General features: G+C 43.9%; 44 protein-coding genes (2 of these 44 cut by a window edge). 24 read left to right on the top strand and 20 right to left on the bottom strand.

Going from position 1 to position 57,671, the window contains the following annotated elements:
* From ppdK to HMPREF1254_RS11190, 5 genes are all read right to left on the bottom strand, one after another.
* Window positions 1–742, bottom strand: partial view of a pyruvate, phosphate dikinase gene (ppdK, locus tag HMPREF1254_RS11210; RefSeq protein ID WP_023058793.1) — the 5' end (the start) only. 1,979 nt of this gene lie to the left of the window's left edge; 742 of the gene's 2,721 nt are visible here — the first part of the coding sequence; the start codon lies at window positions 740–742; its stop codon lies beyond the left edge, outside the window.
* Window positions 743–1,005: 263 nt separating this feature from the next.
* Window positions 1,006–1,488, bottom strand: coding sequence for a low molecular weight protein-tyrosine-phosphatase (locus tag HMPREF1254_RS11205; RefSeq protein WP_036878162.1), 483 nt, complete (start codon window positions 1,486–1,488; stop codon window positions 1,006–1,008).
* Window positions 1,481–2,863 carry a DNA recombination protein RmuC gene (rmuC, locus tag HMPREF1254_RS11200; protein ID WP_023058732.1) on the bottom strand — a complete coding sequence of 461 codons (1,383 nt, stop codon included), beginning with the start codon at window positions 2,861–2,863 and terminating at the stop codon, window positions 1,481–1,483. Before rmuC ends, HMPREF1254_RS11205 begins: the two co-directional genes overlap by 8 nt.
* 49 nt (window positions 2,864–2,912) lie before the next feature.
* Window positions 2,913–4,211, bottom strand: coding sequence for an MATE family efflux transporter (locus HMPREF1254_RS11195; protein ID WP_023058773.1), 1,299 nt, complete (start codon window positions 4,209–4,211; stop codon window positions 2,913–2,915).
* Between the two features lie 92 nt (window positions 4,212–4,303).
* Window positions 4,304–6,511: a RelA/SpoT family protein gene (locus tag HMPREF1254_RS11190; protein ID WP_023058777.1), complete on the bottom strand. Its 2,208-nt coding sequence runs from the start codon at window positions 6,509–6,511 to the stop codon at window positions 4,304–4,306.
* A gap of 137 nt (window positions 6,512–6,648) precedes the next feature.
* On the opposite strand from HMPREF1254_RS11190, the gene HMPREF1254_RS11185 reads away from it, so the two are divergent.
* The gene (locus HMPREF1254_RS11185; protein WP_023058753.1) at window positions 6,649–8,166 is read left to right on the top strand and encodes a DUF4301 family protein; all 1,518 of its coding nucleotides are present in this window, start codon (window positions 6,649–6,651) and stop codon (window positions 8,164–8,166) included.
* Window positions 8,167–8,515: 349 nt separating this feature from the next.
* Window positions 8,516–9,472, top strand: coding sequence for a helix-turn-helix transcriptional regulator (locus tag HMPREF1254_RS11180; protein WP_023058832.1), 957 nt, complete (start codon window positions 8,516–8,518; stop codon window positions 9,470–9,472).
* 241 nt (window positions 9,473–9,713) lie between these two features.
* On the opposite strand, the gene HMPREF1254_RS11175 is transcribed toward HMPREF1254_RS11180, so the two are convergent.
* Genes HMPREF1254_RS11175 through HMPREF1254_RS11160 form a run of 4 tightly spaced genes read right to left on the bottom strand, consistent with a single transcriptional unit; the run spans window position 9,714 to window position 12,147 of the window.
* On the bottom strand, window positions 9,714–10,544 hold the full coding sequence (locus tag HMPREF1254_RS11175) for a phosphatase PAP2 family protein (RefSeq protein ID WP_023058799.1): 831 nt from the start codon (window positions 10,542–10,544) through the stop codon (window positions 9,714–9,716).
* A complete protein-coding gene (locus tag HMPREF1254_RS11170; RefSeq protein ID WP_023058742.1) occupies window positions 10,545–11,183 on the bottom strand; it encodes a CDP-alcohol phosphatidyltransferase family protein in 639 nt (212 codons plus the stop codon). It abuts the gene before it with no gap.
* Between the two features lie 5 nt (window positions 11,184–11,188).
* On the bottom strand, window positions 11,189–11,680 hold the full coding sequence (locus tag HMPREF1254_RS11165) for a GtrA family protein (protein WP_231385856.1): 492 nt from the start codon (window positions 11,678–11,680) through the stop codon (window positions 11,189–11,191).
* Window positions 11,677–12,147, bottom strand: coding sequence for a phosphatidylglycerophosphatase A family protein (locus tag HMPREF1254_RS11160; RefSeq protein WP_023058736.1), 471 nt, complete (start codon window positions 12,145–12,147; stop codon window positions 11,677–11,679). Before HMPREF1254_RS11160 ends, HMPREF1254_RS11165 begins: the two co-directional genes overlap by 4 nt.
* 232 nt (window positions 12,148–12,379) lie before the next feature.
* Between HMPREF1254_RS11160 and HMPREF1254_RS11155 the strand changes: the two genes are divergently transcribed.
* The 15 genes from HMPREF1254_RS11155 to HMPREF1254_RS11085 all read left to right on the top strand — a co-directional run bounded on the left by HMPREF1254_RS11155 (window position 12,380) and on the right by HMPREF1254_RS11085 (window position 32,417).
* The gene (locus HMPREF1254_RS11155) at window positions 12,380–14,887 is read left to right on the top strand and encodes a DUF5686 family protein (protein WP_155945472.1); all 2,508 of its coding nucleotides are present in this window, start codon (window positions 12,380–12,382) and stop codon (window positions 14,885–14,887) included.
* Between the two features lie 106 nt (window positions 14,888–14,993).
* Window positions 14,994–15,479, top strand: coding sequence for a PaaI family thioesterase (locus HMPREF1254_RS11150; RefSeq protein ID WP_036878160.1), 486 nt, complete (start codon window positions 14,994–14,996; stop codon window positions 15,477–15,479).
* Between the two features lie 407 nt (window positions 15,480–15,886).
* The gene (gene gyrA, locus HMPREF1254_RS11145; RefSeq protein ID WP_023058823.1) at window positions 15,887–18,496 is read left to right on the top strand and encodes a DNA gyrase subunit A; all 2,610 of its coding nucleotides are present in this window, start codon (window positions 15,887–15,889) and stop codon (window positions 18,494–18,496) included.
* A gap of 27 nt (window positions 18,497–18,523) precedes the next feature.
* Window positions 18,524–19,750: a tetratricopeptide repeat protein gene (locus tag HMPREF1254_RS11140; RefSeq protein ID WP_023058778.1), complete on the top strand. Its 1,227-nt coding sequence runs from the start codon at window positions 18,524–18,526 to the stop codon at window positions 19,748–19,750.
* A 259-nt stretch (window positions 19,751–20,009) separates the two neighbouring features.
* Window positions 20,010–21,218, top strand: coding sequence for a tetratricopeptide repeat protein (locus HMPREF1254_RS11135; RefSeq protein WP_036891244.1), 1,209 nt, complete (start codon window positions 20,010–20,012; stop codon window positions 21,216–21,218).
* A 2-nt stretch (window positions 21,219–21,220) separates the two neighbouring features.
* Window positions 21,221–22,540, top strand: a complete 1,320-nt coding sequence (locus HMPREF1254_RS11130; protein ID WP_036878155.1) for a DEAD/DEAH box helicase — start codon at window positions 21,221–21,223, stop codon at window positions 22,538–22,540.
* A 114-nt stretch (window positions 22,541–22,654) separates the two neighbouring features.
* A complete protein-coding gene (gene serC / locus HMPREF1254_RS11125; protein WP_023058796.1) occupies window positions 22,655–23,722 on the top strand; it encodes a 3-phosphoserine/phosphohydroxythreonine transaminase in 1,068 nt (355 codons plus the stop codon).
* 181 nt (window positions 23,723–23,903) lie between these two features.
* Entirely contained in the window at window positions 23,904–24,821 is a 918-nt protein-coding gene (locus tag HMPREF1254_RS11120; RefSeq protein WP_023058717.1) for an NAD(P)-dependent oxidoreductase, read from the top strand.
* A 5-nt stretch (window positions 24,822–24,826) separates the two neighbouring features.
* Complete coding sequence (locus tag HMPREF1254_RS11115; protein WP_023058789.1) at window positions 24,827–26,074, top strand: DUF1015 domain-containing protein; 1,248 nt, start codon at window positions 24,827–24,829, stop codon at window positions 26,072–26,074.
* Window positions 26,071–26,661, top strand: coding sequence for an IMPACT family protein (locus HMPREF1254_RS11110; RefSeq protein WP_023058722.1), 591 nt, complete (start codon window positions 26,071–26,073; stop codon window positions 26,659–26,661). Before HMPREF1254_RS11115 ends, HMPREF1254_RS11110 begins: the two co-directional genes overlap by 4 nt.
* Before the next feature lie 676 nt (window positions 26,662–27,337).
* Entirely contained in the window at window positions 27,338–28,297 is a 960-nt protein-coding gene (gene ftsY, locus HMPREF1254_RS11105) for a signal recognition particle-docking protein FtsY (protein ID WP_023058764.1), read from the top strand.
* A 16-nt stretch (window positions 28,298–28,313) separates the two neighbouring features.
* Window positions 28,314–29,612 carry a 30S ribosomal protein S12 methylthiotransferase RimO gene (gene rimO, locus HMPREF1254_RS11100; RefSeq protein WP_036878186.1) on the top strand — a complete coding sequence of 433 codons (1,299 nt, stop codon included), beginning with the start codon at window positions 28,314–28,316 and terminating at the stop codon, window positions 29,610–29,612.
* 18 nt (window positions 29,613–29,630) lie between these two features.
* Window positions 29,631–29,918, top strand: coding sequence for an HU family DNA-binding protein (locus HMPREF1254_RS11095; protein WP_023058710.1), 288 nt, complete (start codon window positions 29,631–29,633; stop codon window positions 29,916–29,918).
* Window positions 29,915–31,291 (top strand): HU family DNA-binding protein, encoded by a 1,377-nt coding sequence (locus tag HMPREF1254_RS11090; protein WP_023058757.1) that lies wholly within the window; start codon window positions 29,915–29,917, stop codon window positions 31,289–31,291. The genes HMPREF1254_RS11095 and HMPREF1254_RS11090 overlap by 4 nt, the downstream gene beginning before the upstream one ends.
* A gap of 22 nt (window positions 31,292–31,313) precedes the next feature.
* A complete protein-coding gene (locus HMPREF1254_RS11085) occupies window positions 31,314–32,417 on the top strand; it encodes a glycoside hydrolase family 43 protein (RefSeq protein WP_023058821.1) in 1,104 nt (367 codons plus the stop codon).
* Between the two features lie 208 nt (window positions 32,418–32,625).
* Here the strand turns inward: HMPREF1254_RS11085 and HMPREF1254_RS11080 are convergent, their stop codons facing one another.
* The 5 genes from HMPREF1254_RS11080 to HMPREF1254_RS11060 all read right to left on the bottom strand — a co-directional run bounded on the left by HMPREF1254_RS11080 (window position 32,626) and on the right by HMPREF1254_RS11060 (window position 38,481).
* Complete coding sequence (locus HMPREF1254_RS11080; RefSeq protein ID WP_023058804.1) at window positions 32,626–34,584, bottom strand: YgiQ family radical SAM protein; 1,959 nt, start codon at window positions 34,582–34,584, stop codon at window positions 32,626–32,628.
* A gap of 18 nt (window positions 34,585–34,602) precedes the next feature.
* Entirely contained in the window at window positions 34,603–34,938 is a 336-nt protein-coding gene (locus tag HMPREF1254_RS11075) for a hypothetical protein (protein ID WP_023058766.1), read from the bottom strand.
* 96 nt (window positions 34,939–35,034) lie between these two features.
* Window positions 35,035–37,635 carry a golvesin C-terminal-like domain-containing protein gene (locus tag HMPREF1254_RS11070; protein ID WP_036878149.1) on the bottom strand — a complete coding sequence of 867 codons (2,601 nt, stop codon included), beginning with the start codon at window positions 37,633–37,635 and terminating at the stop codon, window positions 35,035–35,037.
* Window positions 37,632–38,192: a 1-acyl-sn-glycerol-3-phosphate acyltransferase gene (locus HMPREF1254_RS11065; protein WP_023058745.1), complete on the bottom strand. Its 561-nt coding sequence runs from the start codon at window positions 38,190–38,192 to the stop codon at window positions 37,632–37,634. The genes HMPREF1254_RS11070 and HMPREF1254_RS11065 overlap by 4 nt, the downstream gene beginning before the upstream one ends.
* A gap of 16 nt (window positions 38,193–38,208) precedes the next feature.
* Window positions 38,209–38,481 (bottom strand): hypothetical protein, encoded by a 273-nt coding sequence (locus tag HMPREF1254_RS11060; protein ID WP_023058829.1) that lies wholly within the window; start codon window positions 38,479–38,481, stop codon window positions 38,209–38,211.
* A gap of 198 nt (window positions 38,482–38,679) precedes the next feature.
* Here HMPREF1254_RS11060 and HMPREF1254_RS11055 point away from each other — a divergent pair, with 198 nt between their 5' ends.
* The 4 genes from HMPREF1254_RS11055 (at window position 38,680) to HMPREF1254_RS11510 (ending at window position 44,305) form a co-directional block, all read left to right on the top strand.
* Window positions 38,680–40,320, top strand: a complete 1,641-nt coding sequence (locus HMPREF1254_RS11055; protein ID WP_023058711.1) for a diphosphate--fructose-6-phosphate 1-phosphotransferase — start codon at window positions 38,680–38,682, stop codon at window positions 40,318–40,320.
* Window positions 40,321–40,415: 95 nt separating this feature from the next.
* Window positions 40,416–41,243 (top strand): glycoside hydrolase family 25 protein, encoded by an 828-nt coding sequence (locus tag HMPREF1254_RS11050; RefSeq protein WP_023058708.1) that lies wholly within the window; start codon window positions 40,416–40,418, stop codon window positions 41,241–41,243.
* Between the two features lie 568 nt (window positions 41,244–41,811).
* Entirely contained in the window at window positions 41,812–42,759 is a 948-nt protein-coding gene (locus tag HMPREF1254_RS11045) for an IS30 family transposase (protein ID WP_023058782.1), read from the top strand.
* 136 nt (window positions 42,760–42,895) lie between these two features.
* Entirely contained in the window at window positions 42,896–44,305 is a 1,410-nt protein-coding gene (locus HMPREF1254_RS11510; protein WP_023058707.1) for a DUF805 domain-containing protein, read from the top strand.
* Between the two features lie 369 nt (window positions 44,306–44,674).
* Here the strand turns inward: HMPREF1254_RS11510 and prmA are convergent, their stop codons facing one another.
* Window positions 44,675–45,538 (bottom strand): 50S ribosomal protein L11 methyltransferase, encoded by an 864-nt coding sequence (gene prmA / locus HMPREF1254_RS11035; protein WP_023058817.1) that lies wholly within the window; start codon window positions 45,536–45,538, stop codon window positions 44,675–44,677.
* 140 nt (window positions 45,539–45,678) lie between these two features.
* On the opposite strand from prmA, the gene HMPREF1254_RS11030 reads away from it, so the two are divergent.
* Window positions 45,679–46,710, top strand: coding sequence for a hypothetical protein (locus HMPREF1254_RS11030; RefSeq protein ID WP_023058743.1), 1,032 nt, complete (start codon window positions 45,679–45,681; stop codon window positions 46,708–46,710).
* 30 nt (window positions 46,711–46,740) lie between these two features.
* Window positions 46,741–48,297, top strand: a complete 1,557-nt coding sequence (locus HMPREF1254_RS11025; RefSeq protein WP_036878147.1) for an OmpP1/FadL family transporter — start codon at window positions 46,741–46,743, stop codon at window positions 48,295–48,297.
* Between the two features lie 141 nt (window positions 48,298–48,438).
* Here the strand turns inward: HMPREF1254_RS11025 and HMPREF1254_RS11020 are convergent, their stop codons facing one another.
* The 4 genes from HMPREF1254_RS11020 to HMPREF1254_RS11005 all read right to left on the bottom strand — a co-directional run bounded on the left by HMPREF1254_RS11020 (window position 48,439) and on the right by HMPREF1254_RS11005 (window position 55,605).
* Window positions 48,439–49,854, bottom strand: coding sequence for an MFS transporter (locus HMPREF1254_RS11020; RefSeq protein WP_036878145.1), 1,416 nt, complete (start codon window positions 49,852–49,854; stop codon window positions 48,439–48,441).
* Between the two features lie 66 nt (window positions 49,855–49,920).
* Window positions 49,921–52,089: a S9 family peptidase gene (locus HMPREF1254_RS11015; protein ID WP_023058809.1), complete on the bottom strand. Its 2,169-nt coding sequence runs from the start codon at window positions 52,087–52,089 to the stop codon at window positions 49,921–49,923.
* Between the two features lie 5 nt (window positions 52,090–52,094).
* Entirely contained in the window at window positions 52,095–53,990 is a 1,896-nt protein-coding gene (gene yidC / locus HMPREF1254_RS11010; protein ID WP_023058740.1) for a membrane protein insertase YidC, read from the bottom strand.
* Between the two features lie 7 nt (window positions 53,991–53,997).
* Complete coding sequence (locus tag HMPREF1254_RS11005; RefSeq protein ID WP_023058794.1) at window positions 53,998–55,605, bottom strand: CTP synthase; 1,608 nt, start codon at window positions 55,603–55,605, stop codon at window positions 53,998–54,000.
* 127 nt (window positions 55,606–55,732) lie between these two features.
* Here HMPREF1254_RS11005 and HMPREF1254_RS11000 point away from each other — a divergent pair, with 127 nt between their 5' ends.
* Window positions 55,733–57,040 carry a DUF3078 domain-containing protein gene (locus tag HMPREF1254_RS11000; protein WP_023058735.1) on the top strand — a complete coding sequence of 436 codons (1,308 nt, stop codon included), beginning with the start codon at window positions 55,733–55,735 and terminating at the stop codon, window positions 57,038–57,040.
* A 98-nt stretch (window positions 57,041–57,138) separates the two neighbouring features.
* Here HMPREF1254_RS11000 and HMPREF1254_RS10995 read toward each other — a convergent pair whose 3' ends face one another.
* Window positions 57,139–57,671, bottom strand: the 3' portion of a protein-coding gene (locus HMPREF1254_RS10995) for a clostripain-related cysteine peptidase (protein WP_051331323.1). It continues 694 nt past the right edge of the window; the window shows 533 of its 1,227 coding nt (coding positions 695–1,227); its start codon lies beyond the right edge, outside the window — the gene reads right to left on this strand; its stop codon occupies window positions 57,139–57,141.

The raw sequence follows: 57,671 nt of genomic DNA, 5'->3' as shown, positions 1-57,671 counted from the left end.
CGGCCGTACCCCATTCTGCGGGTATGCCTTCCATCTTGCGGTACAAGATAGCTCGCTCGTTCATCCAGCTGTCAAACACCGAACAAATGGCACCCCAAAGTTGATCCATGGGATCGGTAGGGAAGTCTTTTCCTGTCTGTTTCTTGATGGCATCCTTAAATCGAACAACCAATGTCTTGAGATCATCAACGGTCATTTCATTGTCAAGCTTCACTCCACGTTTTGCCTTAACATCCATGATGATTGCTTCAAAGGGATCGATATCTTCTTTGTTCGCTGGTTTCATTCCGAGAACTACATCGCCGTACATCTGTACAAAACGGCGGTAGCTGTCATAAGCAAAACGTTCATTTCCAGTTTTCTTCACCAAGCCTTCCACAACATCGTCATTCAATCCCAGATTCAAGATGGTATCCATCATACCAGGCATTGAGGCGCGTGCGCCAGAGCGAACTGATAGCAACAATGGATTGGAAGAATCACCAAACTTTGAGTTCATCAAAGTTTCGATGTGCTTGACTGCACGTTCAACGTCACCTTTTAAAAGTTCAACAACCTCATCTCTTCCTTTGTCAAAATATTCATTACAAACATCTGTCGTAATGGTAAAACCAGGAGGAACCGGAACGCCTATTAAATTCATTTCCGCAAGGTTAGCACCCTTGCCACCAAGCAGATTTCTCATATCTGCTTTACCTTCGGCTTTTCCATTGCCGAAAGTATAAACTCTTTTTACATCCATACCGAAAAGTATTCTCTTAATTTATTTATTTTATGCTTTTGCAAAAATAACAATATTTTATAATCTTGCAAAATATTTATACAGAAAAGTGCAATGTATACATTGCATTTATTAGGATTAAAAAATATAGAAATTCGGTTCTGATACCACCACATAGAATATTGGTGCCGTTGATGAAATGCCAGAAGATTATAAATATGCGATTCGTACGGTTTGTTTTTTAGTCAATTAAACCGTGTCACTGGGATTTATAGATGGCCTGCTTATTCTCTTTGTAATTGAATAAATAACTCTTTACAAGCGATTTCTATCAAGTCAAGCGCATATTTAAAATCTTGATCTCCTCCATAATATGGATCTGGTACCACATCAACATTCTGCTTGTCTTTCAGGTAACTTGCCAGCATTTCTACCTTCTGGCCATCTTCTTCGGTAGCTGCCATAGCGGTAATCATGCGTTTATTTTCGTGATCCATCACATAGATATGGTCAAAATTTTTGAAATCATCTACATTGAACTGGCGAGCACGGCTGTCAAACCGATATCCTCTTTGTGCACCATGTTTTCTCATTCTATGGTCGGGTAATTGACCGATGTGCCAATCCCCAATGCCTGCTGAGTCGATGACGTATTCATCTTCCATGCCAGCAGCCTTGACAATGGATTTCATCACGCCCTCTGCCGCCGGACTTCTGCAAATGTTTCCTAAACACACGAATAACAATCTCTTTTTCGTCTTACTCATTTTCGTTTTCTTCTGTGATGTCCAATACATCAGGTTGGGTCATAGGAATCGGTTGGTTAGCGCTTTCTTTCACTCCTAAGTCTTTCAGTTCATTGGCCTTCTGCACGATACTCTGTCTCCCCGTATAAGCTTTGTTGTAAGCTTCCCCATAGTCTTTATGAAGCATGTCAATGTCTTTGCCAATCTTGTCGAATCGTTTGATGAATTCACCTACGCGTTTCAATAATTCTTCAGCCAAGGCGAAAACCTTCTTTTGGTTTTCTGTTTGTGCATATTGTCTCCAAGCTATCTGAATCATACGCAATATGGCCATTAAGTTTTGTTGACTGGTGATGAAAACCTGTTTGTCGAAAGCCTCGCCCCATATCTTTGGATCCGTGTCTAAAGCCAGCTGCAAAGCTCCTTCGTTTGGAACGAACATGATGACGAAATCAATGGCTTTTCGTGGCGAATGCACATATTTGCTGTAGTCTTTCTTGGCGAGATTGGTGGCTTGTGTTCGGATACTGCTCACCAAGTCGGCTGCAAACTTTTTCTTGAGAGCTTCTTCTTCGGTGTTTACATATTGATAATAGGCATCAATAGACATCTTGGCATCGATGATGACATCTTCATTGTTTGGGTAATGTAGAATGACATCAGGGATCATCCGCCTTCCTGTGTCATCATTTTTAATCGCATTTCCCTTTTCATCTGTTAATGTATGCTGGATGTCGTAATCGATACCAACCTTGTAACCTTGACTTTCTAGAATGTCTGTCAACATGCGTTCACCCCAATTGCCTTGTGCCTTGTTTCCTCCTCTAATTACATTGGTCAGTCGGGTTGCGGTAGTTTCAATCTTCTGTGTCTGCAAACTCATCTCTCTGAGTTGTTGTGATAGCGAGGCAGTATTCTTGGATGTTTCTGTATTTGTGTGCTGAATGGCTTGTTGCAATTGTTCGATGTTCATCTTAAGTGGTTTCGTTAGATGTTCCATCGATTCGTTGTTGGTTGTCTTCAGCCTTTCCGAAGTCTGTTCTAAGATGCGAGTTGCCAAATTTGAAAATTGCTCTTGAACGGTCTTCAGTTGTTGTTCAAATTGTTCGCGGCGCATTTCTGTCTCTTTCGAATGCGATGCTTGTTCGGATTCCAACTGCGTGGTTACTCGCTCCAGCTCAAGTTTGATGGTTATCAACTGTTGCTGTTGTTCTGCTTGCTCACGCTGAAGTCGGTCACGTTCTGCTTGCAACTGTGTGCCAAGTTCTTGTTCGTACGCCAATTGCTGATTAGACAAAACGTTTTTGGTTTCCAGCTTTTTCAGCTTTCCGTTTAACAAGAAAAAGACAATGATTGCTCCAACGACGAGTCCTATGGCTAAGTATATGAATTCCATACTGCAAAGATAATTGATTTGGCATGCATCTCAAAGTGTTGACGCCATTTTATTTTTGCACCCAATTCAGATGCATTCTTCGATACAACAACCATTGAATGCCACCTCTCAAGCCTAAATAGACAATGAAAGCCAGCCATAGAGCGTGATTTCCCAAGTAGCTTTGCAGGGCAAGGTACAACGCAAAGAAGACAAGAGCTGATATCACTGAAGACACCAGCATGCCCCTCGTGGCCGTAAGTCCAATAAAAATTCCGTCATAGACAAAGGCCGATACGCTGACAAGGGGAATCATCACGGCCCACCAGAAATATGCTTCGGCTGCTTGCACGACAACAGCTTCGTTGGTCAACAGCATCAGAAAGCCATTGCCTCCAACCGCATAGACCAGCGTGAACACCACAGCCATGATGGCTCCCCATGCGAACAAGCTACGATAGACCCTGTCAAAGGCCAGCTTATTCGCTGCACTATAATACTTTCCACTAAGGGCTTCTCCGGCGTAGGCAAATCCATCCATAACGTAAGAGAAGAGGGTGAACAAAGTCATCAAGAGCGTATTGACAGATAGAATGATGGCTCCTTGCCTCGATCCGGCTGAAATGAAAAAGAAATTGACACCAACCAGGAATAGCGTTCGTATGAAAATGTCGCGGTTGACGGCAAAGAATCGAACCATCGTACTTCGCTTAAACAAGTCATCTTTCCAATTATATTCCGCTAACCTGCCATAATATCGCTTCCAACAGTACAAGGCAAGTAGGAAACCTGTCCACTGTGCCGTCAACGTTCCCAACGCTACACCTTGGATTTTCATGCTAAATCCAAATACAAAGGTCACGCTTGCAACGATATTCACGATGTTTTGAAAGATGGATACCAACATGGGAATTCGCGTATTTTGCATGCCGATAAACCATCCCGTCAGTCCGTATAGCCCCAACATGGCTGGTGCGCCCCAAATGCAAATGGAAAAATAAATCGCTGCCTGTTCCGCAATTTGTTCTGTGGGCTGCATGATGGTCAGCGCCACCCAACGAATTGGAAGCTGGAAGAGGATAAAAATCACAGCAATGGCCGTACTGATGGTTAACGAACGAACCAACAATCTCATGGCTTCGGTCAAATCACGTCGTCCTAATGCCTGAGATGTCATGCCGCTGGTACCCATCCGCAAGAAACCAAAGAGCCAATACAGCACATTGAAAATCATGGTGCCAATGGCGATGGCTCCAATATAAATCACATCACCCATGTGTCCCACAATGGTCAGGTCGATGATGCCTAATAGTGGAACGGTGATGTTTGAGATGATGGATGGCAACGCCAACTTAAATACTTGCTTCATAATTGCTGCCTAAGACAATGCGAATATACTGATTTTTATCATGATACTTTGCTGGTGTCCGTATGAAAAGAGAGGGCAAATAACTTCTTTATTTACAGTCTGGTGACTTGTTTTACTCCTTTCACCGTTTGTAATTTCTTAATCAAAGCATCCAGCTTCGTCACATCATCCAATTGAACAGAAAGATTACCACTGAACAATCCGTCGTTTGAATCGATATTGATGGAACGCATCACAATTCTCTCTTCTTTGGAGAGAATGCTGGTAATGTTGTTCACTATTCCGATATCGTCATTCCCTATGATGCGCAGTACAATGGTGTATAAGGCTCCATTTTGTCCGCTCCATCTGGCTTTAACCATTCGATACCCGAATCTCTTCCTCATTTCCGGTGCGTTGGGACAGTCTTTCCTATGTATTTTGATGCCGCCACTGACCGTTACAAACCCAAAGACGTCGTCACCATAGATAGGATGACAGCACTGGGCCAACGTGTAATCGATGCCCTTCAGGTTCTTGTCGATGACCAACACGTCAGATTGGCTGGTCATTTGTCCGTCAGGGTGCTCCAAACTGAACTCATCGGCACGTTGAACTGCCTTCAGAGTGTTAACGTTCAATTCTTTGTCGCGCAGTTCTACATACCTGTCAATGATGTCGTTAGGATCAAGTTTCTCATCAGCTATTTGCTTGTAAAAGTCAGATATCTCCTTGTATCCCATCTTCTTCACCAGGTGATTCATGATGGTTTCTTCCAGTTCCACCTTCTTATTCTTGAACCTCCGCTCCAGTAATTCCTTGGCATAAAGCCCATCTTTCACCTGGGTTTCTTTCAATGCCAGGCGTATTTTGGCTTTCGCCTTGCTGGTCTTGACGATTTTCAACCAACTCTGGTTTGGCTTTTGGTTGCTTTGCGTCAATATCTCAACCGTGTCACCCGACTTCAATTGTTCCCTAATAGGAACATTCTTGTTGTTGATACGTGCGCCAACACATTTGCTACCTACGTCAGAGTGGATGTAATAGGCAAAGTCTAAGACCGTAGCCCCGTTAGGGAATTTCTTGATTTCACCTTTTGGCGTGAACACATATACCTCGTCTTCGTATAGATCCAGTTTGAACTGATCCATTACTTGCAAGTCATCGCCCGCTTCTAAAGCTGTTCTTATGCTGGCCAGCCATTCGTCGATGTTGCCCTGACTCTTGATGCCTTTATATCGCCAATGCGCAGCCAACCCCCGCTCAGCAATCTCGTCCATTCGCTCGGTACGTATCTGTACCTCAACCCATTTGCTCTCTGGTCCCAAAACGGTGATGTGCAGACTCTCATATCCATTGGATTTTGGAACCGAAAGCCAGTCGCGCAATCGTTTTGGGTTGGGTTGGTACATGTCCGTGATGATGGAGTAGACCTGCCAGCATAGCATCTTTTCTTTCTCCAAAGGCGCGTCCAAGATGATACGTATGGCAAAAAGATCATAGATACCCTCGAAGTTGCATTTCTGCTTCTTCATCTTCTGCCAGATAGAATGAATGCTCTTGGTGCGTCCCTTCATCTGAAATTTCAAGCCCGCATCTTCCAGCTTTTTCCGAATGGGGTTGATGAAGCTCGCGATATAACCGTCACGAGCCTTTTTCGTCGCATTGAGTTTATCCTTGATCATGTAGTAAGCGTCATGCTCAAGATACTTCAAACTTAGGTCTTCCAGTTCGCTTTTCAGTTGATAAAGCCCCAATTTATGGGCCAAGGGCGCATACAAATAGCTTGCCTCCTCGCTTACCTGTCGCTTTGCCTCCACGTTCTCCGCATCTCTGATATGGCGCATCAAGTTCACGCGGTCAGCAATCATGATCAGGATGACACGCATGTCCTCGGCGAAGGTGAGAAGCAGATTCCTGAAATTCTCACTTTCCACCACAGGATTCTTGCTGTACAGCGCATTAATTCTTACAAGGCCGCGAATGATATGCGCCACCACCTCACCGTATTTGGCGCTAACGTCACGGATATCCAAGTGGCCGTTGACCACACTTTGATACAGCAAGATGGCAATCACGCCATCCCTTTTCAGGCCGATCTCGTTGACGGCAATTTCTGCTGTCTGCATCGAGTTTAACATCGGATTCAACCCGAAGGCATCCCTTGAAACCTGACCATTCTCCAGAGATGTCTTCAGATGCGATTTGATGTTTTCTTCATCGTTGTCCTGGAAAGAATCACCAAGTGCTTCTTTGATGCGCTTGAATATGGCTATATATTCAGATTTTTCCGACGCTAAGAATTCAAACTTTGTATCCATCTATTTGCCTTAAAGTATACATGCAAAGATAATGTTTTTATTGTAAACTAATGTGTATTTCATGAAAAGTAACTATCTTTGTATCAAATACGCAAACTTATACTTATATCCTTTCGCTAATTTATAAAAAACTCAATATGACACAACAAGATCTTCAACAAATTTCTCTAAAAGGTATTACCGAAGAGCAAATCAATCAGCAGCTGGAAGACATTAAAAACGGTTTCCCATTTCTTCCAATCAAGGCGGCAGCCAGTGTCGAGTACGGTATTGTTTTACTGGACGAAGTAATGAAAAAGCATTATGTAGAGGTGTGGAACCAGTACAAACAGGGTGACCATCGCATCGTAAAGTTTGTACCTGCTTCGGGTGCTGCAAGCCGTATGTTCAAAAATCTCTATGCGTTTTTGCATGCCGACTATACGGTTCCAACGACAGATTTCGAAAAAGAGTTCTTCACTAACCTCAAAAAATTTGCTTTTTACGAAGAACTCACAGAGGTATGCGAGCAAAACGAAGGTGTAAAAGCAGCTAAGCTTATCGCCCAAGGTCAATATAAAACGGTGGTGGAGAACCTTTTGGAGCCGAAAGGACTCAACTATGGTAACCTGCCCAAGGGACTATTGTTGTTCCATGAATATGATGATGCGCCTCGTACACCCATGGAAGAACATTTGGTAGAAGCTGCTTTGTATGCCAGTTGTCATGGCGATTCTTACATTCATTTTACGGTGTCACACCAGCATTTGGAGCTGTTCAAGCAGCGGGTTGAAAAGGTTGTTGATAGATTCACAAAGCGATACAAGGTACAATTCCATGTGTCGTTCTCCGAACAAAAGCCCAGTACCGACACCATCGCTGCGAACATGGATGACACACCGTTCAGAAATGATGACGGCACCTTGCTCTTCAGGCCGGCAGGTCATGGTGCCTTGATTGAAAACCTCAATGACATTGATGCTGATGTTGTTTTCATTAAAAACATCGACAACGTGGTTCCGGACCGGCTGAAAACCGACACCGTTACCTACAAGCAAGTGATAGGCGGGATGTTGATAGAGCTTCAGAAGAAATGTTTCAAATACTTGCGCCTGTTGGACAGCGGTAAATTCACACATGATGAGTTGGAAGAAATCATACGTTTCGTACAGCGCGACCTGATGTGCCGCAATGAGCAGTTGAAACATATGGAGGATGCCGTTCTCATCCCTTATCTTCATGGAAAACTAAACCGCCCGCTGCGCGTGTGCGGCATGGTTAGAAATGTGGGTGAACCGGGCGGAGGTCCTTTCATCGTTTATGGTAAAGACGGTGCTACCAGTCCGCAAATCCTTGAGGCCAGTCAGATAGACAAGAGCAATGAGCAATATGTCAAGATGTTCAACGAGGGAACGCATTTCAATCCGGTGGATTTGGTTTGCGCTTTGAAAGATTATCAGGGACACCCATTCAACTTGCCCGATTTCGTAGACAAGGAAACAGGTTTTATCTCTACTAAAAGTAAAGATGGTAAAGAATTAAAAGCATTAGAGTTACCAGGTTTGTGGAATGGAGCAATGAGTAATTGGAATACAGTGTTCGTAGAGGTTCCGTTGTCCACATTCAACCCCGTTAAAACCGTGAATGATTTGTTGAGAGAGCAACATCAACCTTAATCTTACACGTTGCTGTCCCATTATAAAATATTGAGAGTACCCATGGAAAGGTGTATGCTAAACCTTGAGTATATCAAGACTTAGCGTGCACCTTTTGCTTTGAATTTGTTGAACAAACGTTGCTTCCTATACCTGTTTCATTCGTTTGTAGGTGTTCAAATCCTCTTGCTTATATATTTTATTGAAGGAGATTGGTGACAGAATGGCTCATTATATTTAGGTATGAAACAACTTTTAAATAGATGCTTTTTTCTTGCATTTAGCAATCAAATACCTAAATATTATGATTGCGTCATTCGCAAATAATTTATATTTTTGCAAACTGATACATAATCATGAGGGCAATACAATGAAAGTTCATAAGATGTATGAGGCTGATGATAAGCTCATTTCTATCATCGCAGACAATTATAGCATTTTGCAAAGTCTTGGCTCATTTGGCATTAGCCTTGGTTTTGGTGATAAAACCGTTCGTGAGGTTTGTGAAGATGAGCATGTGGACACCTATACTTTTTTGGCCATTGTCAACCTCACCATTAATGGGTATCGTGACACCGAGGATGTAGAACGTTTGTCTATACCCACTTTGATTAAATACCTAAGTGCCAGCCACTCTTATTATCTTGATTTCCAACTGCCTTTTATCCGCAAAGAGTTGGAGAGTGCGCTGGATGAAAATGACAATCTGGCACGGCTCATCATCAAGATTTACGATGAATATGCGCACACCATCCGAAATCACATGCGCTATGAGGAAAAGAACGTGTTCCCCTACGTCAACGATTTGCTGAACAACAAGGCCAACGAGAGCTATGATATCGAAACTTATTCAAAACATCATGGTCAAACAGATCTTAAGCTGAAAGAACTCAAGAATATCATTATCAAGTATTTACCCTCTGATGGTTTGAGGAACAACCAGCTCACGGCCACTCTCTACGACCTCTATAATTGTGAACAATGGCTCTCGCAGCACGCATTGGTAGAGGAGGAAATCTTCACACCGGCCATCCGTCATTTGGAGCGGCAGTTAAGGAAAAATGACGTATCGGTAAAGATTTCATCCATGATCAATCAAACACCGCAAAACCAGGAGGCGTTAAGCGATCGGGAGAAAGAAGTGGTAATCAGTTTGGTACAGGGCATGACGAACAAAGAGATTGCCGAACATCTGTGCATTTCTATCAACACGGTCATTACGCATCGCCGCAACATAGCCAGAAAACTGCAAATTCATTCGCCGGCGGGTCTTACTATTTATGCTATTGTCACCAACCTTGTTGACATCAGTAGCGTGAACTTATAGACATTTCATTGCACGTTTCATTTCGGCTGAGTCGCAGAATTTTGTTGTGAAAAATCATTCCTACCGACAATAGAAATAAGTCAAAGAACACATCACTATATTTCTTTGATTATCAAGTTGTTGAGGTATTCCGCCAAACTCAATGACTTTGGGGGCTAAACTCATGGAGATTGGAGGTCAAAGTCAAAGAGTTTGAACGCCAAACTCCATGAGTTTGTTTTCGGACCAGTAAGCCTTTATTTTACGAGATGCGACGAATGCAGTTGTTAAAAGCATTTCTGATGGGAGAAATCCTTAACAGTAGGCATTCGAAAACCACGACAGCTATTACGCAAGTAGCGATTCCCAGTGCGACATCGATGAGGTAGTGGTGACTGGTGTACACGGCAGTCCACCAGATACCAATGCAGATGATGGCAAAAGTGGCAATGACCGCTTTTCGCTGTTGGCTAATAATGGCATAAATAGTTGTTACGAGCATGTAGGCCGCATGTAGCGACGGAATGGCGGCAAACACGTTGGCGTTTTTGCCATAGAGCGACTGGAACACCGGAATGCCGATGAGCTGGTCGAACCTACCCAGTCCAGCAACGTTTCCGCTGGTGTACAGAAGGGGTTCGAATCCATGTTGCATGACATACCAGGGTGGGGCGGCGGGATGGATGTAGTAACCAGCAAAACCAACAAGGTTGACGAACAGGAATGCCGTTGAGAAGTGAAGGTAATGCTTGCGGTCGCCCTTAAGGTAAAGGTACAGACTGAATGTAATGGGCACTGGAACCCAGCAGAGGTAGAAAATGCCAGCCAAAAGGTCGGCAGCCTGGCAGTGGTGTTGCGCAAAAAACTCGTTAGGCGTGAGCGTTCCGGCTGCTGTGGTGATGCCGAAAAGTTGTTTCTCAGCCTCATAGAGGTCACGAATGTCTATCGGGTTGACCATGTAGTTGGGGTAAAGCCGCATCACGTCATAGGTACAACCAAACAAGGCCCAGGTGGTTAAGGCCAAAGCTAATTTGCGTGTGGGCTTGTAGGCTGCCAACACGATGTATAACAGGATGATGTAAATGCTGAACACCTATCGGTCTTTCAATTGTTTGTAACAATGCGCCACGCGCCAAAAAGCAGTGATGTTGGCCAAAACAGCGATGAGTGTCATGCCCCCGATGAGCCACCACAGATTGCAGGTCATGCCAGTGATGATGGCGGCAAGAGCGGTCACCACAACACGTTCCGGACGTTGCATCAGTCCCACCTTGCACTCTATGCCTAGACCTTCAGCTCGGGCCCGCACATAACTTACCATAATGGAACCTACCAGGGCCAGGAATGTAATGACGCCTGCCCAGATTCCAGAGGCGGTCATCAGGTAAAGCGTGATGCCGAAGAGCGAGAATAGTTCGCTGTAGCGGTCCAAAGTGCTATCCCAGAATGCACCAAAAGTGGTTGACATGTTGCCCAAACGCGCCAATCGGCCATCCATCATGTCAAACAAACCGGAGAAAAGGAGAATGGCTCCTCCGCAGCCAATCCATGAAAAACCCATGGATAACGGTGTGAGTTGGCTGGCATGGATGAAGAGGAATGCGGCGACGACGTTGCCGATAAAACCGATGGTTGTCACCATGTTGGGCGTGATTCCCATCTTAATCATTCCCTTGATGATGGGATTGATGAGGGTATAAATAAGTTTTTGTAAATAGTCTCTATATTTCATCGTGTTCAATTTTCTATGTCTGGTAAGATAAACGCCTCGGAGGACCCAGATTCCGGCAATTCCGTAGGCTGTTTTTTCTTGTTGATTATTCTCTTGAGCGGTCGGCTTAGTTTTGCGTTAAACACAAAAAGTCGTTGCATTTGGTAGTTCCACAATACGGCAACGGCAACGGCGACTGCCGCTTTGACGATGATAAAGCTCACACCAATTGCTTCTGTTAGGGCAAGGGTGCCAAAGGTATTGAGCAGAATGCTTCCCGTCCACACCATCATATACCGTGCTGCCATGTAGCGTTTGTTGATGGAGTCGGGATGAAACACCCATTTGTAATTGATGATGCAGTTGGTGATTCCTCCCATGATGGCGCCGATAAAGGTAGAATAGCCGTACCATAATTCAGCATATTGTGCCAAACCGATGGTGACGGCAAAGTCGATGAAAGAAGCTATCCAAGCCGATATCTGCGCTTTTCCGAAAGTAATGACTGCATTTTTCATATAGCCCATTGTGTGAAAAGAATGATGATGAGGCTATAAATGCCAGCCAATAGGTCGTCTGCCATCACCCAAAAACCACCGTGACGGCGGTCCAATGCTCTAATACCCAATGGCTTCACGATATCAAAGAACCTGAAGAGGACGAAGGATGCCGCTAGGTACCACCCGTTGTGTGCTGGTACAGCCAGCAGCGGTAGCCACATACCAATCATCTCGTCAATGACAACACGCTTGGGATCTTCACCCCAAAATGGCTCCAACTGGTTGGCAGCCCAGATGCCGACAGCGGTAAAAACAATGATGAGGATTAATGTGATGACAAATAGGGTGGTGAGATGGAGTGTAACAGCCATTGCCAGCCACAGGATTGTGGCAAGAAAAGCACCTGCGGTTCCTGGTCCCCATGGCCAGAATCCGCTTCCAAAACCGGTGCCAAAAATAACTGCTAACAGCGGCGGACGCTCCATACTTAGGTGCAAATTTAATAGAAAAAATATTAATATCCAAAGAGTTTTCTTTAAAATTCTAAGATAATGTATATCTTTGCATGATAGAGAGAAATCGCCCCTGACCGTCTGTGGGGATAGACAGACCTTGGGGATAAAATGAAATTACAGTATCGACATTACGTCACTTGTCCCATCGGGTGACCCTATATATAATAAGGTGAAGAGATTTTTTAGTTTTCTGTTTATAGTCATGGCCTTTATCTCTGTAGCTCATGCGCAGATTACGGGTGTAATAGTAGATGAGGATGGGTATGCCATTCCATACGCCAGCGTGATGTATAAAGGCCATCATATTGCTGTTGTCAGCGACATAGAAGGAAAATTCAGCATAGCCCGGCATGAGGGATGGGTGATGACAATCAGTTCAGTGGGTTTTAAGCAGCAGTCTATCAACATAGATGCCAACACGGAACCACATCTGAACATTGTTTTAAAGGAAGATGCTAAACGCTTGAACGAAGTGGTGGTGAAGAGTAAGCGTGGTCGCTATTCGCGTAAGAACAATCCTGCCGTGGAGCTGATGCGGCGGGTAATCGCAGCCAAGGAGAAAAGTCATCTGGACAATCATCCTTATTATCAGTATAACAAGTATCAGAAGCTAACCCTGTCTTTGAATGACATCAAGCCAGAGGATATAGAAAGCGGCAGATTGAGCAAGTCGCAGTGGATGTTGGACCAAATTGAAACCAGCAGCTATAACAACAAGTTGGTGCTGCCCATCTCTGTAGACGAGACGGTAACTCAGCACATCTACCGCAAAAACCCGAAGTCGGAGAAAACTATTATCAAAGGACAGCAAAGTCAGGGCATTAATAAGATGCTGCAAACGGGTGAAGCCTTGAACGTGATCATGAAGGATGTTTTTACGAATGTCGATATCTATGACGACTATGTTCGGCTGCTTCAACATCCCTTCGTGAGTCCCATTGGGCGCACGGCCATTTCTTTTTATCGCTATTACATCGAAGACACGGTCTATGTAGATCGTGACTTGTGCTATCATCTACAGTTTATTCCTAACAACCAGCAAGACTTTGGCTTCCGCGGAGAGCTGTATGTCCTGGCCGATTCGACGTTACATGTGAAGAAATGCAAGTTGACCATGCCGAAGAAAAGTGATGTCAACTTTGTTGATGAACTGCATGTAGACCAAGAATACACCAAGCTTGATAACGGTGAGTGGGTGCTGACCAAGGATGATATGTGGGCAGAGCTGTCACTGACGAGTTTCCTCTCGAAAGCATTGGTCGTGCGTAATACCCGCATGAGCGACTATGCTTTTGACGAATTGCCCAACAAGATATTCAAGGGAAGGGCCAAGGTGCGGCACGAGGCCGATGCCATGGTTCGGGATGAGGATTTCTGGAAGCGATATCGTGCGGTGGAATTGACGAAGGGTGAATCGTCCATGGATGCTTTCGTGCATCGCATGGAGCAATCGAAAAACTTCAAATGGTTGTTGGTAGGCATCAAAGCGCTTGTTGAAAATTACGTGGAAACAAGCAGCGGCCAGCACAAAAGCAAGTTCGACATCGGGCCTGTCAATACGCTTGTATCGAGCAACTTTGTGGATGGCTTGCGTTTCCGACTCAGTGGTCGGACGATGGCTGCACTCAATCCGCATCTGTTTTGGAAAGGCTATGTGGCATACGGAACACGGTCGCAGAAAACCTATTACGGTACAGAGGTGACCTATGCCTTGAACAAAAAGAAGAACTCGCCGTTTGAGTTTCCACAACGTAATCTGGTCTTTGAGACCGCTTATGACGTGATGTCACCGGCCGATAAGTTCTTGCTACACAATAAAGATAATGCCTTCATGGCTTTTAAGACGCAGAAGGTGGAGCAGATGTACTTCTACAACCGGCAGAAGTTGTCGTTTATTTATGAAACGGATTGGGGATTCAGTGTCAACACCTCTGTCAAAGCCGAGAGCAATGAGGTGGCAGGTGACTTGCACTTCGTGCGCATGAGTGATCATCAGGAAATTTTCAAGATAAGAACCACTGAGCTACAACTTGGTTTGCGTTATTGCCCTGGACAGACATTCATGAACACCAAACAGAAAAGAGTGCCCATCAACTTGGATAGTCCTGAGTTCAAAGTTAGCCATACCATGGGATTGAAAAACTTCCTGGGTGGACAATATACGATGAATTTTACGGAAGTAGGGTTTTACAAGCGGCAATGGCTAGGCAGTTGGGGTTATCTAAATGGCTATGTTAACCTGGGTGCACAGTGGGACAAGGTGCCTTTCCCCTTGTTGATCATGCCACCAGTGAACCTTTCCTATTTTGAACACCCCGAGACATTCTCCATGATGCGCAACATGGAATTTCTGACAGACCGCTATGCGTTCTGGTCTTTGTCATGGGACATGAATGGTAAGCTGCTGAATCGTATTCCTCTCATCAAACGGCTGAAGTGGCGTGAATATGTAGCTTTTAAGGGAATGTTTGGCGACTTGACAGACAAGAATAATCCCTTTTTGCAGCGCAACCAGGCCGATAATATGCTATTTGCCTTCCCAGAAGGGGCGTACGTCATGGACAAGAAAGTACCCTATATGGAGATTGTAGCTGGCGTACACAACATTTTCAACTTCTTTGGAGTAGACTTCATTCACCGTATCAATTACAACGGACATCCCTATGCTAAAAAGAACGGAGTGAGGTTCAGCTTCAAGATGAGTTTCTGAGTGTGAGCGATGGCACGCTATTGCATTAGAATGAGTGCTCGCAGATGGAGCACTCATGGGCTGATAACGATGAGATAAATAGTCAGACTTGATAGAATATAGTAACATGAGAAAAATTAAGAATCCCTGGATAGGAGTGGATAAGTACAACTGTTATGGCTGTTGCCCAGACAATGAGATGGGGTTGAAGATGGAGTTTTACGAAGATGGGGACGACATCATCTCTTTTTGGAATCCACAAACGCATGACCAAGGGTGGGTAGGAACCATCCACGGTGGCATTCTCAGTACGCTCATCGATGAGATAGCGGGGTGGGTGGTCATCCGAAAACTACAGACTACCGGCATGACCAGCAAATTAGAAGTTCGCTATAAACAGCCCGTTGCCACGACAGAACCTCAATTGACCATACGTGCCCATATACGAGAACGTCGACGCAACTTGGTGTTCATCGATGCAACCATCGAGAATGGGCAGGGTGAATTGTGTGTTGAAGGTTCGGCTGTTTATTCTGTATTCGATGAAAAACGAGCCAGAGAAATGGGCTTCCGTGGTTGTGAATTGGAAGACGAACAACTGCTTTCCATGTAACTTGTAAGCCATAATCAGGACAGTTAATCCTTATGAATCTAGGAAGGAGTATTATATATAGAAATCTTTGATTGTTCGCTATTACCATCTTCTTTAACCGACCTTTAGTCGTGTTGATGTTTCAAAGAAAAGCAGGGATTGAAAAACAATCAGCATCCTTGCTGGCAGGGAATTCACAGTCGTTTGCTTCTCGTTAGGTGTGAAGGCGATTGCCATCACTCCACTTTCACCAATATGCTCAATATAGCTTGTTTTTGCGTTTTTTATGGTTTAAAGCCTTTCTTATTCGGAAAAAAGTTGTACTTTAGCATGTTGAAATAAATAGGCAAAACGTCACAGAGCGAAATTAAATGTGCTTATAGACGATTTTAGACGGAATTTAACATTATATTTATATTAACGATTGAATGGACGAAAATCAGACAATTGATCATGACAGGATCATGAAAATTAACATTGAGGAGGAAATGAAGTCGTCATACATCGATTATTCGATGTCTGTGATTGTGGCTCGTGCCCTTCCTGATGTACGTGATGGATTCAAACCTGTGCACCGTCGTATCTTATACGGTATGCTGGGTATTAGCAATACAAGTGACAAGCCATATAAGAAATGTGCTCGTGTAGTAGGTGAGGTGCTTGGTAAGTACCATCCTCATGGTGATAGTTCTGTGTATGGTGCCTTGGTACGTTTGGCACAAGACTGGAACATGCGCTACACGCTTGTAGACGGGCAAGGTAACTTTGGTAGTGTTGACGGTGACTCTGCTGCTGCCATGCGTTATACCGAATGTAGATTGTCAAAGATGGGTGAGCATGTCATGGACGACCTGGATAAGGATACCGTGGATATGGCCAACAACTTTGACGACACTTTGCAGGAGCCAACGGTTATGCCGACCAGAATACCAAACCTGCTTGTAAACGGTGGAAATGGTATTGCGGTGGGTATGGCGACAAACATGCCAACTCATAATCTTCGTGAAGTGATAGAAGGTTGTTGCGCATACATTGACAACCCTGACATCGAACTGGATGAACTGATGAAACACATCCAGGCTCCTGATTTCCCGACAGGGGCTTATATCTATGGTCTGCAGGGCGTGAAGGATGCCTACGAAACCGGTCGTGGACGTATTATCATCAGAGCAAAAGCTGAAATTGAAAGTGATGATAGCCATGATAAGATTGTTGTCACAGAAATTCCATACGGCGTTAACAAACAGCAACTCATCGAATACATAGCAGCTCTTGTAAAAGAAGGAAAGCTGGACGGTATCTCAAACGTTAACGATGAATCTGGTCGGCAGGGAATGCGTATTGTTATTGACATTAAGCGGGATGCCAATGCCAATGTCATTCTGAACAAGTTGTTTAAGATGACAGCTTTGCAAAGTTCGTTCTCGGTCAATAACATCGCGCTGGTTAAAGGTCGTCCACGCTTGTTGAGCTTGAAAGAATGTGTGAAGTACTTTGTGGAGCATCGCCATGATGTAACCATCCGTAGGACCAAGTTTGAGTTGAAAAAAGCGCAAGAACGCGCCCATATCTTGGAAGGCTTGATTATTGCATGCGACAATATTGATGAAGTGGTTCACATCATCCGTGGTAGTAAGACGCCTTCGGAAGCTCAAACCAATTTGGAAAAGCGGTTTGACCTGGATAATCTGCAGAGTAAGGCCATTGTTGACATGCGTTTGTCTCAGTTGACAGGACTTCGTATGGATCAATTGCATGCTGAATATGATGAATTGGAAAAACTCATTGCTTATTTGGAAAACATTCTTTCTGATCCCGAACTTTGCAAGAAGGTGATGAAGGATGAGCTGAACGAGGTAAAGGAGAAATACGGTGATGACCGCCGCACAAAGATTATTCCTGATGAACATGAGTTCAATGCAGAGGATTTCTATCCAAATGATCCTGTTGTTATTACCGTGAGTCATCTTGGGTATATCAAGCGAACCCCACTATCAGACTTCCGTGAACAAGCACGGGGAGGTGTTGGATCAAAGGGTGCCACACATCGTGATCAAGACTTTACGGAGTTTATCTATCCCGCTACCATGCACCAAACCATGTTGTTCTTCACCAAGAAAGGACGTTGCTATTGGCTCAAGTGCTATAACATACCAGAGGGAGCCAAGGACTCCAAGGGTCGTGCCATCCAGAATTTACTCAACATCGACAGTGACGATGCCATCAATGCCATCTTACGTTTGCGTGGCTTGAATGATGAAGAGTTCATCAATTCTCACTATGTCGTCTTTGCAACCAAGAACGGTACCGTGAAGAAAACAAGCCTTGAGGCTTATTCTCGTCCACGAACCAATGGTGTCATCGCCATCAATATTGCGGAAGGCGACGAAGTGGTTGATGTGAGATTGACCAATGGTGAAAACGAACTCATTCTGGCTAACCGCAATGGTAGGGCAGTGCGTTTCGATGAAAACACTGTTCGTACCATGGGACGTACCGCAACAGGTGTGCGCGGAATGCGACTAGATGATGGTGACGATGCTGTTGTAGGCATGATTGTTGTTAATGATCCTGTAAACGAGACGGTCATGGTTGTCAGTGAAAACGGTTATGGCAAGCGCTCTTTGGTAGAGGATTACAGAAAGACCAATCGTGGCGGTAAAGGTGTTAAGACACTGAGTATTACTGATAAGACAGGACGTCTGGTTGCGATTAAGAACGTAACCGATGACAACGACCTGATGATTATCAATAAGAGTGGTATCACCATTAGATTGGCTGTTGCAGAATGTCGTGTGATGGGACGTGCTACACAGGGTGTTCGATTGATTAATCTGTCAAAGAAGAATGATGTCATCGCCAGTGTTTGCAAGACCATGAGTTCAGAACTGGAAGCATCCTTGGAAGAGGATAATAAAGAGGAATTGGATCAGCCCGATAGTGAGGGCAAGGATTCCATGACCTTTGGGTCAGAAAAGTCAACTGCTGATGAGGCTCCATTGGTTGATTTTGATGATGAGTTAGAGCCTAACGAATAAAAATAAACCTTTAAAAATAATGAAATTATGAAAAAATTAATGTTGATGGCTTTGATGGCACTGGGTGCCTCAACGTCTTTTGCCGGCGACAGTGACGCGCTAAAGGCTATCATGTCTGCTAAAACATTTGTTGAAGCAGAGAATTTGGTCAAGTCAAATTTGTCACAATTGGCAAACAATGAAGAAAAAGCAAAAGCTTATAATAAGTTAGTAGACCTTGCCATGCAAAAAGTGAGCAAGGAGCAGGCTGTCATTGATAAGAATATGCTTAGTCAACAGCTCAAGCAAGGTGAACAGCAACAGTATGATACCGTGGGGTATTATGATGCACTTTACCACGCAATAAATGCTGGTATTGAAGCAGACAAATACGATATGATGCCCAATGCGAAAGGAAAGGTAAAACCAAAGTTCCATAAGGCCAATCAAAATCGTTTATACAACTTACGCCCACAGTTGATTAATGCTGGACAGGATGCTGGAACAAAGAATGATCAGCAAGGAGCTTTGAAAAATTTTGGTCTGTATGTATCTTCGTCTCAAGCCAATTTGTTTAAGGATGTTGCCAACAAACCTGCTTATGATCAATATCTCGGAGAGGTGGCGCGTGTAGCAGCTGTCTATGCCTTTCAGGATAAGAAGGTTGATTTGGCGAACCAATATGCAGATGTTGCCTTACAGGATACAGCAAAGGATGTGCATAAGGAGGCTTTGAACTTGAAGTCGTATCTCATCACGCAAGGCCTCACCTCAAAGTCGGACTCGTTGAAAGCTATTGAAAGCTTGAAAGAGCTGTATGTAAAAGAAAAAGGTAACGAGCAAGTGTTCAGTGCATTAAGTGCCATATATAACGGCATGAACAACAAAGAAGAGTTGAACAAATTAGTTGCTTCTAAGCTGCAAGAAGATCCCAATAATTTCAGTGCTTTAGCGACGAAAGCTCAAATCGCAATGAATGCAGGTCAGTGGGATGAAGCTATTGAGGGCTATAAGAAAGCTGTAGCAGTGAACGACAAGGATGCACTTGTATATACTTATCTTGGGTTCTGTATTAATTCAAAGGCGCAGGCTTTGAATAATGCTGCTGAGCAAAAGAAGCTTTATACGGAATCAGTTGGCTATCTGGAAAAAGCTCGTGATCTTGATCCTGATAAGAGTCGTGCAAACTGGAGCTATCCACTATATCAGTGCTATTACTCGCTCTACGGTGCTGAAGACAGTAGAACGAAAGAAATGGAGAATTTGAATAAATAATAGTACTACTAAGAATCTTAACGTGGAGGATGTATCGTGAGGTATATCCTCCACGTTTTTATATGATTGCAAAACTTTATTTATCCCTTTGCAAATAATGTTAAGTTTATTGTAAAAAGTGTAGCGGATATTAACTTTTTCTGTATATTTGCAGAAGTTAGAGTTCAATATTCAGAAATTATTCATCACCTTTGTTGAATACATCATCTCACTAAAGAGATTCTTAAAAGCACTAATTAATTTATAATAGTTGATTAACATGAAAAGATTGATACATATTTTCCTTTTACTCATCATAGTTGTTTGTTCAGTACAAGCACAGAGAAAAGATATATCTCAGGCTAGACAATGGATTAAACATGGTAGTAATCTGGAAAAAGCAGAAAATTCCATGAGTAATTTGTTGAAAGACTCCACGAACAGAAATAATAAGAAAATATGGATAACACTGTTCGAGGCTGTTAAAAAACAGTATGAACAGGGAAATGAAAAGCTGTATTTAAAGCAAAAGTACGATACGGCCAAGTTATTTTCATTGGGAAAGAAAATGTTTGATGTTTTGCAAGCGTTTGACTCTGTTGATGCGACACCCAACAAAAAAGGAGTTATTAAAATAGAATATAGAGATGAACATGCTCAGTTCTTAAACCAAATCAGACCCAACCTTTTCAATGGTGGTGCCTATTTCATGCTGAAAAATAAGTATCAAGAAGCATATAATATGTATGACGCATACATCAATTGCGCATATTATCCTTTGTTCAAAAAGTATGACTACATGAAACGTGACAAGTTGATACCCGTGGCTTCCTATTGGGCGGCCTACAATGCATACAAGCTCAAGAACCACCAAGCAACCTTGAAGCACACTCCTTTGGCATTGAAAGATACAACTCACTACGTTTACATGCTACAATATTTGGCGCAAACGTATAAGGAAATGAACGATACTACCTTGTACTTAAAGACATTGGAAGAAGGATTTTCATCACATCCTGACTTTCCGTTCTTCTTTCCACGGCTGGTAGACTATTATGTGCAGAATCATCGCTTCGACAAAGCACTGCACGTCATCAATCAAGCTCTATCTGTCGACAGCACCAATCAGATTTATCGGTTTGCGAAGAGTACGGTGTTGCTGAATACGGGACAGTATGACGAATGTATAGAAATATGTGACGGATTGATTGCAGAGAACGATAGCATGATGGAACCTTATTTAAATGCTGGGCTGGCCTATTTTAATCAAGCTGTTATTTTGGACAAAGAGTTGCAGGTATCAAAGCAGCATAGACAAATGATTTTAAATGATTATCGTAAGGCTTTGCCCTATCTCGAACGCTACAGACAACTGGCTCCTGACATGAAAGAGCGCTGGAGTCTCCCGCTCTATACTATTTACCTAAATCTGAATATGGGTAAAGAGTTTGATGAGATTGATAAAATTATAAACGCAAAGAAGGGGTGACCATGAGTGTCAATATTAATTTAAGCAAACTGGGTATTGATGAATTAAGCCCTATGCAGCAAGAGGCATCTCGGTTCATATTGGGTGGGCAGGCAGATGTTGTCATCTTGTCTCCTACGGGATCAGGTAAAACATTGGCTTATTTACTGCCGTTAATACAAAAAATAGAGGTGTCACGCGATGCTTTGCAAGCCGTGGTCATCGTGCCAAACAGAGAGTTGGCTCTTCAGTCATCAAGTATCTTGAAAGCTTTGACTACGCCCGTACGTTCTTACGCTTGTTATGGCGGTCGGCCAGCTATGGATGAGCACAAACAGTTGAAACAGATTCAACCTCAAATCATATTTGCCACACCTGGACGACTCAACGATCATCTTAGCAAAGGAAACATTGTCACAGATAACACACAATATGTCGTGATAGACGAGTTCGACAAATGTCTTGAAATGGGGTTCCAGGATGAAATGAAAGAGGCGTTGTCCCAACTGCCTGTAGTCAAGCAACGGATACTCTTATCGGCTACAGATGCCGACTCCATCCCAGAATTTGTCAATGTAAACCGTCTACAGCGTTTGGATTATTTGGATGAAGTTAATGCCACAAAGCAGATTCAAATCTTTGCTGTATCCAGTCCTGAGAAAGATAAATTAGAGACCTTGTCCAAGCTCTTGCTCACTTTTGGCAATCAAAGTAGTATCGTCTTTGTCAATTACCGAGATAGTGCTGAACGAATTCATGGATATTTGCAGGCTCATAAATTTTCCTCTGCGGTCTTCCATGGCGGTTTAGACCAAAAACGACGTGAAGATTCACTCTATCAATTTTCTAATGGTTCCGTCAACGTCTTGGTCAGTACCGACTTGGCTTCTCGTGGACTTGACATTCCCGATGTCAGTAATATCGTTCATTATCATTTGCCTGAACATGAAGATGGCTACATACACCGAATAGGAAGAACAGCCCGATGGGACAAAAAAGGAAAAAGCTTTCTCATCATCGGACCAACCGAGAGCATTCCAGAATTTATCTCTGCTGACATCACGAATTTTGACTTTCCTGAACAACTTCCGCCAGTTCCCATGGAACCCAAAATGGCTACATTGTATATCGGGAAAGGAAAGAAAAATAAGATCAGTAAGATGGATGTCGTTGGCTTCTTGTGCAAGAAATGTGGTTTGAAATCAACAGAAATCGGACGTATCGATGTTAAAGACTATTATGTATATGTAGCCGTGGTTCGAAATAAGTTGCAACAAGTTCTCCAGTTGTCCAAAGGTGAAAAAATCAAGGGAATAAAAACTTTGGTAGAGCCAGTTTCATAAAAAAAGAGGCTTTGCGTAAAAAAAATGCATTAATATTTTTTTTCTTTCAGACTAATGTCGTAAATTAGCCGGCAGATATGACAAACATTTATTTCTACTAACTAATCAATTAATATGAAAAAGTACAATTTTAATGCAGGTCCGTCAATCCTTCCTCGTGAAGTAATTGAAAACACAGCGAAACAAATTCTTGACTTTAATGGTAGCGGACTTTCTCTGATGGAGATTAGTCACCGTTCAAAAGACTTTCAGCCAGTTGTTGACGAGGCTGTAGCTTTGATTAAAGAGTTGTTGCAGATACCAGAAGGCTACGCAGTTATCTTCTTAGGTGGTGGTGCATCACTGCAGTTCCACATGGTTCCTAACAATTTCTTTGTGAAGAAAGCTGCCTATCTGAACACAGGTACATGGGCTAAGAAAGCTTTGAAAGAAGCAAAGTTCTTCGGAGAAGTAGTAGAAGTAGCTTCTTCTGCAGACAGGAACTATTCTTATATTCCTAAAGGATGGAGCGTACCTGAGGATTGTGATTATTTCCACATTACTTCTAATAACACCATCTACGGTACAGAGATACGTAAAGACTTGGATGTAAAGGTGCCACTCATTGCAGATATGTCATCAGATATATTTAGTCGCCCAATTGATGTTTCTAAATATGTATGCATCTACGGTGGCGCACAGAAGAACTTGGCTATGGCTGGTGTTACATTCGTTATCGTTAAGGAAGACATGCTGGGCAAGACTGGACGTGAAATACCTACGATGTTGGATTATCGCACACACATCGAGAAGGGTTCTATGTTTAACACTCCTCCTGTTGTTCCTATCTATTCAGCTCTTGAAACATTGCGTTGGATTAAGAAGAACGGCGGTGTAGAGGCTATGGATAAGTTGGCTCACCAAAGAGCAGACTTGTTATATGCTGAGATTGACAGAAACAAACTGTTCAAGGGAACTGTTGCTAAAGAAGATCGCTCATTGATGAATATCTGCTTTGTCATGAACGAAGAATACCAAGATCTTGAAAAACCATTCTTCGAGTTCGCTACCGAACGTGGTATGGTTGGTATCAAGGGACACCGTTCTGTTGGAGGTTTCCGTGCAAGTTGCTACAACGCTATGAGTGTTGAAGGTGTGAAAGCACTGATCGCTTGCATGAAGGAATTCGAAGACAAACATTAATCAATCACAAACTACACTTTAGTTATGATTTACGAATAGGCTAAAATAAGGTGATTAGGTGAGCGTAATTATCCAGTTTGCTTGATACAACCTTATTTTAGCCTGTTTGTTTATCAATTTATGCGTAATCACCTCCTGATGTGATTGCGTACTTAATTAACCCATTCAATATTCTAAACAAATGAAAGTACTTATTGCTACAGAAAAACCTTTTAATGCAAAAGCAGTCGAGGCTATTAAAAAAGAGTTGGAGAGTCAGAATCATTGCGTCAAACTGTTAGAAAAATACACTTCTACCGATGAACTCAAAGATGCTGTTAAAGATGCAGAGGCGATGATTGTTCGTTCTGATAAAATAACGAAAGAAATCCTTGATGCTGCTCCAAAGCTTAAAGTTGTTGTTCGTGCAGGTGCTGGTTACGATTCTATTGATACCGCTTATGCCAAAGAAAAAGGTATTGTGGTAGAAAATACTCCTGGTCAGAACTCTAATGCAGTTGCTGAATTGGTATTTGGCTTGTTGATTTATATGTGCCGTAGCTGCTTCTCTGGAAAATCAGGTTGTGAGCTGAAAGGTAAGAAATTAGGTATCTTGGCTTTCGGTAACATTGGTCGTCATGTAGCTCGCATCGCTAATGGTTTTGGTATGGAGGTATATGGCTTCAGCCGTTCGCATGCAGAGAATCCTAAAAAAGAAGATGGCGTTCAGTTTGTAGCTACCAAAGAAGAGCTTTTCAAGCAGTGTGATATTGTCAGTGTACACCTTCCTGCCAACGAACACACAAAGCAAAGTGTTGGTTACGATCTTGTTAATTTGATGAAGAAGGGTGGCATTTTGGTAAATACTGCTCGCAAGGAAGTTATCAACGAGCCAGAATTGTTGCGTTTAATGGGTGAGCGTGAAGATCTTAAATTTGTGACAGACATCAAGCCAGACGCTGATGCAGAATTCGCAAAGTTCGAGAGTCGTTACTTTACTACTCCTAAGAAGATGGGCGCACAAACAGCAGAAGCCAATGCAAATGCAGGAATCGCTGCCGCACAGCAAATCAATGCTTATTTCAAAGACGGTTGCACGAAATTTCAAGTTAACAAGTAAACACTATGGCAACAATTAAACCATTCAAAGGCGTTCGACCTCCAAAAGATTTATTTGAAGAGGTTGAGTCACGTCCTTACGATGTCTTGGATTCGGATGAGGCAAGAGAAGAAGCTGGAGATAATGAAAAGAGTTTGTATCACATTATCAAACCAGAAATCGATTTCGAGCCAGGAACGTCTGAATATGACCCACGTGTCTATGAGCAAGCAGCTAAGAACTTTAAGAAGTTCCAAGATAAAGGCTGGCTCAAGCAAGACGAACACGAAAACTACTATATCTATGCCCAAACCATGAATGGTAAGACACAGTATGGATTGGTAGTAGGTGCTTATTGTCAAGACTATCTCAATGGAGTTATTAAGAAGCATGAACTGACTCGAAGAGATAAAGAAGAAGACAGAATGAAGCACGTACGGGTATGCGATGCCAATATAGAACCTGTTTTCTTTGCTTATCCCGACAATCAAACGCTTACAGCTTTGATAAAGCGTTATGCCTCTGAAAAGCCTGAATACGATTTCATTGCTCCTATTGATGGTTTCAGACATCAGTTCTGGGTAATCTCCGATGCGAAGGATATTGAAACGATTACTGCAGAATTTAAGAAGATGCCAGCCTTGTATATTGCTGACGGTCATCATCGTTCTGCAGCTGCTGCATTGGTTGGTGTCGAAAAATCGAAAGCCAATCCTAATCATACAGGTCATGAAGAATATAACTATTTCATGGCTGTTTGCTTTCCAGCATCTCAGTTAACCATTTTAGACTATAATAGAGTGGTGAAGGATTTGAACGGAATGACATCAGAAGAGTTCTTAAAAGTTTTGGAGAAAAACTTTGACGTCGTCGAAGAAGGAACGAAGAGTTACAAGCCACAACAGTTGCATGAATTCTCTTTGTATTTAGACGGAAAATGGTATAGCTTGAAAGCAAAACCAGGAACCTACGACGACAACGATCCAATTGGTGTGTTGGACGTAGATATTTCTTCTCGATTAATACTCGATGAACTCCTCGGAATCAAGGATTTACGTTCAGACAAACGTATTGATTTCGTTGGTGGCTTGCGTGGCTTGGAAGAGCTTGAGCGTCGAGTAGACAGTGGAGAAATGAAGATGGCATTGGCTCTTTATCCTGTTTCCATGCAGCAGATTATGGACATTGCTGACTCTGGAAAAATTATGCCTCCGAAAGCAACATGGTTTGAACCTAAACTTCGTAGTGGATTGGTGATACACAAACTGTCATGATATCAGACGAATACAAGACAATATCACAAATAATAGGCGAGGGATTTTACTCTGAGAAGAGGAGTAAATTCCTCGCCTTTGCGCATCATGTAACGTCAGAAGACGAAATAAAATCAATCCTGCTGGCGTACAAGAAAAAATATTATGACGCCCGACACTGCTGCTATGCGTATATGCTGGGAGCTGAACGTGTCAACTTCAGGGCGAATGATGACGGAGAGCCGTCGAGTACGGCAGGAAAACCGATACTGGGACAAATCAATTCTTTCGAGTTAACCGACATCTTAATAGTTGTAATCCGCTATTTTGGTGGTACCAAGTTGGGTACCAGTGGACTCATTGCCGCCTACCGCTCAGCTGCTGCGGCAGCCATTGAGGCATCACAGATCGAAGTAAAACTGGTAGAAGAAACCATCACCTACACATTTGCCTATCCCATGATGAACCAGGTGATGAGAATTGTGAAAGAGCTGCAGCCTCGAATCGTTTCACAAAATTTTGACAACACCTGTAGTATCACGCTGGCCATTCGTCAATCAGAGGCCGAACGTTTGAAGAACGCGCTTCACAAGTTGTCGTTTGAATGAAAAGCAAGTCCACCGACAACTACGATAAATCCGTTGGCTCATATTCTGCCGACTTTGGTTGTCATATTCCTATTTTTTTTCAAAAATAGTCTATCCATTTGCACATTCATGTAACACAGATGCAAACTCATTAACTTTGATGTACAAAGTCATAGAGTTTGCGCCCTTATTCACATGCTCTTGGCAGGTAAAGTCAATTAGTTTATAATGTATTGGTTTATAGATTGTTATGTGATTCGTATTTGTGGTATTTATTGGATAGTGAAGACTGACAACATGGAATTACAAACTTGCTCTTATAGCAAATTGGTAGGGCTGTTGCAATGACGAGTTGTGCAATTATGAAAGAATTGGTTGAAAATCTATTTGATATAAAGAAAGAGTCAAAAAAATGTGCTATCTTTGCATAAGTTGGGCATCGCCTCACCAAAACAAGTAAACTTGCTTTGCATTCGGCTCGCGCCAACTTTGCATAAGTTGGGCGTCGACTCACCAAGACAAGTAAACTTGCTTTGTATTCGGCTTGCACCAACTTTGCATAAGTTGGGCGTCGACTCACCAAAACAAGTAAACTTGCTTTGCATTCGGCTCGCGCCAACTTTGCAAAAGCTGCGGCAGGTGATTTTAGAATAATTATACTCCATTCTGGAGTGACTCAATAACAACAAAGTAATATATGGGTATTTTTGGTCTGTTCAATAAGAAGAAAAAAGAAACGCTGGATCAGGGTCTGGAGAAGACCAAACAGAGTGTGTTCTCAAAGTTGTCACGCGCGGTTGCCGGCAAGTCTAAGGTAGATGACGAGGTGCTGGACAACTTGGAAGAGGTGCTCGTCACATCGGACGTCGGTGTTGACACAACCCTGAAAATCATTGAACGTATCGAACAAAGGGTGGCGCGCGACAAATATGTGTCTACCGCTGAACTCAATTCCATCTTGCGCGATGAGATTGCGGCCTTATTGGCTGAAAACAACACTGAGGATCACGAGAATTGGGACTTACCGGCCGACCATAAACCGTATGTTATCTTGGTCGTTGGTGTCAATGGGGTAGGTAAAACCACAACCATCGGCAAACTGGCTTATCAGTTTAAGGCATCAGGCAAGAAGGTATTCCTGGGAGCTGCCGACACCTATCGCGCAGCTGCCGTGGACCAAATCAAGATTTGGGGCGAAAGGGTAGGCGTGACTGTAGTGAGTCAACAGATGGGAGCCGACCCAGCCTCTGTGGCGTTTGACACGCTGCAAAGTGCGAAAGCCAATGGGGCCGACGTGGTGTTGATAGATACAGCCGGACGCTTGCACAACAAAGTGGGCTTGATGAACGAATTGAAGAAAATCAAGGATGTGATGAAAAAAGTGCTGCCTCAGGCTCCTGACGAGGTGCTGCTCGTCTTGGATGGCAGCACGGGACAAAATGCTTTTGAGCAAGCAAAGCAGTTCTCTGCCGTTACTCAGATTACCTCACTGGCCATTACCAAACTGGATGGAACGGCGAAGGGGGGCGTGGTTATCGGTATCAGCGACCAACTGAAGGTACCTGTGAAATATATCGGACTGGGTGAACAGATGGACGATTTGCAGTTGTTCAACAGACGAGAGTTTGTAGATAGTTTGTTCCAGCATGAATCATAACAGAAAGTCGATAACTTTGAAGAAGAATCAGATAGATATCATTACGATGGGCTGCTCAAAGAATCTCGTTGACAGCGAGGCACTGATGAAGCAGTTTGAAGCGAATGGGTACGACTGCACGCACGACAGTGAGCAACCGGATGGTGAGATTGCAGTGATTAATACATGTGGTTTTATTGAAGCAGCTAAAGAGGAGAGTATCAATACGATACTTCAATTTGTTGAAGCGAAGAAAGAAGGCCGTTTGAACAAACTCTTTGTCATGGGATGTCTCAGTGAACGCTATAAGAATGAGCTTGAACAAGAGATTCCAGAGGTGGATAAATTCTATGGCAAGTTCAATTACAAGCAGCTGTTGTCCGATTTGGGAAAGGCTGAGATCAAGGCTTGCAACGGTCAGCGACATCTCACTACGCCTGCTCATTATGCTTACGTCAAAATAGCGGAGGGTTGTGATCGCCACTGTGCCTATTGTGCTATTCCCCTCATTACCGGCAAGCATGTCAGCCGACCGAAAGAAAAAATTCTGCAAGAGGTTCGTAACTTGGTGGCTGATGGGGTGAAAGAGTTTCAAATCATCGCCCAAGAGTTGACTTATTATGGGGTGGATCTTGATGGCAAACGGCACATCGCTGATTTGATTAGTGAGATGGCTGACATGGAAGGGGTTGAGTGGATACGCCTGCATTATGCCTATCCAAACCAGTTTCCACTTGAGCTTTTGGACGTGATGAACGAGAAACAAAACGTTTGTAAGTATCTTGATATCGCGCTGCAGCATATCTCCGACTCGGTACTTGAGCGCATGCACAGGCATGTGAACAAACAGGAAACCATGGATTTGATTCGCGCCATCCGGGAAAAGGTGCCGGGCATTCATCTGCGCACCACGTTGATGGTTGGGTTTCCCGGCGAAACAGAGGACGATTTTCAGCAGTTGCTCAACTTTGTTCGATGGGCTCAATTTGAACGCATGGGTGCTTTTATGTATTCGGAAGAGGAGGGAACCTACGGTGCCAATCACTATGCGGACGACGTACCTGAAGATGTTAAGCGGCGAAGATTGGATGAGTTGATGGCGGTTCAGCAGGAAATCAGTGCCGAGATAGAGGCCGCAAAGATAGGCTCAACCATGAAAGTAATCATTGACAGGAAGGAGAATGACTATTTTATCGGGCGTTCGGAATTTTGTTCCCCAGAGGTCGATCCCGAAATATTAATACAAGGTGGACAGAAGTCCGTGCAGATAGGTTCTTTTTATCAAGTGAAGATCACTGATGCGGAAGAGTTTGATTTGTACGGCGAGATTGTCTAAACATATACAGCAAGTTCCATGAATAACAAAGAGTTTATTGCAGAATTGTCACGACGTGCAGGCTATACGCAAGAACAGACGCAAAACTATGTTCGTACGCTCGTGGAAGAAATGACAAACATTCTTGGTGAGGGCGAATCAATTGCTATCCCTTCTTTCGGTACTTTTGAAGTGAAAAAGCGGACGGAACGCATCCTGACGAATCCTTCAACAGGCAAGAAGATGTTGGTTCCTCCCAAATTGGTTCTTAGTTTCAGACCCATGCCTTCCGTCAAAGAACAGTTGAAGAAAGGAGGCGACTCATGATAAAAATCACAGATTTGGCGAGTGTGTTGGAAGAACAGCACCAGCTATCAAAAAGTGAGGCCGAATTCTTCATCCCTTTGCTTGTAGACGTTTTGACAACAGGGCTTAAAGCCGATAAACAAGTTAAGATTAAAGGACTTGGAACGTTCAAGGTAACATCCGTGAATGCCCGTGAGAGTGTGGATGTGAACACGGGTGAACGCATCATCATTGAAGGGAGAGAGAAAATTTCTTTTACGCCCGAACCAGTCTTGAGGGATAAGGTGAACAGTCCGTTCGAGCAGTTTGAAACGGTTACGGTGAGCGATGATGCCGATTTTTCAGAGATAGATGAACGTTATCAGCAGCTTGAGGAACAAGAAAACGCGGACAGCAGCGCACCTGTGGAGACCGTTCTGCCTGCGGAAGAAAAACAGGTTGAAGTTGAAACGCAAGACGATCATGAAGAAAATCCATCACCTGAGCCGTCCAACGAAACGGCATCTACTGTGAATGATGAGGTGTTGAATGACGACGATGCAGAGCCTCTCTCTGGCAACCTCATTGAAGATGGCGTGCGTGAGCAAGAGGTGATTGAGGTTACGCCCATTGAAGAAACTCCTGTGGTTGATGACCAGCCTGTCTTGGATGACGGAAATGTCGCAGAAACAACAGACATTATATCGCAATCACCCATGAAGGAAAACGAAGAAAAAGAATCACTTGAGTTAGCCGAACTGAATGAGTTGAATGAAAAAAATCAACAGTTGCGTGCCAATTTGGCTCGAACTCAGCGAAATCAAAAGATACTGATTGGTGTCGTATGTGCTTTGCTGTTAGTGGCATGTCTTGGCGTTTATTATATCGGTAAGCAGTTTGCGGCTCGTGATAACCGAATAGAGCATTTGATGACAGAGCTGCATGCTGTCAAACAAGCTGCGCAAGTGAAGGAAAACGTGGCTGGTGTTCAAGGCGAATCGGCTTCCGAAAATGCAGAGGTAGACAGTGAGGGACAGGATAATACGTCTGCTGCAGATCGTGGATACCAGTCAACAGAGCTGTCTGACAAGCGTGTTCAAGATGAGAAAAAAGAGAAGAATGCAGCTGCTAAAGTGGCATCTGAGAGTGAGAAGCGTGACCAGTCACATCAGAACAGCCAAACAATGGCCTTAAAATATGATTCGGATCCGAGAATCAGAACGGGCGCCTATGACATAACGGGTGTGGAACAAACCGTCACGGTGCGTAAAGGACAGACCTTGAGTTCTATCAGTAAAACTTACTTGGGGGCTGGCATGGAGTGCTACATGGAGGCTGTGAATGAAACGAAAGAAGTGAAGGAAGGTGACAAAGTTAAAATCCCGGCATTGAAATTAAAGAAGAAATCTAAATAATTTATATTAATCATTACTGTTTATGAAGAAACAATCAGGCGTAATCATCGCATTACTATGTGTGTTGTTTGTTTTTGTAGGCTGTTCAAAGCAGCATACCAGCATTATTAAAAATCCTTTGCCTCTGAATTTTGGCGACCCATTCTTGTTGCATGCAAGCGATGGAAAATATTATATGTATGGCACTTCTCTCGCGAATGGCTTCGAAGCGTTCGTTTCTAAAGATTTGCAGACATGGGATTCGTGTGGTCAAATTTATATAGGTGGGAGAGCCGAACAGTGGAACAAAGACTGCTTCTGGGCGCCTGAAGTGTATGAACGAAACGGGAAATACTATCTGTTTTACAGCGCTAATGCCAAGGAAAATCCAACGAATGAATTGGAGATTTTCAAGATAGGCGTCGCTGTATCTGATTCACCTGCGGGTCCTTTTCGAGATTTGATAAACCGTCATATCTTTAATCCTCCATACCCAATCATCGATGCTAATGTTTATTTTGATGATGAAAACAACAAGTGCTACCTGTATTATTCGCGTTGTTGCTACAAACATCCTGTAGAAAGCGAGATTGCTGACAAGGCCAAAAAAGAGGGAAAGTTTGATGAGGTAGAAGAAAGTTGGGTGTATGGTGTAGAGTTAAAGCCTGATTTTACGGGTGTGATTGGCGAACCAAAGTTGCTGTTGGCTCCTCCTACTAAGCTTGATGACCAACAATCGGAATGGGAGAGTAGATCGGTAATGTCTGGAGAAGTAAATCGACGTTGGACGGAAGGGTCGTATATCTTCAAGCATGACGGCTTGTATTATATGATGTATTCTGCAAATTCGTTTGAAGGAGCACACTATGCGGTTGGGTATGCGACAGCTAAAAATCCTTTGGGACCGTTCAAGAAGGCGGAGAATAATCCTGTTTTGCAAGAAAATGTGTCAAAGGGTGGTACCGTGATGGGTACGGGTCACAACATGCTCATCACCATGCCGGATGGCAAAATGTACACCGTATATCATGCACGCATGCAAGCAGATCCATCAAAGCGTGTGGTCTTCATGGATCAAGTGACCATTAAAGATGGAAAATTGGAGGTAAATGGCCCTACAACGAGTGAGCAGAAAATTGCTTATTGATGATAAGCTATTTACCATATCTTGGGATGAAAAGCCCGCGCTTATCTGGTTTGTGAGAGTAGTGCGTGAATAAGAAATGTGAAGGAAAGTTTGTTTAAGTACTGTAATACGTTGCTATCGTTTGACTAAACAAACTTTCTTTCACCATTTATGTACCCTCATGTCGCCTTCAGTGATAGACGTTATTTGGTTTGTAGGGTACGTCTATTTAATTTCGACGTTTGTTTTTCTCCCTTTTTCGCTTGTTCGAAAAGTTTGGGTTGTATGAAACTGGGCGTTTATGGCTTGTTCTTTGCGAGCTTGCTTCATCTTTTCTGGAAGATGTTTTTTGCGGCTTCGGTGCATGGGAGAAAAGCTGTTCGATGAGTTCTGGTCTTCCTATCTTTCTCAACTCCCTTTCAATAATCTTTCTTTCCTCTGGTTTGTACCAAAAGAAGAATTGTCGTTGGGCAAGTTTTTCATTTGGTGTTTTGGCACAGTAAACTGGTTCCAGCGTGTAAGGATCGTATCCTGTGTACCATGTTTCTGTGCTGACAGTCATGGGAGTAGGGGTGAAATCCTGCACCTGTTCAAGCTGAAAATTTAGTTTTTTGGTGATGATGGCGAGATTTGCCATATCTTGTGCTTGACAACCAGGATGACTGCTGATGAAATAGGGGATGAGTTGTTGCTTTAAATTTTCTTCTTTGTTGATTTTGTCAAAGATGACTTTAAATTGTTCGAACAACTTGAATGAAGGCTTGCGCATCAAGTTCAAAACAGTATCTGACGTGTGTTCGGGTGCTACCTTCAAGCGACCACTCACATGGTTCTTAATCAGTTCCTTCGTATATTCTTGTGCAGCGGCATTCGTCGCTTCATCCTTGCTCTTGTGCAACAACAAGTCATACCGAACACCACTGCTGACAAAACTCTTTTTTATACCGGGAATAGCATCGACGGATCGATAGATATCTAGTAGTTTACTGTGGTCGGTGTTGAGGTTGGGGCAGATTTTTGGGTGAATGCAAGATGGGCGTTTGCAGTGTTCACAAGCCAGATGGTTCTTTCCTGCCATACCATACATGTTAGCTGACGGCCCTCCTAGATCAGAAAGATAACCCTTAAAGTCAGGCATGTCAATCACCTGTTTTACTTCTCTCAGGATGCTTTCTTTCGATCGGCAAGTGACAAACTTCCCTTGATGAGCCGATATCGTGCAGAAAGCGCAACCGCCAAAACAGCCTTGGTGTATGTTTACCGAGAACTTTATCATCTCGTAGGCAGGAATGCGTTTACCCTTATATTTGAGATGTGGTACACGTGTATAGGGCAAATCATAATAAGCATCGACCTCTTCTGTTGATAAAGTTGGAAAAGGGGGATTGACTACCACATATTTGTTGTCCACAGCCTGAATTAATCTTTGTGCGTGTATCTTATTGGACTCCTCTTCTATATGTCTGAAATTATCGGCTTGCAGTCGTTTTTCTCTCAAGCATTCCTCGTGACTATGTAAGATGATATCATCGTCTTTGATGCCACCATCGATTTCTTCTTTTTGAGTTAGATACACAGTCTGTGGGATATCGTGAATCTGTTGGATGGGTTCACCGGCTGCAATTCTTTGACATAAGCACAGAACAGACTTCGATCCCATGCCGTACAGAATCATGTCGGCACCCGAATCACATAGAATACATTTGCGAAGTGCGTCTTGCCAGTAGTCATAGTGCGTAAGACGTCTCATGGAAGCCTCAATGCCTCCCAAAACAATGGGTGTGTCAGGGTATAGTTGACGTAGAATCTTTGAATAAACAATGGTTGGATATTCAGGACGACAATCGTGTCTTCCGTCAGGACTGTAGGCATCTTCCTTGCGCAATCTCTTGTTGGCAGTGTATTTGTTTACCATCGAATCCATACAACCTGGTGAGATACCGAAGAACAACCTCGGCTTACCCAGCTTCTTGAAGTCGCGATAGTCGCCATGCCAATCAGGCTGAGGAACGATGGCAACCTTGTATCCCGCAGCTTCAAGTGAACGCCCTATGACCGCAGCTCCAAAGGATGGATGGTCTACATAGGCATCTCCTGAAAACAAGATGACATCCAGTTCTTCCCAACCTCTTAACTTGCATTCCTTCTTTGTGGTTGGAAGAAAATCAGTAAGTTGATAATCTTTCAAATGAGTGTTGTCTTAATTTTAGTCCTCACGACTCGTGATACATTCTTTATCTTCGGTCTGTTTCTTTGTCCAGTCTACATACAATTTCACCAATTGGTTGAGGCCAAATGCCTTCATGTTGGCGTGGTAGATGACGTCAAGGCAAAGATCCAGCAGGGCTTTGTCATGATTTGCTTCTGATTCTAACAAGGCTCTGACGTTCAGTTTTAGCTTATTCAGTATATCTTCATCAATGATGCCAGTGCTGTCAACCAGGTTTTCCAACAAAGCATATTTCTGAATACTGGCCAGATGTTCGTCCGAAACTTCGATACATCTCGTGCCTGATGGGTTGGATTGGATTTTATAGTTCATATCTTCTACTATTATATAAGTGGTTGTTTATGTCAATCAAACTGCAATTTTTATGCTCTTGTAGTGCTTCCATAAGCTGCTGGGCGAGCCTGTCCGTTATTCAAGCAAATAGTTTAATATTCCCTGCATCAATAGTCCTTTCTTCTTTTGATCGATGATGCATTCAAAAGGGAAACCCATGGTGAAGCATCTATAATGGTTGTCCTTGTACGCAACCGCGGCACTGGTACCATTGGCATATTGCATGACGCACATAGCACTTGGATTGGGAGAAAGAACTTCGGGCGATTGTGCTGCGTAATGGTCTTCATTAGGCGTTTGGTAGAACGTCATGTTCATACCCAGGCCTTGTACAGCATTAGAGGAAATAGTACTGTCGCTGGGCGTATAGGATAGTTTCAGAACGTTGTTGAGAAACGATCTTTCGGTTTCAAAGGTCATATCCGATCCAATATATGAGCCGCTAACCATGATTGCTCCGCCATGATTGGCATAGTCTGTCAACAGAGTTTGCATCTGAGGGGTGAACGATTTATAGTATTTTACTGTGTACGGTTCATATTTTTCCAAACCTAATATCAGGTCAATACAGGGATATTTGGTCAGTTTTACTTCGCCAGACCATACTGCTTGGCTGGAAGAACTCGCCACATTGTACTTTTTAGAACTAGCAATGGCGGCCGTATGGTCTACGACATAATCGAAAGTGTTACCTGCAATGAATTGTCCAGCCAGCTCATTGCCTCCATATCCCAAACCTGTTTCTGTCAAACTGCCCATGCGTGTTTTGTCGAAAGCTGCTTGATATCCCGCCCATCCCGCAGTCTTTTCGTACGCAACCCCAATATCCGCATGGAGGTCAAAGCCTTGTTGAAGCTCATCATCGATTACCTTGGGTGCCGAAAGACGATTGAATCCGTTGACAACCAGTACCGTTTGAGTGGCTAATGGTGAATAGTAAGCCGACAAAGTTTCAGTGGGAAAACTCTCTCCACCTTTGTTGCAAGCCGTTATCTTAAAGTTGTATTGCACATCAGGTTCAAGTTCTATGGAATAAGATGTTTTGCTGATATTCTTTCCATTGTCAAATCCACTCGTTCCTGTCGCCATGTATACGTTATATGATGATGGTGTAGCCGTTTCTTCTTTGAGGTCGGTTTGTGGCGACCATGACAGTTTTACCTTGTTCTTAGATGTAAATTCGATGCGGAAATCTTGTGGTGCCAACGGTTGAACAACATACGATTTTCCGTGCTGTCGATTGATATATCTTAATATGGTCTTATAGATTGAACGGGCAAAGCTGAACTTAAAGTTGGGATCTTGACCGAGTATCATGTCTGGAAAGTTTTGATGAGACATAGTCTCCAGTATTGCAGAGGGGATTTCCGGCAGACGTGTTTCCGAATAGTTTCTGTCCCAGAGGTATCTCTTGGGCCAAGATCTCTGGTTGGTACTCAGGTCTCTGACCGCATTTTGTAGTAAGTCATTGGCGAAGTCCTTTGAGGTCATTCTCGAAATCCCCGCATTCAAGCGTCCGTCATTGAAGTTCGTCGTGCAAATAGCCAAAGAACCAATTAGCGATTTTCCATCTGCACTATATCCTGCATCACTGTGAACAGCCAATGCCAACTCAAGGGGAACCCTTAGTCCTGGCAGTGATGGTGCGAAAACACTTCCGCCTGCGAGCCAATTTGTCATTTTGGATCGGGCGTTGATGTCATCGGAATAGTCGTCTTGACCGCCCTTTCCTCCGTATACACTGTAGGGTGCACCAGCCCATTGTGCATAATATCGTGAACCTTCAAGTGTCCGTGGCAGTCCGCTTATGCTTCCTCCGCGTTGAATGTTACCCATTCCACCACCGAATCTAACTGCGTCTGTCGTCACGAAGTGTCTCTTTTTTTTCGAGCGATTTGTCACCACTACTCGGTTAAACTGATTACTCCCAGCGTCAAAATCGAAGGTCCCAAGGTAAACCCAAGTGCCACCTCCCATCTGTTGGTTGACCCTGAAAGCGGTTTCCTGCCCCTTGTGATAGACGATGTATTCAGCATCATCCACACTCTTGTCTACTGTTTGATAACTCACATATACGGCATATCTTCCAGCTTGAGGCAGATTAGGCTGATAAGATACCAAACTTGGATGCTTACTTTTGGTTGATCGAGCCATCCTCGCACTACCTTGCTGAAAGGGATTGTCGCCATCATTGTAGATGGTTTTTGTCCTTGCAAAGCCTTTTGTATTAGCTCGTTCCCAATTTCCGTTAACGTTTATCTCAAGATAGGATGTCCCTTTATTTGGGTCATCGTTATCAATGATGACCTCATGTTTTTGCCAATCTCTCTCTCGTGGTGTAAACACGCAGGCTCCGGCATGCTCGAGCATGGGAATAAGGTAGGGGATGACAATGGTCTGAGTGAACAAATCTTCGGTGGTTCCAAATAGGTTTGGCCGTTGCCATTTCCACTTAAATTTATTCTGATCGTAATAGTAGCCATGGCTTGCCCATACAGAAATATGCCTATTCTTCAGTCCTTTACTAATCTTGTTGGTCTTCGATGTGTTCGTCACCCACGGCTTATCCCGATGGTCAATATCACCCCATGCCCGTGTGAAGCTACTGTTGTACTGAGCTGATAAGTGGAGTGATAGGCATACGCAGTACAGAAATAAAACCGTGCGTAACCTCATTGGGCAATTTCTCCTATTGAAAATTTCTCGGGATGTTTGCCTTGCATACCTTTAAAATATAGTTTCACCTCTTTCATCTCCTCGTCTACATTTCCTGTGGGAACAATCTTTTTCGTACATTGTATTGTCTTACGTTGATAGTCAAGACCGTACAAGAGGATGGGTATGTTTGCTTTCAGAGCAATATAATAGAATCCCATCTTCCAATCAGGGTTAAGAGACCGTGTACCCTCGGGTGTGATACAGAGTTGAAAAGTTTTCTCTTTTTGGGCGAAGACCGCAAGGTTGTCCGTCATGCTCGTATGTTTTGAACGCCAAACAGGTATTCCCCCCATGGCTTTCAAAAGGGGTTTGAGAGGGCCTACAAACCACTCTTTCTTCATCAGAAAGTTTGATTTCATCCCCTCAGCGTGCATGTATAGCAAGCCGATGATGAAATCCCAGTTGCTGGTGTGTGGGGCAAGGCAAATGATGTATTTATCGGGATGGTCAACAGTTACAACTTTTGTCCATCCCATGCAACTATATAATAGCCATCTACACAAACGATTTAGCATATACGCTTCGGTTTTTTTAATAAATATTCGATATCTGATCTACAATTTCAGACACTTCAGAGTTGAATTGTTCAATCAAATCCTTGAAATAATCCTTTTGTTTCATTCCTGGTTCGGGATGTGATGCGCGCTTGATATATTGATTCTGCAACGCCAGGATGGACGTCAGCAGCGCATCGATATTCTCCTTTTCGGGTTTTTCGCCATACAGCGAGGCGGCTACGCATTCTGCTAAAAGGTCACCACAAACATAATGAATGGTTCGTTTTAAATCTCTTTTGTTTGCCATGTGAATTGTTTCTTTATAGTTTGTACGAAATTGAATAATAGTTCAAAGGTAGAAAAAATATCTGTAAATGCAACACATTGACTGGAAAAATCTTGTTTTCTTGATTGTTTGTTTTTCTATCTCAAAGAAAAAGGGTAAATTTGCAAAACCTAAGAGCAATGAATATTTATCATTTATTATATTAGTAAAATTGCAAATATGAAAACAAGTGCATTACAAAAAGAAAGAGCTTCTTATCAGCCAAAACTGCCAAAAGCTCTTCAAGGTGCTGTAAAAATCAAGGAAGGAGCACCAACTGAAAGTGTTGATGATCAGGAAGAAATCAAAAAACTGTTCCCACATACTTACGGAATGCCTCTCGTAGAGTTTGTTCCAGGTGATAAATGTGAACACAAGCTGATGAATGTAGGCGTTATCCTCAGTGGAGGTCAGGCACCTGGTGGACACAATGTGATTAGTGGCTTGTTCGATGCCGTGAAGAAGTTGAATGAAGAAAACCGCTTGTATGGCTTCTTGATGGGGCCTGGTGGTTTGGTGGATCACAATTATATCGAGATTACTGCAGGTTTCTTGGAGAAATATCGCAACACTGGAGGTTTTGATATGATTGGCTCAGGACGTACCAAGCTGGAGAAAGAAGACCAGTTTGAAAAGGGCCTGGAAGTGATTCGCGAGCTGGATATCAAAGCACTTGTCATCATTGGTGGTGACGATTCAAACACCAACGCCTGCGTTTTGGCCGAATATTACGCTGCCAAGCAATATGGCGTGCAGGTCATCGGTTGTCCAAAGACCATCGACGGCGACTTGAAGAACGATCAAATTGAAACATCATTTGGCTTCGATACGGCAACAAAGACCTATTCAGAACTCATTGGAAACATTGAGCGCGACTGCAATTCGGCTCGCAAATACTGGCATTTTATCAAGCTGATGGGCCGTTCGGCCTCTCACATTGCGCTGGAGTGTGCATTGCAGACCCAGCCAAACATTTGTCTTGTGTCAGAAGAAATACAGGCCAAAGACCAAACGCTGAATGAAATTGTGGAGAACATTGCTTCTGTTGTGGCCTACCGCGCCAAAGAAGGAAACAACTTTGGCGTGGTCCTCATTCCCGAGGGCTTGATAGAATTCATCCCCGCCATCGGCCGCTTGATAGCCGAATTGAACGACCTGCTGGCCGCTCATGGTGCCGATTACAAAGATTTGGACAAGGATGCACAGCGTGAATACATTCTCGCTCACCTCTCTGACGCCAACCGCTCTACCTTCGAAACGTTGCCGGAAGATGTGGCTCGCCAGCTGAGTTTAGACCGCGACCCTCACGGAAATGTACAAGTTTCCTTGATTGAGACAGAGAAGTTGCTTTCCCGCATGGTTGCCGCCAAGCTCGAAGAGTGGAAGAAGCAAGGCAAGTATCAAGGAAAGTTCTCACCTCTTCACCATTTCTTTGGTTACGAAGGTCGCTGTGCTGCGCCGTCTAATTTTGATGCCGATTATTGCTATGCGCTTGGAACCAGTGCTGCTCAGCTCATCGCAAACGGTAAGACAGGATATATGGCCATTGTCAAGAATACCACCGACTGCACCGACAACTGGAAAGCAGGTGGTGTACCTATCACCATGATGATGAACATGGAGCGCCGTACAGGTGAAATGAAACCGGTAATCCGCAAGGCGTTGGTAGAGTTGGAAGGCAAGCCTTTCAAGACTTTTGCTGCCAACCGTGACGAATGGGCTAACCATACATGCTATGTTTACCCAGGTCCTATCCAGTATTGGGGACCCAGTGAGGTTTGTGACCAGACCACACGTACCTTGGCATTGGAGCAGGAATAATCTTACTGACATTTAAAACTACCATAAAGAGAGTCTGCTGATGTAGTTCGGTTACGTATTGCATGGCAGATTCTCTTTTTCAATTTCATCATTCAATGCCAACAAGAAAAAGAAGAAAGCGAGTCAGAAAAAAACGCACACGATTCTTCGGTAGATGTCCCCGACGGGCCGTTTGGGTAGGGGGCATTGTCTTTGCGCTACTCTATATGTGGGCATTCTATGAGTTTTTTGTAAGTCCTACCGGGTTCAGGTGGCGCGCACTTTATGGCGATGCCGACTACCCCGCAGGTTATGAGATACATGGCATCGACATCTCTCATTATCAAGGTGACATCCATTGGCAACTGTTGCGCAATGGTATGATTGGAGGGTGCCCGCTCAGGTTTGTCATGATCAAGGCGACAGAGGGCGCCGACAAACTGGATGACAATTTCAACGACAACTTTTATAATGCGCGCGAGCATGGCTTTATCAGGGGGGCTTACCACTTTTGGAGCAACCATTCGTCGGCCAGAGAGCAGGCATACTATTTTTTAAAGCAGGTACATCTGGAAGATGGTGACCTGCCGCCGGTATTGGATGTTGAACACAAACCTAAAGACCAAAGTGTGGAAGACTTTCAGCGAGATGTTCTTACCTGGCTGCACATCGTTGAAGACAAGTACCATGTGAAGCCCATGATTTATACCTATTATAAATTTAAGGACGAATATCTGGGTGCGCCCGTTTTTGATGATTATCCCTACTGGATAGCCCATTACTATGTTGAGAAGGTGACCTATAAAGGCAAGTGGAAATTCTGGCAGCATACCGATGCCGGAAAACTGCCCGGTATCAAAGGATTCGTTGACTTGAATGTCTACAACGGCTCGTTTTACGATTTGAAGCAGATGACCATTGGTCGCCAAAAGGTAACTTGGTGAACATGGGGATGTGTCAAACAGCTTGATGCGCTTGACGTTCTTTTATGGCCATCGTTCAATGATTTCTCATACCTTTGAGCCGCGAAAGGACGCTTGACAAGTATAATAATATCATTGAAAAATATGGACAAGTGATTTAGAATAATCAACTAAAAACCGTCCTGCGATTTTAGGAAAAGACAAGATCATTGAGTTTGGGTGACAAAAACATTGGGTTTGGCGGTCAAAGTCATTGGGTTTGGCGGTCAAAGTCATTGGGTTTGGCGGTCAAAGTCAATGCTTTTTACTTTCCTACATTCACTTGACAGTTTTCATGTTGTTTGCCTTGCTTTGCCTGTCAATATGTTTCAAATCTTGCACCTTTTTAAATGTCAATGCCATTTTTTTTAGAAAAAAAATGAGGAATACTCACACTTTTTCTTTCGTAAGTTCAATTAAGAAATGCAACTTTTGGCAATAAACAAAAGGAGCGAAAAAGATATTTTTTCAGAGAAAAGAGGGGGTGTTCCCCTCCCTCTCCGATGGAAAGTTTTAGTATCTTTGTAGCCCCTTCCAAAAGTTACAAAAGATGACACAACTCACTAGGGAACAAAGGTACACAATTTCAGTGATGCACAAGCAAGGTTTTCAGCAAAAAGATATTGGTGCGACCATAAACAAGAACAAGTCAGTTGTAAGTCGTGAACTTGACCGCAATCGCAACAAACACGGCACGTATAGTTACTCTCATGCGCAGATGCTGGCAGACGTTCGTAAGGAGCGTCTACGCAAGCCCCGCACCTTTACGGGTGAGGTGAAGAACCGCATCAACCGGTACATGCGACAACACCAGTGGTCTCCAGAACAGATAGTGGGCTACTGCAAGCTTAAAGGCTACAACATGGTTTCCATTGAAAGAATTTATCAATACATCCGAGAAGACAAAGAGAACGGCGGAGACTTATACAAGAACTGCCGTCATCAGTTGAAGCACCGCAAGCGCCCGGTTGGAAAACACATGCCCATCAAAGACCGCACCAGCATAGATGAGAGGCCGCCTGAAGCAGACGGAACAAGGCATGGAGATTGGGAAATGGACTTGATCGTCGGAGCAGACAACAAGGGAGCCATGGTTACACTGGTTGAGCGCAGCACGGGGTTCACCATGATAAGGAAACTTGAGAAAGGAAAGGATGCCAAAGGCGTTTCTCAAGCCGTATACCTCATGCTGCTGCCTTACAAGCATAACGTAAAAACAATAACCACGGATAACGGACCGGAATTCGCAGACCACAAGTGGTTGGAAAAAGCACTAGATACGAAGATATATTTTGCGCATCCCTACAGCTCATGGGAGAAAGGGCTCATTGAGTATACTAATAAACTCTATAGGCAATACATTCCCAAAAAGAGTGATTTCAAGGATTTTAAGGATAATCAAATCAAAGAATATCAACATAAAATAAATGCCAGACCAAGAAAAAAGTTGGGATTCAGAACGCCACTTGAGACCTTTTACTTAAATTTGCAAACGTAGTCGCATTTTGAAGTTGAATCTACCAATGACTTTCGCAAGTGTAGATTGGGATGACTTCATGCTCACAAAAGATGGAGGAAAGGAGTTCTATGACAAACTATTAAATAATTAACAATTCTAAATCAATACTTTCAAAATGAATGATAAGACTAAGACATGTCCCTATTGTGGTGAAGAAATAAAAGCCGTCGCTAAGAAATGTAGATATTGCGGAGAATGGCTTACGGAGAAAGCGGAAAAGGAAGAACCAGTAAAGATGATACCCTGTCCGGCTTGTTCTGAACTTATTCCGGAGGATACAACGGTCTGTCCATATTGCAACGAACCCTTACAACATGGCATGATAATCCCTCACGAGAGGGAAGAACAGCAAGGGCAACCTTCCCCTGCCACCAAGTCTGACCCACTTGTCATGGACAAACATGAGGATACAGAGCAAAAAGTCACTGCATCCACTTCACAGCCGACACCTGTCACCAGCACCCTTCTTTCACCTGATGATACGAGCAGCACCGACGATGATTCACTCCTTCATGATGACATCAAGGACGGATTTTTCTACAACTACTTTGTTAAGCAGTTCATAGGGAAGTATCTTGATTTCAGCTCTACCATAGGTCGTGAGCGTTTCTGGTTAGCGTACTTATACTATATGCTCGTATTGATAGGGGCTGTTGCAGTAGATATAATCTTAGGTGATTGGTTCTTCGTCATCACAAGTATGGTTTCATTAGTACTTGCCATCCCGTCAATTGCTTTGCAGGTTCGCAGATTGCACTCTATCAACAAGAGTGGGTGGTGGATCTTGATAAGTGTCATTCCGGTGATTGGAGCGATATGGCTTCTCGTTTTATATTGTAAGAAAGAAGAAATAGCGAATGAAGAGGACCAAAATTTTGTAGTACGTTCCAATACTGATCTCATTTTTTGGATAGTCATGGCATTATTATTTTTCTTAAGTGCTTTAAGAATAGGAGGTATGTTTAAACATAACGGAACAACGCCATTGGATATCATGTCTACAGACCCAAATAATACAGGATCACCAGATTACCTTACAGAAGGAGATTCCGTTGCCGTTTCTGATGACACATATGACATGAGTGCATCTGATATGAAAAATGATGTTAAGCAAGTAGTATTGAAAATGTACAAGAGTGCTTTCAATTCAGGTGACCAGTCTGTAACTATCAACGCTTATAGTACCGATATTCTGAAGGAACTTTGGAACAAGGTAATGGAGTATGATAAGATTTACCATCAAAACGAGATTGGCTTCATCGATTATGATCTTTTCACACAAAGTCAAGATTCTTCCACTGATATACGAGCAGAAGTGGAACAAGTAGAGCTAAGTCAAGACTCCAATGGTGATAACGTCGCGCAGGTTCGGGTAAGAATTATTGATCCGGCATATAAAAATTCTGATCGAATAGCTCATATCACCATGAGACAGGAAAATTCTGACTGGAAAATGGACGATATTGGAACAGAGGGAATGCCATCGCTAACAGTTAGTTTACGTCAATATTTAGACGTTCCTTGAAGAATATTTAACTATTTGTCTGTCAATAATATATCAGTAAGTGAAAAGAGGGCAGACTCACGGTTCGCCAAGGGCAAAAAGCACAAACTTTCCACAATTAGCCAGGAATTGAGTCTGTCATAGGGACACTGCAAGGCAGGCCATCGGTTAGGGAGGAACTCCTACGGGGGACTCTTCGGAGTCCCCATCAATGTCGTGCTTGCAGCTGTCACATTCAACTTCAAAAGAGTCATGAGGCATCTTTTGCACCTTATTGAAAGAGTAATAATATGGTGTTGTGGAGAACGGAAATTAAATTTTCACCACCAATTCATCCCACAGGTTTATATGAAAAATGCGATGGCGTATTTTTGAGGGACGACTAGATGGTTACTGCTTGATAAATGTCAAATAGCACCATTGATTATCTGTTTTTTGGCTTGTCTTTACTAATCCCAATGTTTTGGCTTTTTCGTCAAGCAATTTTACATCCTCTTCATAAAAACCACTGATGATCAAGACCGAGCCAGCATTCATTATTTCCAGATAAGTGGGCATGTCGTTCAGAAGAATGTTGCGGTTGATGTTGGCCAGCACCACGTCAAATACCCCCGACACATGCGATAAAACGTGTGCGTCACCATGGAAAACCTCGATGTTGTCAACCTCATTGATAGCAGCATTGTGTTGGGTGTTTTCCACACTCCACTCGTCGATATCAAAGCCAACGACAGCCTCTGCACCCAGTTTAAGGGCGGCGATGCCCAAAATGCCCGTGCCGCATCCACAGTCCAGAACCCGCTTTCCTTTCAGTGACAGCTGTAGCATGGCACCAATCATCATGCGGGTAGTCTCGTGAGTTCCCGTGCCAAAGGCTTGTTTCGCCTCGATTCCGATGTTGATGAGTGAATCACCTGCGGGTTTCTTCCCAGCTCTTGCATCATAAACCAGCACCTGGTTGTCAATGTTGATGGGTGCGAACCCAGTGCTTTCCCAGGCCTCGTTCCAGTTTTTGTCTTCTGTATCGGAAAGCGTGTAGGTGATATTGGCGCCTTCTAAGGGGAAGGTGTCAAGCACTTGCTTCAAGCTGTTGGTGTCCAGTAAATCTGTGGGAATGTATCCTTTGAGTCCATCTGGAGTGTCTTCAAACGACTCAAAGCCTATTTCTCCCATCACATCGGGTAACAGGTCTTTGGCAATTTGCGTAAGCTCCGGCGTACAGGCTATTTTAAAGTCTGCTATCTTATATTTCATATTCTTAACGTAAAAGATGCCACAAAGGTATAAAAAATAGGGAAAAACCTATCCATAGTTAGGGAATTTCCTTATATTTGCATAAACATATTTGATATATTTGCATTGTGGAAAAGCATATAATAGAAAGGAGTAACAAGATGAAAAAGCTCATACTATTCACCCTATTATTGGGAATGATGCCTTATAAGATGTTGGCACAGGACGATATGTACATTCTTCCGTCTAATTTACCTACTGCTAAGAAGCCAAAGGTGCGTACGAATGATCGTGAAGTGACCTATAGTGGCAGCAACCGTGATGTAGACGAATATAATCGTCATGGTAAGTATTGGAGTCATTATCAGAAGATAGGAACGGACAATCGCGGCAACGATGTCATCGAATTTCAGAAGGGTAGAGGGGTTTATCCCGACTCTACCTACATCGACACCACTTTTGTCGGCAAGTATTATGATACGATGGTCGATGGTGATGACTTTGAATATACAAGTCGGATGAGCCGCTGGGACGGCTTTTACAATCCGTGGTTCTACAGCAGCTACCGTTGGAGAGCCTATCCTTACTGGCGTGCCGGTTGGGGCTTTTACGATCCGTGGTATGCCCCATGGTATTATGGTTATACAGGGTTCTACGATCCCTGGTACAGTTCTTGGTATGGCGGCTATTATGGATTCTACGATCCGTGGTACAATCCTTGGTATTATGGTTATAGCGGATGGTATGGTTCATATTACGGAGGCTGGTATAACTATCCGTATGGCGGGTATGGTAGAGGCTATGCATGTGTATACGGCGGCAATCCCCGTGGCTTGACCGGAGACAGGACTTGGAGATTTGGTGGCAGCGGAGATACTTACAGTACAGGGCGATTTGCTCGCGGAGCTGCAAATGGCAACAGACAATCAGGAAGTACCTACACAACCCGCAGTAGACGTAACAGGTCTTTCGGTGGCAGAACCGATACGCCTCGAACCAATTGGTTCGACACTCGAAGTAACAGTAGTTTTGGAAATTCCACAAGGTCTACACCAAGTTATAATAGCGGTAGCTTCGGCGGCACACGTTCTTCCAGTAGCGGCTTTGGTGGCACACGTTCTTCCGGTGGCGGTTTTGGCGGCGGACACTCTTCCAGCGGTGGCGGTGGCCACTTTGGTGGAGGTAGAAGGTAAAGAATAAAACGAATATAAAAGATGAGACAAATGAAGACAAAATATTGCCTGATGGCCGTTATGACGTTCATATCGGCATCACTGACAGCACAAGAAACTTATCAAGATACGAAACTGATTGACAACGACCTCAACGGGACGGCTCGGTATGTAGGCATGGGAGGCGCTTTGGAGGCACTGGGTGCGGATATTTCCACGATTAGCACTAACCCAGCAGGGATTGGGTTGTTCCGCTCTGGGCAGGTTACAGTATCCGGGGGCTTGGTTGCTCAACAAGGTGTTACCACTACACCTTCTTTCAACAATATCCATACAAGCATCAATGGTAACAAGACCAATGCGAGCTTTGACCAGATAGGGGTGGTTTACTCTATGCGCACAGGCTGGAACGAATATGTGAACATTGCGTTTAATTACCACAAGAGTCGTAATTTTGACCAAATTCTAACGGCTGCAAATACGCTATCGCATGCCTCACAGAATAAACTGTCGGCGATGAAGTATCCGTATGCTAACGACTATAATTGGAATGGCGTAGATGCCAACTATGCCAGTTTGATGGCTCCTATCAAGGATTCAAATGGCAAACAGACAGGCATGGACTATCTTGATGGTACGGCCTATGTGTTTGGACAGTATCAAAAGGGATACATTGGTGAGTATAGCTTAAATTTAAGCGGCAACTTTAACAATCGGGTGTTCCTTGGATTGACTTTTGGTTTGCACGACGTGAACTATCGTAGCAACAGCTATTACACGGAGAATTTGGAGCTTAACAAAGTAATGGGAATGTGGGAAGACCTGCGTATAGATGGTACTGGTGTTGATCTCAAGGCCGGTGCTATCTTCCTACCCATAGAAAACTCTCCATTCCGCATAGGTGCTTATGTCCATACGCCTACCTTGTACAACTTGCATTTAAAAGGTGCAAATGATATGACCATGGGTGCAGGGCTGGACAGAGTAGATAAAGGGCAAAGCTCAGATTACCATTTCAAGGTACGCACTCCTTTAAAGTTTGGCCTGAGCTTAGGCCATACCATTGGCAGAGAGCTGGCCTTGGGCGCAACCTACGAGTATGCTGACTATGGCACAATCGATAATCGTGTGAACAACGGTGGTTATTATGACCCCGTAGATGGTGATTATTATGATGACTCTTATAGTGATGGTGGCATGAACGACCATACCAAAGCAACCCTGAAAGGAGTGAGCACAGTGAAATTGGGCATGGAATACAAACCGCTGCCAAGCTGTGCTGTCCGTCTGGGGTATAACTATTTGAGTCCGATGTTTAGCAAGGACGGCTTTCGTGACGGTAGCATCTCATCGCCAGGAAACGCATACGCCACCTCAACCGACTACACCAACTGGGAAAGTACCAACCGAATCACGTGCGGATTAGGTTACTCTGTCAAGAAGTTCTTTGTAGACTTGGCCTATCAGTATACGCACACCAATGGTGATTTTTATCCATTCATGAGTTACCGTTCTAAAACAAATCAGCATGAGAACTGTATCGCCGATGCGGTAAAGGTTAGCAACAGGCGGCATCAGGTGTTGCTCACATTGGGCTATCGCTTCTGATACAAGCAACCATTTATATACCAAGAAGGGCTCAACTGTAATAAGTTGAGCCCTTCTTGGTACAGGTTGGTTGAGGTAGGGTGGCCCAATTGATGTCAGGCCCATGGACAAGTATTTCGTACTTGCCCAGTGCTATCACTCCTACTTTTGGATGTTCGGTTGTTCCAAGCCATAACCTTTCTTCTTGTCAAGGGCTTTCAACAGGAATCCCAGGATAAGGGCAATCACGCCCAAGGAGGCGAATACCAGCATGGGTACGGTGTAGTTGTACTTCAATGGGTCGGTAACACCGGGGTTGGATGAACGCAACACAGAACCAATGATCATGGGGAAGGCGTAAAGACCGATGTTTTGAATCCAGAATATCAAAGCGTATGCCGAACCAATGAGTTTGTCATCAATCAGCTTTGGAACAGAAGGCCATAGCGCAGCCGGAACCAATGAGAACGAAATGCCTAACAAGATGATGGCGGCATAGGTGATGATAACGCTTTGTGTTGCTGGTACAACGAACGCAAACACAAGGTGGCATATCACCATGAGCATGGCGCCTAAGATGAGCATGGATGCTCCTTTGCCTTTGCGGTCGAGGAAATTGCCCAGGAATGGAGTGACGGCAGCGGCACCTAATGGAAATACAAAGAACACCATACCTGCTTGTTCGGCCGTAAAGTTAAGGTTGCATTGCAACATGTTGATGGCGTATTTTTGGAAAGGGAAGATGGCTGAATAGTAAAGCACGCAGAGTAGCGCCACAATCCAGAACATTTTCAGTGATAATATCTTTCCAATATCCGACACTTTGAATGGATCGTCCTTCTCTTCTTCCACACCTTGTGCATCCAACTTCTTGTCCATGAAACCATAAACAATAAAGCATATCAAACCGATAATCAGTAAAAGAAGCTCGTAAGCGACAGGCCGTGATACTCTTATGGGATGTATGGAGGCGATAGCTGGCGAAGCAATGACTACTACGGCGACGCCCACACGGGCAATAGCCATTTCGATGCCCATGGCCAATGCCATTTCTTTACCCTTGAACCACTTCACAATACCACGCGAAACCGTGATACCAGCCATTTCGGCACCACAACCAAAAATCATGAATCCGATGGCTGACAGTTTGGCTGAAGCTGGCATGCCATCATAAAATGGTGTTACATTCCAGGCCGAGAGCGGTAGGTTCAAATTGTTGTCAAACCATACTTTCAGACTGCTTGCTTCGAAACCTTCTGTCAGCGCGTAGTAGTTGATGGAAGCACCGACCACCATGACCACACCTGAAAGGATGGCTGTGAAACGAACTCCCATTTTATCAAGGATGATACCTGCGAAAATAAGGAAGAAGACAAAAACGTTCAAGAATGGTTCAGAGCCCGCAAAATGACCGTAGGCAATAGGATCCCAGCCGTGTTGTGTCTGTAAAAATTCTTGTAAAGGCGACAGAATGTCAACGAAGATGTAGGCAAAGAACATTGCCGACGCCAATAATACTAGGGCTGTCCAGCGCCATGCTGGAGAATCGCTCAGTTTTTTTTGAAATGTTTCAACCATTATCGTGAGTTATTAAGTTATTGAGTTTTAAAGTTTTTTTTAGTTGACGGGTTTGGCATAAGGGCATTATTTCTTCAGCCAGCGGTCTAGCCAGTTGAAGAATGTACGCTGCCAAAGAATGCCGTTTTGCGGTTTCAGCACCCAGTGGTTCTCATCGGGGAAGATGAGTAGTTCGGCTGGAATGCCGCGCAAACGAGCAGCATTGAAGGCTCCCATGCCCTGATTGGCGTTGATACGATAATCCTTTTCACCATGAATGCAGAGGATAGGTGTGTCCCATTTGTCAACAAACTGATGTGGACTGTTTTGGTATGTGCGCTTTGCATTGGCTGTTTGGTCTTTGTTCCAATAAGCATCTTCGTATTCCCAGTTGGAGAACCAGGCTTCCTCGGTGTCAGTGTACATGCTCTCGAGGTTGAACGCGCCATCGTGAGAGATGAAACATTTGAATCGTTTGTCATGATGACCGGCAAGATAATAAACCGAGAATCCACCGAAAGAGGCACCAACAGCTCCCAATCGGTCTTTGTCAACGTATGGAAGATTGTTTGCTGCGTCATCGATGGCTGATAGGTAATCGTTCATGCATTGTCCTGTCCAATCGCCAGAAATCTCTTCGTTCCATGCCGAACCGAAGCCCGGAAGGCCACGACGATTGGGTGCAACAATGATATATCCGTGTGCTGCCATGATTTGTAAGTTCCATCTATAGCTCCAGAACTGACTGACTGGACTTTGCGGACCACCTTCACAGAACAGCAGAGTAGGGTATTTCTTGTTGCCATCGAAGTGTGGAGGAAGAACAATCCAGCTGAGCATGTCTTTGCCATCTGTTGTCTTTGTCCAACGCTCTTCAACTTTTCCAATGGCCAATTGATCAAAGATATGCTTGTTTTCATCTGTTATTTGTGTCACCTGTGAACGCTTCTCCTTCTTTGACGGAGTGAGAACAAACAAATCATCTGGGTGTGACATCGAGTGACGCGTAACGAGTAGCTGTCCCTTACGGCCCAACAGTTGTAGGCTACCGTAGTCGTATTGTCCGTCAGTGAGTTGCTTGATTTGGCCTTTCAGGTTGGTTTGATAGACATGTGTCTTGCCATGCCATACACCAATGAAGTAGAATGTGTTGTTCTCATTGCCCCAGCAATATGCGTCAACATTGCTGTCAAACTGTTCGGTGACATAGTTTTTCGTCCCATCCGCAAGGGTATAGACGCATAATCGGTTGCGGTCGCTCTCATAACCATTGCGTGCCATGCTCTGCCAAGCAATGTATTTGCCGTTCGAAGAGAACTGAGGATTGGTGTCGTAACCTACATTCATGTCGCCCGGTTGGTGATTCACCGATTGATTCTTCATCGATTTTGTGGCATTGATGGCAGGTCCTTTGTAGCCAGATGGCTTGCAGAGGTTTTTGGTCTTGCGTGTAGCAACATCATATAAGTAGATGTCTGTATCGGTGGAAATGGCGTATTGTACGCCTTCTTTCTTACGACAAGTGTAAGCAATGGACTTTGAATCAGGACTCCAAGCAAGCTGTTCAGTCCCTCCGAAAGGGGCGGTTGGGCACTCGAAAGGCTCGCCTTGCAAAACGTCTACGCCTTCATTGATACTTGAACCGTCGTAGTCTGCCACGAAGGGGTGCGCGATTGTTTCAACATAGTGGTCCCAATGGCGGTAGTTCATGTCAGTAGCAAGTCGTCCTGTAGCCAGTGGTAAGTCTGCTGGATTGGCTTGGATGGTGCCATGATAGGGAAGTGACTTGATGAGGATGACTTTTCTTTCGTCTGGTGAAAACTTGAATCCCTCAATGTCCACGTTGCTGTTTGTGAGCTGTTTTCGGTCACTTCCGTCGGAGTTCATTGACCAAAGCTGGCCTCCTGTGAGGAATGCGATTCGTCGTCCCTGATCAATCCATGCTCCATCTGTCTCGCTTTGCTGTCCTGTTGTGAGCTGACGTTTGTTTTTTCCGTCTGCGTCCATGACGAACAGCATCTGCTGACTTTTGTTTTGTTTCACACTATAATAGCCTACTTGGTAGACAACTTGTTTGCCATCTGGTGAAGCAGTGGCACCACCAATGCGTCCCATGGCCCATAAGGCTTCTGGTGTCATGAGGTCACTGCCCACTTTGAATGTTGCGTTTTGATCTTTCACGGTGTTTTGTGCATTTGCAAAACTGCCGCCAAAGAAGAGGGCGACAGTTGCTAAAAGGAGTGTTGTTTTTTTCATCCCTATTATAGTTTACGTTTTTTCCTTTCGAGTTCTTCTCTTTTGCGTTGCATGGCTTGCTGTTGTTCCTGCATGGCTTGCAAACGAGCCGCCATGCCACTTAGCTTCTTCGGGTTCGCTTTGTTCTCTTCATATCTTGCTTCAAGAATCTTGAGCAGCTTCTCATCGTTGGTCGTCTTACGCAAGGTCCACATGATGGCAGCACTGAAGAATAGTGAAACAAAGTAATAGAAGTTAAGACCTGACGAATAATCGTTAAACATGAAGAAGAACATCACTGGCATGAGATACATCATCCATTGCATCATCTTCATTTGTTCGGCCTGCTGTCCCACCATCTGATCGCGCTGTTGGCGCATGGTCATCCAGCTATAGAGCACGTTGGCCACACAGAAAAGAATACAGGTCAATGACAGGTGGTCACCAATGAGCCAAATGTTTCTGTTCCATTCAATCACTGGATCGTATGTACTCAAGTCGTTAATCCAAAGGAAACTTTCTCCACGTAGTTGAATAGCGTTTGGCACAAAGTTGAACATCGCAATCCAAATAGGCATCTGAATAAGCATCGGCAGACAGCCCGAAAGCGGACTCACGCCATACTTGGAATATTCTGCCATCATGGCTTGTTGCTTCTGCATCTGGTCTTCAGGCTTATTATATTGAGCCGTGGCAGCCTCGAGTTTTGGTTTTAAGACACGCATCTTGGCCGAACTCATGTAGCTCTTCTTAACCATTGGGAAGGTAATAACCTTTAATAATAAGGTGATTAAGATGAGTACTACGCCCATGGGGAACCATTTGGACAGCCAATCGAATATATAGATGGTGAACCAACGGTTGATAATGCGGAACAATGGCCAACCAAGATATACCAATCTCTGCAATTCGAGGTCTTTATTGAAAGTACTCTGTTGCTCAACTCGGTTGAGTAAACGGAAATTGTTAGGGCCGAAATAGAATTCAAATTCAGATGGTGTTTGCCCAGTTGGGTCAAAGAAGGTCTTCAATTTGGCTTCGTACTCTTTCAAGAAACCACTGCCTTTCTGCTGAGGAATGCTGGTTAACAAGGCACCAGTATTAAAGTCGTGCTTGGCAATCATCACAGCTGAGAAGAACTGGTTCTTGAAAGCAACCCAGTCAATCTTCTTATCGATCTGCTCATCTACTTTCTCTGAAGTCTCACTGAGCTTGTCTGTGCCACCATCTTCCTCGTGATAAGTAAGGGTTGAATAGCGATTTTCAAACGTAAAACCTTTCTCCTGTTGCCTGCATTTGTCTTTCCAGTCCACGTTCATAACTTTCGTATCTGGCGCGAATAGACCGTTCATGCCCTTCACTTGCATGGACATGTGCAGGAGATAGTTTGGCCCCAATCGATAGGTAAGCACCATAGACTTCCCCTGACCCGCATTGGCTGTGAGCGTAACGGTTGAGTCTGTTTGTGCCGAAGGTTGGAAGAAAAGGTCTTGAGTAGCGATGTTGGTATCTTTGGTTGATAGGGTGAAGTTCAAACTATGAACATTTTCATCCAGCAACGTTACATCCTTATTTCCTTCTTTGTCCTTGAATCCCTTAATCACAGCTTTGGTGACTGTTCCTCCTTTCGTGTTCAAAGTAAGTTGCAGTTTCTCGTTTTTCAAAACAATATCCTGGGCTTCACCTTGCAAGGCTTCATGGAAAAGAGACGTGGTGTCAGCTTCTTGCTTAGCTTTCTGTTCAGCCAAATGTTTGGCTTCCGCATTCTTTTTGCTGGTTTCTGCCTTTTGCTTCATGACCGCAGCAATGGAGTCCTGGCGCATCATTTCTGCCTTTTGTTCGGAAGAGGGTTGCGACCACCAGCTGAACCCAATCAGCAGCAGACCCATCAGTACGAGTCCGGTAATAGTATTTTTATCCATTTCTTGATTATTTCTTCTGATTTTGAATAGCCGTCTTGATGAAATCGACGAACAAAGGGTGTGGATTGAGCACCGTGCTCTGATACTCTGGGTGGAACTGTGTACCGATGTACCACTTCAAACCAGGTATTTCTACCACTTCAACGAGGTTACTTTCAGGGTTCTTTCCTACGCACATCATGCCCGCCTTCTCGAATTCTTTGAGGAAAGCTGTGTTGAACTCGAAACGGTGACGGTGGCGTTCTTGTATGAATTCCTGTCGGTAGATGTTGAACACGCGTGAATCTTGTTTTAGTTGACATTCGTAAGCCCCCAGACGCATCGTACCTCCCATGTTGGTAATGTTCTTCTGTTCCTCCATGATGTCAATGACATTATGCTCTGTCTTTTCATCCATCTCTCTACTATTGGCATCAGGATAACCCAGTACATTGCGTGCAAATTCTATCACCATCATCTGCATACCCAGACAAATGCCAAAGGTAGGGATGTCGTGTGTGCGTGTATAATGAGCCGCAACCAGCTTACCTTCTATGCCGCGCTGCCCGAATCCAGGACAGATTACAATGCCATCTTGCCCTTTCAACATTTCTGCGACGTTGTCTTCAGTGATCTTTTCCGAGTTGATGAACGTCAATACAGTCTTGTGGTCATTATAGGTGCCAGCCTGTGAAAGACTCTCTCGAATGCTCTTATATGCATCTTGAAGGTCGTATTTACCAACCAAGCCAATGTGAACCTCTTCCTTCGCCCTGTTTCTTCGCTCCAAGAAACTCTTCCATGGACCAAGGGTTGGCGTTTCTTTTACTTCCAATCCCATCTTTTTAAGAATGGCTACATCCAGACCTTGGTTCTGCATGTTCACTGGAACTTCGTAGATACTTGGCAAATCCTCGCTCTGAATTACACAATCAAAATCGACATTGCAGAAAGAAGCCACCTTATGTAAAACATCATCCTTCAAGTGTTTCTCAGTGCGCAACACCAATACGTCGGGTTGTATACCAATGCTTTGCAGTTCCTTCACGCTGTGCTGTGTCGGTTTGGTCTTCAATTCTCCGGCAGCTTTCAAGTAAGGAACGTATGTAAGATGTACGCTCAAAGCATTCTTACCCAGTTCCCATTTTAATTGACGGATGGCTTCCAGGAAAGGTGTAGACTCGATATCGCCCACTGTACCGCCAATCTCTGTGATGACAAAGTCATAATGATACTTCTGTCCCAACAGCTTCACGTTGCGTTTAATTTCGTCCGTGATGTGCGGAACCACCTGAATGGTTTTACCAAGATAGTCGCCTCGCCGTTCTTTGTCAATCACTGCCTTGTAGATGCGACCTGTTGTCAGCGAGTTAGCCTTGGTGGTTTGTATGCCAGTAAAGCGCTCGTAGTGGCCTAAATCCAAATCAGTTTCCATTCCATCGGTCGTTACATAGCACTCTCCATGTTCGTAAGGGTTGAGTGTACCGGGGTCGATGTTGATGTAAGGATCAAATTTTTGAATGGTAATGTTGTAACCTCTTGCTTGTAAAAGCTTACCAATAGAGGATGAAATGATACCTTTACCAAGTGATGAGACTACACCACCCGTAACGAATATATACTTTGTTTCAGCCACGATATGATATTTTATTTGTTAAATGTCACAAAAATACAAGTTGCAAAGTTAGCATAAAATTGCGAAACAAACAAGCAACTGTCATTTTTTATTATTACCTTTGCAACCATACAAAACAATTCATAAAATGAAATTTAAAAGCACAGCGTTATTGTTCTTGTCCGCTCTTGCCATGAATGCTTATGGGGAGAGTTTACGTGGCGTTATACACCATCAAGTGGATACCGTTGCTCCTATCGTAAAAACGTATACAGATTCTCTGAAAAACTATAAGATGCAGCTTGATTCGCTGCAGAAGGTTAATGCGTCATTGAACAGTTTGCTCAATGACAAGAATGGCAAATACTCGAGATTGTTTTTGCCCATGACGTTTTACCATAACATCAGCCACAATCAGTTCAGGCTGTCTGAAGACCCTGTAACCAATTCCATGTTCAACGAAACGCTTGAGAGAGCTTTGCTCCGCGTTTATTTGAAGCGTCCTGATCTCGTTCGGAACACGCAGACACGTCTCGATGCACAAGGCCAGGTCTCTACAAGTCAAGATGCAACCATTAAGACGAAGACCGCCATCGTAGAAAAAGTGGCTCCTAAACCCACCGAAGCTTTACCTGTTCCAGTAGACATCGTCATCAAAAAGCCTAATTTCTGGCAATTCTCCGGTGATGGCTATCTTCAATTCCTGCAAAACTACGTATCGGGAAACTGGTACAAGGCCGGCGAGAGCAACTATTCGATGCTGGGAACTGTGTCGCTGAATGCCAATTACAACAACAAACAGAAAGTGAAATGGGACAATAAATTGGAGATGAAATTAGGATTCCAAACCTCCAAGAGTGATACCCTGCACGCGCTTAAAACCCATACTGACGATATCAGATACACGAGCAGCTTTGGTCTGCAAGCCTCCAAGAGATGGTACTATTCCTTGCAACTTATTGCCAACACTCAGTTCATGCGTGGCTTTCGTAATAACGACGAGCGCGTGTACTCCGATTTTCTCTCTCCGTTGAACGTTGAATTATCCTTGGGTATGCGATTCAATGTCGACTGGTTTAAGGGCAAGCTCAAGGGAAATGTCAACATAGCTCCGTTTGCATACCATTATCGTTATGTGGGACGCGAAGATTTGGTAACAAGATTTGGTATCGAAAAAGGTAAGCATTCTGTAGACGACTATGGTTCGAGTTTGAACATTGATCTCACATGGAAGTTCTCTGATATGGTTCGATGGAAGACTCGCTTGTACGGTTATACCTCCTACAAACGTACCGAAATGGAGTGGGAGAATACACTCACTGTACAGTTTACCAAGTACCTCTCCACCAACCTGTACTTATATCCGCGGTTTGATGACAGTCGTAAGCGCGACGATCATCATGGATATTTCATGTACAAGGAATACCTGTCTGTTGGACTTTCTTATTCTTTCTAATTCGAAAGAATTCTCAACCGCACGGGTTAGCGCTTTTCAGCTGATTGCAGTGCTTTCGCAAAAGCGAAGCTGTTCTTGACAAGACGTAAGGCGATAACCTAATGTGTTGCTTTCCACCAGCCAGTTTTCCGCAATCCTCGTGAAGGTGCGACATGCAGGGTCGGGTCGGAGATGGTGATTCCGCTGAAGTGTTTGACCTTGATATACTTGGGGGAGCCATAGAGATACGAATAGACTGAACCCGTCGCGCTCTTGCAGCGTACTACCTTGGCCAATTGGTCATTGAACTTTGCTTTCATTCTCTCGTCTTGACACAGTTTGTCCACATAGTCACCCAAGTCAAAAAAGATGTTTGGATTGAAACCATCCAGTACTTGGATGCTGTCTCGCAGTGCGTCGTCTAAGGTAAAAGCGGAATTGATGTCCCGCATGACGTTGGCCAGGCCTTCTACTTTACGGCAATCAATCACGGCGATGGTGCCACAGGGTACCGTGTAGTTTGAATAAAACTCATGAAACTTGCTCACTGCCGTGGCATAGTTGGGCGTTGGCGTGGCCAAACTGGCCCACATGGATGCGTAAGGCATGCCGATTGCAATGATTTCTGAGGTCGATCCAATTAAGAAGTTAC

Origin of the sequence: Prevotella sp. BV3P1 (assembly GCF_000479005.1) — a bacterium.
Lineage (GTDB): Bacteria > Bacteroidota > Bacteroidia > Bacteroidales > Bacteroidaceae > Prevotella.
This window is presented reverse-complemented; position numbering and strand designations above follow the sequence as displayed.

Excerpts from the sequence above, each read along its gene's own strand:
- HMPREF1254_RS11205 (WP_036878162.1), bottom strand. The coding sequence starts at position 1,488 with ATGAGTAAGACGAAAAAGAGATTGTTATTCGTGTGTTTAGGAAACATT.
- rmuC (WP_023058732.1), bottom strand. The coding sequence starts at position 2,863 with ATGGAATTCATATACTTAGCCATAGGACTCGTCGTTGGAGCAATCATT.
- HMPREF1254_RS11195 (WP_023058773.1), bottom strand. The coding sequence starts at position 4,211 with ATGAAGCAAGTATTTAAGTTGGCGTTGCCATCCATCATCTCAAACATC.
- HMPREF1254_RS11190 (WP_023058777.1), bottom strand. The coding sequence starts at position 6,511 with ATGGATACAAAGTTTGAATTCTTAGCGTCGGAAAAATCTGAATATATA.
- HMPREF1254_RS11185 (WP_023058753.1), top strand. The coding sequence starts at position 6,649 with ATGACACAACAAGATCTTCAACAAATTTCTCTAAAAGGTATTACCGAA.
- HMPREF1254_RS11180 (WP_023058832.1), top strand. The coding sequence starts at position 8,516 with ATGAAAGTTCATAAGATGTATGAGGCTGATGATAAGCTCATTTCTATC.
- HMPREF1254_RS11170 (WP_023058742.1), bottom strand. The coding sequence starts at position 11,183 with ATGAAATATAGAGACTATTTACAAAAACTTATTTATACCCTCATCAAT.
- HMPREF1254_RS11165 (WP_231385856.1), bottom strand. The coding sequence starts at position 11,680 with ATGAAAAATGCAGTCATTACTTTCGGAAAAGCGCAGATATCGGCTTGG.
- HMPREF1254_RS11160 (WP_023058736.1), bottom strand. The coding sequence starts at position 12,147 with ATGGAGCGTCCGCCGCTGTTAGCAGTTATTTTTGGCACCGGTTTTGGA.
- HMPREF1254_RS11155 (WP_155945472.1), top strand. The coding sequence starts at position 12,380 with ATGGCCTTTATCTCTGTAGCTCATGCGCAGATTACGGGTGTAATAGTA.
- HMPREF1254_RS11150 (WP_036878160.1), top strand. The coding sequence starts at position 14,994 with ATGAGAAAAATTAAGAATCCCTGGATAGGAGTGGATAAGTACAACTGT.
- gyrA (WP_023058823.1), top strand. The coding sequence starts at position 15,887 with ATGGACGAAAATCAGACAATTGATCATGACAGGATCATGAAAATTAAC.
- HMPREF1254_RS11140 (WP_023058778.1), top strand. The coding sequence starts at position 18,524 with ATGAAAAAATTAATGTTGATGGCTTTGATGGCACTGGGTGCCTCAACG.
- HMPREF1254_RS11135 (WP_036891244.1), top strand. The coding sequence starts at position 20,010 with ATGAAAAGATTGATACATATTTTCCTTTTACTCATCATAGTTGTTTGT.
- HMPREF1254_RS11130 (WP_036878155.1), top strand. The coding sequence starts at position 21,221 with ATGAGTGTCAATATTAATTTAAGCAAACTGGGTATTGATGAATTAAGC.
- serC (WP_023058796.1), top strand. The coding sequence starts at position 22,655 with ATGAAAAAGTACAATTTTAATGCAGGTCCGTCAATCCTTCCTCGTGAA.
- HMPREF1254_RS11120 (WP_023058717.1), top strand. The coding sequence starts at position 23,904 with ATGAAAGTACTTATTGCTACAGAAAAACCTTTTAATGCAAAAGCAGTC.
- HMPREF1254_RS11115 (WP_023058789.1), top strand. The coding sequence starts at position 24,827 with ATGGCAACAATTAAACCATTCAAAGGCGTTCGACCTCCAAAAGATTTA.
- HMPREF1254_RS11110 (WP_023058722.1), top strand. The coding sequence starts at position 26,071 with ATGATATCAGACGAATACAAGACAATATCACAAATAATAGGCGAGGGA.
- ftsY (WP_023058764.1), top strand. The coding sequence starts at position 27,338 with ATGGGTATTTTTGGTCTGTTCAATAAGAAGAAAAAAGAAACGCTGGAT.
- HMPREF1254_RS11095 (WP_023058710.1), top strand. The coding sequence starts at position 29,631 with ATGAATAACAAAGAGTTTATTGCAGAATTGTCACGACGTGCAGGCTAT.
- HMPREF1254_RS11090 (WP_023058757.1), top strand. The coding sequence starts at position 29,915 with ATGATAAAAATCACAGATTTGGCGAGTGTGTTGGAAGAACAGCACCAG.
- HMPREF1254_RS11085 (WP_023058821.1), top strand. The coding sequence starts at position 31,314 with ATGAAGAAACAATCAGGCGTAATCATCGCATTACTATGTGTGTTGTTT.
- HMPREF1254_RS11075 (WP_023058766.1), bottom strand. The coding sequence starts at position 34,938 with ATGAACTATAAAATCCAATCCAACCCATCAGGCACGAGATGTATCGAA.
- HMPREF1254_RS11070 (WP_036878149.1), bottom strand. The coding sequence starts at position 37,635 with ATGAGGTTACGCACGGTTTTATTTCTGTACTGCGTATGCCTATCACTC.
- HMPREF1254_RS11065 (WP_023058745.1), bottom strand. The coding sequence starts at position 38,192 with ATGCTAAATCGTTTGTGTAGATGGCTATTATATAGTTGCATGGGATGG.
- HMPREF1254_RS11060 (WP_023058829.1), bottom strand. The coding sequence starts at position 38,481 with ATGGCAAACAAAAGAGATTTAAAACGAACCATTCATTATGTTTGTGGT.
- HMPREF1254_RS11055 (WP_023058711.1), top strand. The coding sequence starts at position 38,680 with ATGAAAACAAGTGCATTACAAAAAGAAAGAGCTTCTTATCAGCCAAAA.
- HMPREF1254_RS11050 (WP_023058708.1), top strand. The coding sequence starts at position 40,416 with ATGCCAACAAGAAAAAGAAGAAAGCGAGTCAGAAAAAAACGCACACGA.
- HMPREF1254_RS11045 (WP_023058782.1), top strand. The coding sequence starts at position 41,812 with ATGACACAACTCACTAGGGAACAAAGGTACACAATTTCAGTGATGCAC.
- HMPREF1254_RS11510 (WP_023058707.1), top strand. The coding sequence starts at position 42,896 with ATGAATGATAAGACTAAGACATGTCCCTATTGTGGTGAAGAAATAAAA.
- prmA (WP_023058817.1), bottom strand. The coding sequence starts at position 45,538 with ATGAAATATAAGATAGCAGACTTTAAAATAGCCTGTACGCCGGAGCTT.
- HMPREF1254_RS11030 (WP_023058743.1), top strand. The coding sequence starts at position 45,679 with ATGAAAAAGCTCATACTATTCACCCTATTATTGGGAATGATGCCTTAT.
- HMPREF1254_RS11025 (WP_036878147.1), top strand. The coding sequence starts at position 46,741 with ATGAAGACAAAATATTGCCTGATGGCCGTTATGACGTTCATATCGGCA.
- HMPREF1254_RS11020 (WP_036878145.1), bottom strand. The coding sequence starts at position 49,854 with ATGGTTGAAACATTTCAAAAAAAACTGAGCGATTCTCCAGCATGGCGC.
- HMPREF1254_RS11015 (WP_023058809.1), bottom strand. The coding sequence starts at position 52,089 with ATGAAAAAAACAACACTCCTTTTAGCAACTGTCGCCCTCTTCTTTGGC.
- yidC (WP_023058740.1), bottom strand. The coding sequence starts at position 53,990 with ATGGATAAAAATACTATTACCGGACTCGTACTGATGGGTCTGCTGCTG.
- HMPREF1254_RS11000 (WP_023058735.1), top strand. The coding sequence starts at position 55,733 with ATGAAATTTAAAAGCACAGCGTTATTGTTCTTGTCCGCTCTTGCCATG.